The sequence below is a fragment of the Herbiconiux oxytropis genome, from assembly GCF_024979315.1.
GTDB classification, from domain to species: Bacteria; Actinomycetota; Actinomycetes; order Actinomycetales; family Microbacteriaceae; genus Herbiconiux; species Herbiconiux oxytropis.
In genome coordinates this window covers 1-54,827 of record NZ_JANLCK010000015.1, presented here as the reverse complement: position 1 = coordinate 54,827, position 54,827 = coordinate 1, and the positions used below count along the sequence as shown (strand labels likewise).

Below are 54,827 nucleotides of genomic sequence, written 5' to 3'. Positions count from 1 at the left end.
CAGGCGTTCCAGCTGCGCGCGGCCGGGTCGTTCTCGAACGCAGGGAAACCGGCGTAGTCGGTCTCGTCCATGACGTTGGAGAACCGCAGCCCGATGAGCTTGAGGTCGGGGTTCCAGCGGGTGAAGTGCCGCGCCATCTCCTCCTCCACGGCCTTGCCGAGCGAGTAGGTGGTGGAGGGACGCACGGCGAACTCCTCGTCGACCGGGAACGACGGCGGCGGGTTCTCGGCGAAAGGGAGCCCGAGCACGGTCTCGCTCGAGGCCCACACCACATTCGTGATGCCGGCGGCGGCTGCGGCCGCGAAGACGTTGTAGCTCGAGGGCACGTTGTTGGCGAACGTCACCGAGTTCGGCACGAGGCCCGGAGCCGGGACGGCGGCGAGGTGCACCACGGCTTCCACCCGGTCGTAGCGGTCGTCGACGGCGGTGAGGGCCTGCAGCACCTGACCGTAGTCGGCGAGGTCGACCTTGACGAAGAGCGCCCGGGGCTCGGTCGGCAGGGTGCCGGGCCCGAGCGGGCCGGTCTCGGGCGAGGGCAGGCGGTCGAGGTTTACGACGTCGTAGCCGGCGCCGAGCAGCTCCCTCACGACGGCACGGCCGAGCTTGCCGCTTCCTCCGGTGACGACGACACGGGACATGGGCGACTCCTTCTTCGGATGAGGGGTGACCTCCCCACCCTAGGCTGACAGCATGCTGATCGCCGCCGCCGTCTTCACGGCCCTCGCCGCCCTCGTGCACGTCTACATCTTCGTGCTCGAGAGCATCCGGTGGCGCCAGCCCGCCACCTGGAAGATCTTCGGCATCCCGAGCCAGGCCGACGCCGACACGACCGCGCCGCTCGCCTACAACCAGGGCTTCTACAACCTCTTCCTGGCCGTCGGCGCTCTCGTGGGCCTGGTGCTGCTGTTCACCGAGGCACGGGAGGCCGGTTACGCCCTGGCCCTGCTCAGCACCGGATCGATGCTCGCCGCGGCCGCTGTGCTGCTGAGCACCGGCCGCTCGCGCCTGCGCTCGGCCGCCGTGCAGGGCACGTTCCCGCTGCTCGCGGTGGTGCTGCTGCTGCTCTCGCTCACGGTCTAGCCGCCTCCGAGCCCGCGGCCGCGCAGGCTCTACCGCGCGCTGAACCCGCCGTCGGCGAGCTGGATGCTGCCGGTCACGAATGACGCACCGTCCGACAGCAGGAACACCACGACATCGGCGATCTCCTCCGGTGCGGCCACCCGGCCGAGCGGATGCGACGCCGCGATCGGGCCCCACGCCTCCTCATCGAGATGGTCGAGCAGCGGCGTGCGCACGTAGCCGGGGGCCACGGCGTTCACCCGCACCCCCGCCTCGGCCACCTCGAGCGCCGCGGTCTTGGTGAGCCCGGCGATGCCGTGCTTGCTCGAGTTGTAGCCCGAGGTCATGGCCTGCCCGTTCACCGAGGTGATCGAGCCGATGTTGACGATGGCACCCGAACCCTGCGCGATCATCGGCGGCAGCTGGCTGCGGAGCGCGTAGTAGGTGCCGAGGAGGTTGACCTCGATCACCCGGCGCCAGGCATCCGGATCGCTGTCGACGATCGAGGCGTACTCGCCCGTGATGCCGGCGTTGTTCACCGCCAGATCGAGCCGCCCGAACTCGTCCAGCGCACGCTGCACGAGCGCCTCGGCCTGCGCGAGCTCGGCGATGTCCGAGGCCACGCCCACGGCGGTGCCGCCCTGCGCCGAGATCTCCGCGGCCACCGCCTCGGCGGCCTCCGCCCGGATGTCGGCGACGACCACCCGGGCGCCGCCCGCCGCGAGCTTCCGCGCCGTCGCCGCCCCGATCCCCGAACCTGCCCCGGTCACGATCGCGGCGCGTCCCTCGAATTCAGCCATGCTCCATCATGCCCGGCGCCGCGCTCATCCGCGCGAGCGCTATTTCTTGCTGCGGTTGGCGAAACGCTGCTGGAGCATGACGGCGGCGACGATGATGACGCCTTTGGCGATGTTCTGCACCGAGGTGGAGAGGTTGTTCTGGGTGAAGACGTTGGTGAGGGTGGAGAAGATCATGACGCCGAGGACGGTGCCCATGATGGTGCCGCGGCCGCCGATGAGGAGGGTTCCGCCGACGACGACGGCGGCGATGGCGTCGAGTTCGTAGAGGGTGCCGTGGGTGGAGGTGCCGGCGGTGGTGCGGGCGAGCATCATGACGGCGGCGATTCCGGCGGTGAGGCCGGAGAGGATGTAGACGTACATGAGGTGCCGTTTGACCTTGATGCCGGCCAGGCGGGCGGCTTCGAGGTTGCCGCCGATGGCGACGGTGCGGCGGCCGAAGGTGGTGCGGTTGAGGATGAACCAGCCGGCGGCGACGACGACGACGAAGATCCAGACGAGGATGGGGACGCCGATGAGTTCGCCACGCATGGCGGAGAGGAAGCCGGGCTCGATGACGATCTGGGTGGTGCGGTTGGCGAGCACTTCGGCGAGCCCTCGGGCGGCGACGAGCATGGCGAGGGTGGCGATGAAGGCCACCACGTTGCCGTAGGCGATGACGATGCCGTTGATCAGACCCGCCAATCCGCCGACCGCGATCGCGACGATGACCATGACGATCCAGTTGGTGGAGGTCGCGAACTGCTGCACCCAGGAGAGGGTGGCGACCACGGAGGCGAGTCCGAGGACGGAGCCGACGGAGAGGTCGATGCCTCCGGCGGTGATGACGAAGGTCATGCCGATGCTGATCACGCCGATGATCGACGCGAACCGGATGATCGTGAGGATGTTGTCGAAGCTCGCGAACCGGTCGCCCGCGGTGATCGTGCCGATCACGAACAGGGCGAGAAGCGCGATGATGAGGCCGAGGCTGCGGCCCGCCGACCCGCCCAGAGCGCGGCTGAGCACCGAGCGCTTGTCGCCGGCGTGGGGGCTTACGGTCTGAGTGCTCACGCGGCACTTCCCTTCATGACGAGGTCGAGCACGTCGTGCTCTTCGATGGCCGAGGCGGCGCTTTCGTGGATGATGCGGCCGTCGGCGACCACGAGCACGCGGTCGGAGAGGCCGAGGACCTCTTCGATCTCGCTCGAGATCACGACGATGGCGGTGCCCTGGGCGGCCAGGGCGCGGATGAGCGAATAGATCTCGGCGCGAGCGCCCACGTCGACGCCGCGGGTGGGCTCGTCGAGCAGCAGGATGCGGGTGCCGTGCACGAGCCAGCGGGCGAGCAGGATCTTCTGCTGGTTGCCGCCCGAGAGGGTGCGGGCGGGGCGATCCGGGTCGGCGGGCCGGAGTTCGAGCGCCTCGAGCTGCGCCCGGGCCTCCTGCCGCTCGGCGCGCTCGTTGAGCACGCCTCCCCTGGCCCAGCGGGTGAAGCTCGCGAGGGTGACGTTGCGGTAGACGGGCTCGTCGAGGATGAGCCCCTGGCTCTTGCGCTCCTCGGGGGAGAGGCCCATGCCCGCGTGCACGCCGGCCCGCACGGAGCCGGGCGTCAGCGGTCTGCCCTCCACGAGCACCCGTCCGGCACTCGCCTTGCGCGCGCCGTAGACGGTCTCGACGATCTCGGAGCGGCCGGATCCCACGAGCCCGGCGAGACCGACGATCTCGCCCGCGCGCACCTGGAAGTCGACGCCCTCGAAGACCCCGGAGAGCGCAAGGCCCTCCACGGAGAGCAGCACAGGCGCGTCGTCGGCGACGGGCACCCGCGGCGGGAACACGTTGTCGACCGTGCGGCCGGTCATCAGCTCGATCAGCTCCTTGGTGGGCGTCTCGGCGACGGGGAGGTTCGTGGCCATGGTCCGGCCGTCCTTGATGACCGTGATCCGGTCGCCGATCTCGCGGATCTCCTCGAGCCGGTGCGAGATGTAGATGACGGCGATCCCGGCCTTCGTGAGCTCGCGCACCACTCGGAAGAGGTTCTTGACCTCCTCGGAGTCGAGCACCGCTGAGGGCTCGTCCATGATGATGAGCTTCGCGTCGTGCGAGAGCGCGCGGCCCATGCTCACGATCTGCTTGTTGGCGGCGGAGAGCGTGCCGACCTCGCGGCCGGGTCCGATCTGCGGGTGGCCGAGCCGCGCCATGATCTCGGCGGCCTCGCGGGCGGTGCGCCGCCGATCGGTCACGCCGGCACGGTCGTGCTCGTGGCCGAGGAAGATGTTCTCCGCCACGCTCAGGCCGTCGACCACGTCGAGCTCCTGGTACATCGTGGCGATGCCGATCCGGATCGCGGTGACGGGATCGGAGATGGCGACGGTCTCCCCCTGCCACAGGATCTCGCCCTCGTCGGGCTGGTTGATGCCCGAGAGCGTCTTGATGAGTGTGGACTTGCCTGCCCCGTTCTGCCCGAGCACGCAATGCACCTCGCCCGGAACGACGGTGAGGTCCACTCCGGCGAGCGCCCTGGTGCCCGAGAAGGACTTCGTCAGGCCCCGCACCTCGAGTAATGACGTTGAATGGTCGACTTTGATCACAACATCAACATAACAGATCCGATCACTCACGGCTTATGTCGATCGACATAAATAAGTTGAGACACCACGAGAGAACTTCTGTTACAGTTTCGATCGTCAGAGTGGACCGCAGGACTGCTGCACCGAAGAGGTGCTGCTCCGGATCCGTTCGGACATCCCAGCAGCACACAGTCCAGGAGGAATAGATGCGCACTTCACACAAGCTCTGGCCACGGCTGGCCCTCGCGTCCGGCGCGACGGTGGCCACGCTCGCGCTGATCACCGGTTGCACGGCCGGCAGCACCACCCCCGACAGCTCCTCGGCCCCTGCCGAGACCAGCGCCGGCGAGGAGACCACCGGGGGTTCGACCGGCGGCACCATCCGCATCGGCTTCTCCGGCCCCGCGGCCGACCACGGTTGGCTCGGCGCCATCAACACCGCCGCGATCGCCGAGGCCGAGAAGTTCGACGACGTCGAACTCATCGTCGCCGAAGGCACCAACGACGCCAACCTGCAGATCAGTCAGGTCGAGACCTTCATCAACGACGGCGTCGACGCCATCGTGCTGCTCCCCACCGACGGAGCCGCCCTCACCGACGTCGCGATCCAGGCCATGGAGGCCGGCATCCCCGTCATCAACGTCGACCGCGAGTTCTCCAGCACCTTCGCCGCCCGCACCACCATCCTCGGCGACAACTACGGCATGGGCGTCTCGGCCGGCACCTACATCTGCGAGCAGCTCGAGGGCCAGGACGACGCCGTCGTCGCCGAGATCGCCGGCATCGACTCCCTCCCCCTCACCCAGGACCGCAGCCAGGGCTTCGAAGACGCCCTCGACGACTGCGGCCTCGAGGTCTCCAACCGCGTCGCCGCCGACTTCACCGTCCAGGGCGGCGAGGCAGCCGCCTCGCAGCTGCTCTCCGCGGCACCGAAGATCGACGCTCTCTGGAACCACGACGACGACCAGGGCGTCGGCGTGCTCGCCGCGATCGACGCCGCCGGACGCGACGAGTTCTTCATGGTCGGCGGCGCCGGATCCGCGAACGTCATGCGGGCCATCCAGGCTGACGACTCCGTGCTGAAGGCCACCGTCATCTACCCCTCCACGCAGGCCGCCGACGGCATCAGCCTGGCCCGCCTGATCGTGCAGAACGAGGGCATGGAAGAACTCGTCGAGAACTCCGTCCCCCGCAAGATCCAGCTGTTCGCGCCCGTCGTCACGAAGGAGAACGTGGAGGTCTACCTCCCCAGCGCCTTCGAGTCGTAGAGACCCGACTCCTGGAATCGAAGCGGGGCCGGCCGCACGGACGGCCCCGCTTCACCCTCCGCCACCCCCGCACGCCGCTCGGCGCGCGTAGAGAAAGCAAGAGAACGTGACTCGAACCTCCCCCGGTCTCCGCGTCGCCATGGTCGGCAACGGCTTCATGGGCGCCGCCCACTCGCAAGCCTGGCGGGTCGCCGGACGCTTCTTCGATCTGCCTCGGCAGCCCGAGATGACCGTCGTGGTCGGCCGTGACGCCGACCGGGCCGCCGACGCCGCCGCGAAGTGGGGCTGGGAGGAGTCCTCCGCCGACTGGCGCGAGGTCATCGCACGCGACGACATCGACCTCGTCGACATCGTCACCCCCGGGTTCTCGCACGCCGAGATCGCCATCGCCGCCCTCGAGGCCGGCAAGCACGTGCTCTGCGAGAAGCCCCTCGCCAACACCGTCGCCGAGGCCGAGCGCATGGCCGAGGCTGCGCGGCGCGCCGCCGCCTCCGGTGTCTACGCCATGGTCGGCTTCACCTACCGCCGGGTGCCCGCCGCGGCCCTCGCCCGCGACCTCATCGCCGCCGGCCGCATCGGCACCGTGCGCCAGCTGAGCGTGAGCTACCTGCAGGACTGGCTCGCCGACGAGAACGCGCCCTTCACCTGGCGCCTCGACAAGGAGCAGGCCGGATCCGGCGCCCTCGGCGACATCGGCGCCCACGCCATCGACCTGGCCCAGTTCATCACCGGCCGTTCGCTCGTGTCGGTCAGCGGCACCCTCGAGACACTCGTCTCCGAACGCCCCGTGCTCGTGGAGGCGCAGGGCCTCTCGGGCACCGCCGGGGAGGAGAAGCAGACGGTGACCGTCGACGACCGAGCCCTCTTCACCGGCCGCTTCGACGACGGCGTGCTCGGCGCCTTCGAGGCCAGCCGCTTCAGCACAGGCCGCAAGAACGCCCTGCGCTTCGAGGTCTCCGGCAGCCTGGGCGCCCTGTCCTTCGATCTGGAGGACCTCAACTCGCTGCAGCTGTTCGACGCGACGGCCGATCCGCTCACCCAGGGCTTCACGAAGATCATCGTGACCGAGCCCGGGCATCCCTACCTCGACGCCTGGTGGCCGGCCGGTCATGCACTCGGCTACGAGCACGGGTTCTCGCACCAGGTGCGCGACCTCGTCACGGCCATCGCCGCGGGCGAGCAGCCGACCCCCTCGTTCGACGACGGCCTGCAGGTGCAGCGGGCCCTCGACGCCGTAGAGCGCAGCTCCGATGCGGGCAGCGCGTGGAAGGAGATCTCATGAGCCGCCCCGTCACCCTGTTCACCGGTCAGTGGGCCGATCTGCCCCTCGAGGAGGTCGCGCGACTGGCCTCCGGGTGGGGCTACGACGGCCTCGAGCTCGCCTGCTGGGGCGACCACCTCGATCCCTGGCGGTGGGACGAGCCCGGCTACGTCGACAGCAAGCTCGCGCTGCTCCAGAAGTACGGGCTGAAGGTCTACGCGATCTCGAACCACCTCAAGGGCCAGGCCGTCTGCGACGACCCCATCGACGCACGGCACCGCGACATCCTCTCCGACCGCGTGTGGGGCGACGGCGACCCCGAAGGCGTGCGTCAGCGCGCCGCCGAGGAGATGAAGCACACCGCCCGCCTCGCCGCGGCCCTCGGCGTCGACACCGTCGTCGGGTTCACCGGATCCAGCATCTGGAAGTACGTGGCCATGTTCCCGCCGGTCTCCCAGGAGCTCGTCGACGCCGGCTACCAGGACTTCGCCGACAGGTGGAACCCCATCCTCGACGTCTTCGACGAGGTCGGCGTCCGGTTCGCCCACGAAGTCCACCCCTCCGAGATCGCCTACGACTACTGGACCACCCAGCGCACCCTCGAAGCCATCGGCCACCGGAAGGCGTTCGGCCTGAACTGGGACCCCTCGCACTTCGTCTGGCAGGAGCTCGACCCCGTCGACTTCATCCTCGAACACGCCGACCGCATCTACCACGTCGACTGCAAAGACGTGAAGATGAACACCGGCAACGGCCGCAACGGCCGCCTCGGCTCCCACCTCGCCTGGGCCGACCTCCGTCGCGGCTGGGACTTCGTCTCGACCGGACACGGCGACGTCCCCTGGGAGAAGTCCTTCCGCGCCCTCAACGCGATCGGCTACACCGGCCCGATCTCCGTCGAGTGGGAGGACGCCGGCATGGACCGCCTCGTCGGCGCACCCGAAGCGCTCGCGTTCGTGCGCGCCCTCGCCTTCGACGCCCCCACGGCCGCCTTCGACGCCGCCCTCAGCACCCGCTGAGCGCGGGTCGTCCTCAGTCGCCCAGGGCGGCCACCATGGCGTCGACGCGCTCGGGCGAGAGGGCGAACTGGATGGCCATGACGCTCGCGCCTGCGATGGCCGCGTTCGCGCCGATCCGGGACTGCGTGATGTCGAGGTGCTGGGTGGCGAAGGGCGTGGCCCGCGTGTAGATGGCTTCACGCACGCCCGCGATGAGGAACTCCCCCGCAGCCGCGAGTGCCCCGCCGATCACGATGGTCGACGGGTTCATGAGGCTCACGCACGTGGTGAGCACCTCGCCGAGGTCGCGACCGGCCTGGCGGACGGCCTGGATGGCGTCGATGTCGCCTTGACGAACGAGCGCCACGATGTCGCCGCTCGAGGTGGTCTCGATGCCGAGAGCCCGCGAGATGGCGGCACCCGAGGCGAGCGCCTCGAGGCAGCCGCGGTTGCCGCAGCGGCAGAACACGTCGGCGCCGCGCGAGACGTAGACGTGGCCGAGGTCGCCCGCCGTGCCCTGCGCTCCGCGCTGCAGCACGCCACCCGAGATGACCCCCGCTCCGATGCCGGTCGCGACCTTCACGAACATGAGGTCGTCGACACCGCTCCAGGCGAGCTCCCGCTCGCCGAGCGCCATGATGTTCACGTCGTTGTCGACGAGCACGGGCACGCCGAAGTGGCGGCCGAGGGCACCGCCCACGTCGTAGCGGTCCCAGCCGGGCATGATCGGTGGATTGATCGGGCGGCCCGAGGCGTGCTCGACGGGACCGGGCAGACCGACCCCCACGGCGATGAGGGCGGCGGACCCGCCCGCGGCCGCCCCGCCGGTCGTCGACTCGCCGGACGGGGCCAGGAGCTCCGAGCCCATCGTCATGACGTGCTCGAGCACCACGACCGGGCCGCGGGCGATGTCGATGAGCTCCGAGCGCTCGTCGATCACGGTCCCGGCGAGATCGGTGAGGGCCACCCGCACGTGCGAGGCGCCGACGTCGACGCCGAGCACCGAGTGACCCGTGACGTTGAGCGCGAACTGTGTCGAGGGCCGACCGCCCGTGGAGATGGCGTCGTTGACCGGGCGCAGCAGTCCGAGCTTCATGAGCGCGTCGATCCGCAGCGCCACGGTCGAGCGGGCGAGGCCCGTGATCGAGGCCAGTTCGGAGCGCGTGCGGGCCTGGCCGTCGCGCATGATCTGGAAGAGATCGCTCGAACTGGACGCGTTGGGAACCTTCGAGGGCTCACTTATGTCGATCACTGTGCGATCTTATCGCACCGGTCGACTCAACGAGCGGCGAGCGCGCGCTTCTCCCGCCGATCCCGACGGCGCTCGAGGCCGCCCTCGTAGAGGTTGTAGATCACCGGGAGCACGATGAGGGTCAGCAGAGTCGACGACACGAGACCGCCGATCACGATGATGGCGAGCGGCTGCGAGATGAAGCCGCCGTGGCCGGTGAGCCCGATGGCCATCGGCAGCAGGGCGAAGATGGTCGCGAGCGCCGTCATGAGGATGGGCCGGAGCCGGCGGCTGGCGCCCTCGATCAGCGCCTCCCGCACGGGCAGTCCCCTCCCCCGGTACTGGTTCACGAGGTCGACGAGCACGATGGCGTTCGTCACCACGATGCCCACGAGCATGAGCGCGCCGATGATCGAGGGCACGCCGAGCGGGATGCCGGAGATCACCTGCAGGCCGATGGCGCCGGTGGCGGCGAACGGGATCGAGACGAGCAGCAGCACGGGCTGCACGAGGCTCTTGAAGGTGGCCACCATCACGACATAGACGATGAGGATGGCCACGAGCACCGCGAGGCCGAGCTGCCCGAAGGCATCCGACTGGTCGGTGACGACGCCGCCCACCTCGGCGGTCGCGCCGGCCGGCAGCTCGACCTCCTCGAGCGCCGTCTGCACCTCGGCGCTCGCGGTGCCGAGGTCGTCGCTCTCGGGCGTGACCGAGACCGTGGCGGTGCGGATGCCGCGCACCGTCGTGATGCTCGCGGGGCCGTCGACCACTCCCACGGTCGCGAGCGAGTCGAGCCGCACGGGCCCCGCCGCGGTCGGGATGGCGAGGGCGGCGAGCGCCTCCTGCGTGGTGGGCGGATCGGAGGCGGCGATGTAGATCGTGTAGTTGGTGTCGTCGATCACGATCGAGCCCACGGTGGTGGGCTGCATGGCCTGGGAGACCAGGCCGCCGACGGCCACCTCGCTGAGCCCGGCGGCCGCTGCGGCGGCGCGGTCGACAGCCACCTGCACGTAGGGGCGCGACTCGGTGAGGCTGCTCGTGGCCTGCGCCACAGCATCCAGACCCTGCATGGAGTCGAGCACGGCCGAGGCCGCCGTGGCGAGGTCGGCCTGGTTCGCGGCCGAGACGTCGACGGCGATGTCGCTCGAGCCGCCGAAGCCCGCCGAGGAGGAGACCTGGATGTCGCCGACGTCCGGTATGGCCTCGAGGTCGCTCCGCACGGTGGACTGGAGCGCCTCCTGGTCGACGTCCTCGTCGGTCGTGATGTTGTAGGTGATCGCGCTGTCTCCACCGCCCGCGAAGGCATCCCGCAGCGAGCTGCCGCTCGAGCCGATGGTCAGCTGCACCGTCTCGATGCCCTCGATGCCGTCGAGAGCCGCCTCCACCTCGTTCGAGGCGGCGGCCTGGGCGTCGAGGCTCGAGCCGACAGGAACGGTCTGCGTGACCGTGAAGGTGTTCTGGCCGCTGTCACCGAGGAAGTTGGTCTTCATGAGCAGGGTCAGGGGCAGGGTGCCGAGGAGCACCACGACGGCGATGAGGATCGTCGCGACGGAGTGCTTCAAGGTCCAGGCGATGATCGGGAGGTAGCGGCGCTGGAGGGCCGTGGGCGGCTCGTCGTCGAGGGAACCTGCCCCCGGCACCTCGGGCACCGCGGCGTGGGCGTGCACGACCTTGCGCTTGGGCGGGCGCACGAACCAGTAGGCGAGCACCGGCACGATCGTGAGCGCCACGAGGAGCGACGCGAGCAGCGCGATGGTCACGGTGAGCGCGAACGGCCGGAACAGCTCGCCCGTCATGTCGCTGACGAAGGCGAGCGGCAGGAACACCGCCACCGTGGTCAAGGTCGACGCGGTGATGGCGCCGCCCACCTCGCGCACCGCCTCCACGATGACCGTGGCGCGGGCCGAGGCGGACTCCTTCGGCGTGAGCTGCCGCCCCGCGAGGGAGGCGAGGTGCCGCTTGATGTTCTCGATCACCACGATGGAGTCGTCGACCACGCGGCCGATCGCGATCGTGAGGGCGCCGAGCGTGATGATGTTGAGCGTGTAGTTCGCCGCCTGCAGCCCGAGGAACGTGATGAGCACCGAGGTGGGGATGGAGATGGCGGTGACGAGCGTCGAGCGGATCGACAGCAGGAAGAGGAACACCACCACGATGGCGAAGAAGAGCCCGAGCAGACCCTCGGTGGCGAGCGCCTCGATCGACTGCTGGATGAACGGCGCCTGATCGAACACGATGGTGAAGGTGGCGCCCGGCAGAGCCGACTCGAGCTGGGGCAGCAGGTCGCGCACCGCCTGGGAGACCTCGACGGTGTTGGCCGCGGGCACCTTGGTGACCGAGATCGTGAGGGCGTCCTCGCCGTTCACCCGCGAGATGGAGGTCACCGGGTCGTCGACGAGCTCCACGGTGGCCACCTGCCCGATGGTCACGACGGTGCCGTCCGGATTGACCGCCGGCAGGGGCAGGCCCTGGATGTCCTCCACCGAGCCGAGTTTCGAGCCGGCCTGCACGGCGTAGCTCTGCCCGTTCTCGGTGAGCGTGCCGGCCGGGATGAGGAGTCCGTTGTCCTCCACCGCGTCGCCGATCGCGGACGGCGAGAGACCCACCGCGGCGAGCCCCTCGTTCGAGGGCGTGATGGTGACGCGCTGGCCGACCTGGCCGAGCACCTCGGCGGCGCGCACCCCGTCGAGCTCCTCGAGGTCGGGCACCGCCGAGGTCTCGAGCTGCTGGGCGAGTGTCTTCGTGTCCTCACCGGAGACCGCGATCGAGATGATGGGCAGGTCGTCGATGCTGCCGCTCAGCACCTGGGTGTCGAGGTCCTCCGGCAGGGTCGACGAGATGCGGTTGATGGCCTGGGTGATCTTCTGCTCGGCCGTGGCGAGATCGGTGCCGTAGGTGAAGGTGGCCGAGATGATCGAGAGGTTGGTGGCGCTCGTGGCGCTCGTCGTCTCGATCCCCTCCACCCCCTGGATGGCGGTCTCGATGGGCGTCGACACCTCGTCGTTGACCACCTCCGGGCTCGCCCCGGGGTAGGGCGTGAGGATGGCCAGCTGCGGGAACTCGATCGAGGGGATGAGCTCCTGCTTGAGGTTCGTGAGCGCGAGGGAGCCGAAGACGGCGACCACCACGGTGACGAGCGCGATGAGCGCCCGGTTCTTCATGCTGAGGACGGCGAGGAAGTGCACGAGGAGTCTCTCTGTCGGCCGGGCGGGACAAGCGTCTAGGAGGCTTAACTATCTCATTGCACGACTCCCGCCTCGCGCGGCGAACACCCAGCACCTCCGGGTTATGCTTCACCTGTCGAGTTCAAGGGAGAACAATGACTGAAACACTCACGCGCGCGCTCCACTGGCGCCGTCGGCCCGAGGGCCTCTGGGTGGCGACCGACGCCGAATCCCGCCCCTTGGGCATCATCACCGAACGCTGGGTGCACGGCTTCGTGCTCACGAGCCGATCCGGCAAGGATCTCGGCACCTATCGCAGCCTCGACGAAGCCAAAGCCGCGCTCGAAGCGACGGTCTGACTCAGGACGGCTAGCGGACGGTCGCGGGGCCCGACGCTCCGTTGTGCGGGTTCGCGGCGCCGGCGCCCGGCTCCTCGGTGAACTGCAGGCCGCCGCTGCCGTTCGACGACGCGGTCAGGGTGTCGAGCCACTCGCGGTTGATCGAGGGCACCCGGCCTCCCGCGAACTTGAAGTAGAGCGGGATCGCAGCGTCGAGCCAGATGCTCGAGCGGCCGTCACCGATGGCCGGGTCGTCCTTCCAGGAGAAGAAGAAGCTCTCCTTGCGGCGCAGCTTCGCGGCGATCACGATCTGGAGATGCGTGAGGGTGCGGTCGTCGAATTCGATCTCGATCCCCGACGACCCATAGAGAAGCTTGCCCATGGGTCCATTAACGCATGCATCGGTCTAGTGTTGCCAGCGGATGAGATGAGGTGTCTTCGTGTTCAAGAAGAAGAAGAACGATCCCACGGCCGCGGCCCTCGAGCCGGGGAGCGATCTCGACGTCGCGGGCGACAACAGCATTCCCTCCGTGCGGGTCAACGCGTTCCGGATCGGACTCGTCGGCGGGCTCGGCGTGCTCCTCTCCATCCTCATCGGCGGGGTCATCACCCAGCTGAGCACGGTGCTCATCTACATCGGGGTGGCGCTCTTCCTCGCGCTCGGACTCGATCCGCTCGTCTCCTGGCTCGAGCGGCGCATGCCGCGACCGCTCGCCATCGTCATCGTCTTCGCGGCGGTCATCGGCATCTTCGTCGGACTGGCCTTCGCGGTCATCCCGCTCGTGGTCGACCAGGCCTCGTACCTGGTGAAGAACTTCTCCGACATCGTCGACGAGGTCACCAAGAGCGACTTCGTGACCGGCCTCCAGGGCGTGGTGGGCAACTTCGTCGACATCGACAAGGCCGTGCAGGACGCCGCGGCCTTCTTCCAGGACCCCGACAACCTGCTCGCTCTCGGCGGTGGTCTGCTCGCCGTGGGCTCCGGCATCGCGAGCGGAGCCACGGGCGCCGTGATCGTGCTCATCCTCACCCTGTACTTCCTCGCGTCGCTTCGCAGCATGAAGAAGATCACCTACCGCTTCGTGCCCGCGAACAAGCGCCTCGCCTTCGCCTCCCTCACCGAGGACGTGACGGGCGCCGTCGGCCGCTACGTGGTGGGGCAGATCGGGCTCGCGGCCATCAACGGCGTGCTGAGCCTGATCTTCCTCACGATCATCGGCGCCCCGGCTCCGGCGCTGCTCGCCTTCATCGCGTTCCTGGCGTCTCTGATCCCGCTGGTCGGCACGCTCTCCGGCTCGATCGTGATCATCCTGGTGTGCCTGTTCGCCTCGCCTCTCACGGCACTCGTGGCCGCCATCTACTACGTGATCTACATGCAGCTCGAGGCCTACTTCCTGAGCCCGCGCATCATGAACCGGGCAGTGGCCGTCCCCGGGGCCATCGTGGTCATCGCCGCGGTGGCCGGCGGCACGCTCGGCTCGGTGCTCGGCGCCCTCGTGGCCATCCCGATCGCCGCCTCGGCCATCATCATCGTGCAGAAGGTCGTGTTCCCGAAGCAGGACGCGAAGGTCTAGCTGCCTGGCCGATCCTGCGAAGGCCTGGCTGATCCTGCGAAGGCCTGGCCGATCCCGCCCGCCGAGCGTAGGTTCGGCCTCATGAGCACTCACGACGAAGACATCAAGACCATCGCGAAGCTGATCGAGTCATCGAAGATCGCTCTCGTGACCAGCCGCACCGCCGGTGGAGACCTGCACAGCCGACCGTTGCAGGTGCAGGAGGCGGAGTTCGACGGCGACCTCTGGTTCTTCACGCCGCACCCGAGCGAGAAGACCGAGGAGATCGCGGCCCACCCCCAGGTCAACGCTGCCTTCGAGTCATCGAAGGGCTACCTCTCCATCGCCGGCCGAGCCAGCGTGGTCACGGATGACGCCAAGATCGACGAACTCTGGAACAAGGGCGTCGAGGCCTGGTTCGAGGGCGGCCGCAACGACCCGTCCGTCGCACTGCTGAAGATCGAGGCCGACTCGGCCGAGTACTGGTCGACCGACGAGCCCAGGGCCGTGCAGCTGTTCAAGATCGCCCGCGCGGCGGTCGGCGGCGGGACGCCCGACATCGGCGAGAACAAGACGGTCGAGCTCTAGGAGCCACCCGCTGCCGCTCTCGCCCTCGAGAGCGATGACTGCATCGATTGCACGAGAAAGGAACACCATGACCGCCACCATCGAACGCCACGTCGAGGTCCCCTCCGACGGGGGAGCCCGCCCCACCCGCCGGCAGAACGCCGAGCGCGGTTTCAAGGCCTCCAAGGAGCTCACCGACTGCATGCAGCGCGTGCTCGTCGACCTGATCGAGCTGCACCTGCAGGGCAAGCAGGCTCACTGGAACGTCGTCGGCAAGAACTTCCGCGACCTGCACCTGCAGCTCGACGAGATCATCGAAGCCGCGCGCGAGTTCAGCGACGTGGTCGCCGAGCGCCTGCGCGCACTGCACGCGGTGCCGGACGGCCGCAGCGACACCGTGGCCGCCACCACGACCCTGCCGGAGTACCCCAACGGCGAGATCGACACCGCCGAGACGGTCGACCTCGTGACCCAGCGCCTCGAGGCCGTCGTGGGCACCATGCGCGAGGTGCACGACCAGGTCGACGACGCGGATCCGACGAGCGCCGACATCCTGCACGGCATCATCGAGAAGCTCGAGCAGTTCGCCTGGATGGTCAGCGCCGAGAACCGCAAGCCCGCCAAGCGCTGAGCTCACTCGGGGCGATCACTCGGGGCGATCTCGACGTCGACGGTCAGACCACGTCGGCGAAGAGATCGCCTTGCGCCATGAGCGGCCGGCCGGCGACCCCGCGCCAGGCCGACTCGAGCGCCCGGATGCCGCGCTCGAAGTCGCCGGGCGCATGCTGGATGGGGATGCGCAGGAACCGCTCGAACGCCCCGTCGATGCCGAATCTCGGCCCCGCCGTCACGAGGAGGCCGTGCGATCGTGCGGCCAGCGCCAGCTGGGAGCTCACGGGTGCACCGAGGTTGACCCAGGTGGCGAGGCCCCCGTCGATCCGCGGCGCCGACCACTCGGGGAACGTCGACGCCAGGGTGCCGAGCACCTGCTCACGGCCGGACCGCAGCTGCTCGGTGCGGAGCCTCAGCACCGGATCGAAGTCGCGCAGCAGCTCGGCGACGATGAGCTGCTCGAGCACCGGGGTGCCGAGATCGCCCGAGAAGCGGTTGGCGGCGAGCTTGCGGATGACGGCCGGATCGGCTCGCACCCAGCCCACCCGGAGCCCGGCCCACACGGTCTTGCCCACGGAGCCGATGAGCGCCACCGAGCTCGCGGTCGCCGGATCGGCGTAGGCCGCGAAGGGCAGGTAGCGCTCGGGGCGGTCGATGTCGAGCTCGGCGGTGGTCTCGTCGATCACCACGATCGTGCCCTGCCTGGCCGCGTGGTGGATGACCTCGGCGCGGAGCCCCGCCGGCATCGACTCGCCCGTGGGGTTGTGGAAGTCGGGCATGAGGTACGCGAGGGCGGGGCTCGTGCGGGCGAAGGCCTGCTGGAGGCCTGCCGCGTCCCACCCGGGAGCGGGCCCTCCTGACTCGTGCCGCCCTTCCGATCCCGGGGCCGTCACGGTGACCGGCACGAGCCTCGCCCCCGCGGCCCGAAGCGACTCGTAGGCGTGGGGGTAGCTCGGCAGCTCCACGACCGCCCGGTCGCCTCGCGCGAGCAGAGTGCGCGCGAGCAGGAAGATGGCGTGCTGGGCACCGATCGTGATCATCACCTGATCGACGCTCGTGGGCAGCCCGCGCGCGGCATAGCGATCGGCCACGGCCTGCCGCAGGGCGAGCGAGCCGAACGGATCGATGCCCGTTCCCTCGAGCTCGCCGGCGAACTCGCCCATCACGCGGAGCGTCGCCGCGTGCAGCCCCGGGAAGGCGGCCGAGGTGGCCTTGGAGAAGTCGATGTACTCTCCCGAGGGCTCCTGGCCCGCGATCGGCGCCCGCCCGGGCAGCCGCGTGACGCTGCCCGAGCCGCGCACGCTCTCGGTGTAGCCCGCGCCGCGCAGCTCGCGGTAGGCGGCCGAGACCATCGTGCGGCTCACGCCGAGCGCCTGCGCGAGATCGCGCTCCGCCGGCAGCCGGGTGTCGGTGGCGATGCGGCCGTCGAGAACCAGCAGCCGGATGCGATCGAAAAGAGCCAGGTAGGAGGGGCCCGAGGTGGAACCACGCCAGTCGCCGAGCAGGGCGATGAGCCCCCGGGTGCCGATGCGGACATCTGTCATGCAACCACTCTAGCGGGATTGGCTTCTTGATAGCGGGCCAATTCTCGAATTGGATGTCTCTCGTGTCCCGATCCTTTGCTCTTCGCTTCGCCCGCCTGCTGGCCGGCCTCCTGCTCTACGGTCTCGCCGAGTCGCTCATGGTGCATGCCACCATCGGCGTGAGCCCGTGGATGGTCTTCGCGCAGGGGATCGCGAACGTCACCGGGCTCGGCATCGGGCTGCTCACCGTGCTCATCGGCGGGGCCGTGCTGCTCGCCTGGATCCCGCTCCGCCAGCGTCCGGGGCTCGGCACCCTCATGAACGTGCTGCTCGTGGGGCCGTTCATCGAGCTGGGGCTGCTGCTGTTCCCGGCACCGGAGGTGTTCGGCGCCACGGGCCTCGCCTCCGTGCTGGTCTCTGCCGGATACTTCACGATCGGGCTGCTGCTGCTGGCGGTGGCGAGCGGCGTCTACATCGGCGCCGCGATGGGCCCCGGACCGCGCGACGGACTCATGACCGGGCTGCACTCGCGGCTCGGCTGGCCCATCTGGCTCGGCCGCACGGCCGTGGAGGGCACGGTGCTGCTCGCCGGGTGGCTGCTCGGCGGCAACGTCGGCCTCGGCACGGTGGCCTTCGCGCTGCTCGTGGGGCCGCTCTGCGGCGTCTCGCTGCGGTGGTTCGGGGTGACGAAGGCTGGGGCCGGATCACGCGGGCCTCGGGCTACGCGCCCTTCGCACCGGTCTTCGCCTGCTTCCCGCTCTTCGCGGCGGCCTTCGCGGCGCGCTTCGTCTCCCGCACGCGTGTGAGCGAATCGGCGTCGACGATGTCGGCGACGGAGCGGTAGGAGCCCTCCTCGCCGTAGGGGCCGGCCGCGTCGCGCCAGCCGTCCGGGGTCACGCCGTACTGCTTGCCGAGGAGGGCCACGAAGATGCGGGCCTTCTGGGCGCCGAAGCCGGGGAGGCTCTCGAGGCGCTCGAGCAGCGTGCGGCCGTCGGGGTCGTCGCGGGTCCAGAGCTCGGAGGCGCCGCCGTTCCAGTCGTCGACGAGCGCGGCGCAGAGCGATTGCACCCGGGCGGCCATGCTGCCGGGGTAGCGGTGCACGGCCGGCGTCTCGCGGAAGAGCTCGACCAGGGCCTCCGGGTCGTAGGCGGCGAGGGTCTTCGCGTCGAAGGTGGCGCCGGCCGCTGTGAGTCGCTCGGTGATCTTCCTGGGGCCCTCGAAGGCCGTCTCCATGGCGATCTGCTGGTCGAGGAGCATGCCGACCAGGAGGGCCAGGGGGTCGGTGGAGAGGAGGTGGTCTGCCGTGGGGTCGCCTGTGATGTGGAGCTCGGTCATGCTTCATGGTGGCATGTCGGTCGTCAGGGGGGAATGTCGGCGTGCGTGGCCGCTGGCTGAGCTGAATGGTCTGGTCGTGTCACTTCCGGCGTTCGCTTCGCGACCGCTGCCAGACCCGACCACGTGACACGACCAGACCATTCAGCTCAGCCATCGGCCACGCAGGGGAGTCGTCCCTTCGGCGGGTGGGGAGGATGCGGGGGGGCGCCCCCACTACTCGTGTTCGGGGAGGAGGGGGGCCGAGAGGCCGGGGTCGCGGTCGAGGTGGGTGGCTCGGGAGACGGAGGCGGCGCCGAAGCGGGTGCGCACGGCGTCGAGGACCGAGTCGAGGCGGGCGCCGTCCGACCAGTCGATGGGGAGCTCGGGCTGGAGGGTGTCGGAGCGGGTGAGGTGCGAGAAGGAGATTCCGAGGAGGGTGATGCCCCTCGCCGCGATCTCCGGGTGGGCGGCGGTGAGGAGATCGCGGGCCGAGGCCAGGAGCACCGCGGTGCTGTCGGTGGGGATGCGCACGGTGCGGGAACGGGTGGCCTTCTCGTAGTCGCCGAACCGGAGGCGGAGCACGACGGTGCGGCAGAGCCGGTCGCCGTCGCGGAGCCGACGCGCCAGGCGGTCGATGATCTGGGTGAGGATGACGTCGAGCTCGTCGGGCGAGCGAGCACGGTTGCCGAGGGCGCGCTGCGAGCCGATGGAGGAGCGGCGCCGAGTGCTGTCGACGGGGCGCGGGTCGCGGAGCCGGGCGAGGGCGTGCAGGTGCGCGCCGGTGGCGCGGCCGAGGATCCGCTCGGCGGTCGCCTCCTCGAGCTCGGCGAGCTGACCCACGGTGCGGATGCCGAGGCGGTGCAGCTTCTCGGCGGTCACCGCGCCCACGCCCCAGAGGCGCTCCACCGGCAGCGGGAGGAGGAACTCCTGCTCGCGCTCCGGCTCGACCACGAGGAGGCCGTTCGGCTTGCTCACCGCGCTCGCGACCTTGGCGAGGAACTTGGTGCGCGCCACTCCCACCGAGATGGCCAGGCCGGCCTCGGCGAGCACCCGTTCGCGCAGCCGCACCGCCACCTGCTCCGGCGTGCCCGCGAGGCGCCGGAGGCCGCCGACCTCGAGGAACGCCTCGTCGATCGACAGACCCTCCACGAGGGGCGTCGTGTCGCGGAAGATGGCGAAGACGGCGCGGCTCGCCTCCGAGTACGCCTCCATGCGCGGCGGCACCACCACGGCGTCGGGGCACAGCTCGCGCGCCTGTCTGCCGCCCATCGCGGTGCGCACGCCTCGGGCCTTCGCCTCGTAGCTCGCTGCGAGCACCACGCCGCCGCCCACGATCACGGGCCGACCCCGGAGCGCCGGGGCGTCGCGCTGCTCGACCGAGGCGTAGAAGGCGTCGAGGTCGGCATGCAGGACCGTCGCCTCGCCTCGCATCCGCTCCTCCTCGCCGTCCCGGTGCCCGGATCGTCGCACCGACCCCCGACATCGGCTCAGGTGAGGCTGACCCGATCAGCAGTAGGCGGGGTAGTCGATCAGCTCCTCCGAGAGAGTGTTGGGCCCGCCCACGAACACGAGCAGCTCGGGGTTGAGAGTGGAGTACCAGATGGCGTCCGCGGTGGAGGCGGGGTGGCACGTGGGCTTGGTCAGGAGCAAGGGGGAATCGTACTCGGCGGCGACAGGGCCGGTGGCGAGCGCATCCGGGAACACCAGGCCCGAAGCGACGAACACGTTCTCGACCTTGCCCCGCCAGATGTCCAGAGTGATGTTCGCGGCCACGTCGAAGCGATCGATTCCGCCGTAACGCATCACCGACGGAATGCTCGCGGCCAGATCCGCCTCGACCTTCGCGTTGACCGAGTTCACACCACCCGCGATGCGCGCGGTCTGCGCGCCTGCGTCCGCCAGCGACTGGCGGGTGGGACCGTCGAGACCCTCGCCCCAACCGTTCACGAGCAGCACCGCACCGTCGAGGTGACCGGCGGCGGGGCCGGCGGCGAGCGCGTCAGGGAAGTTGTTGCCCGTGGCGATGAAGACGTCCGAGACGCCGCCTTCGAACGCGTACTCCAGGATGTTGCGCGAGACTTCGTAGCGGTCGGCTCCGCCGATCCGGACGATGTCGGGCTGCACCGCGGCGAGCTGCTGGTAGACGGCGTCGGAGACGCTGGCCGTGCCGCCGACCACGACGATCCTCTTGGGTTTCTCGCGCAGGATCTCCTGCCGCGTGACCTCCGGGAGGCTGTCACGGGGGGTCAGCAGCAGGCCACCGCCCTGGGCGTAGGCCGCCGGGCCGGCGCTCAACGCGTCGGCGTACTTCTGGCCGCTCGCGACGTACATCACCTCGGCGGAGGTGAACGGGCTGTTGAGGTTGACGGCGACCTCGTAGCGGTTCGCTCCATCGACGCGCGTCACGTAGTAGTCGTTGTCGTTGGTGCCCCGGCTCGAGAGGTCGGACCCGTCGGGCGCTCCGGCACCCGGTTCGCTCGTGCCCCAGGACGAGCCGTCGGGCGTGCGGTCGCCCGGAGCAGCAGCCGCCGACAGCGGCGCCGCGACGACCCCCACCACGGTGAGGGCGGCGAGAGCGAAGAGCGAGGCGCGCGTGCGCGCTCCGGATCGGGACGTGGATCGGTTGTGCAAAGTTCCCCCAGGAATCGGAGCGGGGCGTCGTCGCCCCTCGCCACAGGTGTGGCTGAGTGGAGTCTGTCGCATCCCGGCCGCGACCACCAGCCGGCGCGGGATCGCCCGCTCCCCGCGGTCAGAGCCAGATCGTCGCGAGCCACACGAGCGCCCCGGCGACCGCGGCCAGCGCGAGGTTCATCCACACCGGTTCACGGCGCGAGAGGTGCAGGATGCCGGCGCCCACCTGCACGGCCACGAGGCCCACGGCGGCCGCCAGGGCGAGCCAGGGCGCGACGCCGGTGAGCGGCGGCACGACGAGTCCGAGCGCACCGAGCACCTCGATGGCGCCGATCGCCCGGACGGCAGCGAGCGGCATGTCGTCGACCCAGGCCATCATCGGGCGGAGCGCGTCCTTCGACCGGAGGATCTTCATGCCGCCCGAGTAGAGGTAGAAGACGGCCAGCAGTCCGGCGACGATCCAGTAGGCGATGAGCATGGCGACCTCTTCCGTTTTCGTGGTTACTATCGGTGGATCTCGTCAGTCTGAGCGCCGGCGGGAGACTCTACAAAAGGCACACGTGTGTAACCGAGGAGGTCGAGGTGTCCGACGGCGACGACGTCTGCCTGATCCGGGGCGATCAGGGCCGCGCCCTCCGCGCGCTCCTGGACCGGATCGCCGACAAGTGGACCCTGCTCGTGATCGCCACCCTGCACGACCGCCGGCTCCGCTTCACCGAGCTGCAGCGTCGCATCCCGGGTGTCTCGCAGCGCATGCTCTCGCGCACCCTCGCCCACCTCACCCGCGACGACCTCGTGACCCGCACCTCCTACCCCGAGGTGCCCCCGCGCGTCGAGTACGAGCTCACACCGACCGCCCGCACGCTCCTGCCGCACGCGGTCGCCCTCGCCGACTGGTCGCGCCACCACATCCCCGACGCCGAGTAGCGCCGGGGCGGATCGGTGGGTCAGGGCTGCTCGGGGGGTCAGGGCTGCTCGGGGGCCGTGACGCTCAGCACCCAGGTGACGCCGAAGCGGTCCGTGACCATGCCGAACCCGGGCGACCAGGCGGAGGCGGCGAGCGGCTCGATCACGGTGGCGCCCGTGGAGAGGGCGTTCCAGTGCTCGGTCGCCTCGTCGAGGGTGTCGGCGTTCAGGGCGAGGAAGAAGGGCGCCGTGGTGATGGTCATACCGTTCTCCCGGCGGGTGGAGGCGGGGGCCGTGGGAGCATCGGGCACTCCCGGCACGTCGTAGGCCATGACCGTGAAGCCGCTGGGGGCGACGACCTGGCCGAAGACGACCCTGTCGGAGTCGGGGAGGCCTGCGGGCATGCCGAAATCGGAATACGTGCGGATGGCCACCTCACCACCGAAAGCGGCGGCGTAGAACTCGAGGGCGGCGCGGGCCTCGCCGTGGAAGTTGAGGTGGGTGACGGGGGTGGCGGACATGAGTGCTCCTGATCGATGGGATTGATTCGTGGTCAGGAGCACTCTCGCAGCGGATGCGGACAGGGAACGTCCGCATCATGCGCGATCATGGATTCGTGCCCCTCGCATCCTCGCCATCGACCTCGAAGCGGCTGCTGACCCTGCTGTCACTGCTGCAGTCGCGCCGCGACTGGCCGGCGCCCGTGCTCGCCGCGCGGCTGGAGGTGAGCGCGCGCACCGTGCGCCGCGACATCGAGCGGCTGCGCGAGCTCGACTACGCGATCGACGCCACCAGGGGCCCCGACGGCGGCTACCGCCTCGAGGCAGGCAGCACGCTGCCGCCGCTGCTGTTCGACGACGAGCAGGTGATCGCGCTCACGCTGGCCCTCCGCACCGCCGGATCGCTCGGAGCCGGGGTGGAGGAGGCGGCCGAGCGGGCTCTCGGGACCGTCAGCCGGCTCATGCCCGCGCGGCTGGCGCATCGGGTCGCGAGCCTCGCCCACACGAGCTCGAGAACCGGGGCCGTGCAGGCCGACCCGGCGGTGCTGCTGCGCATCGGGGAGTCCATCCTGGACACCGAGGAACTGCGCTTCGACTACGCGTCACCCGATGCATCGGATGCTCCGCATCCACCACCCGTCCGCTCGGTGCAGCCGCACCACCTGCTGCTGCACGGCGGCCGCTGGTACCTGCTCGGCTACTCCCCCGCAGACGCCGACTGGCGGATCTTCCGTGTCGACCGGATCACCCCGCGCAGCCATAACGGCCGTCGGTTCAGCCCCCAGCACGTTCCGGGCGGCGATCCGGCGCGTTTCCTGGCGGCCCGCTTCAAGGGATCGACGGGCGCCGACGACTGGCCGTGCCGAGGTGAGGCCCTGCTCCATGCGCCCCTCGCCGAGATCGCGCCCTACCTCGGCGACGGCACCGTCGAGTCGGTCGCGCCGGATCGCTGTCGCGTGCGGGTGGGCTCCTGGTCGTGGGGCGGCCTGGCCGCCGAGCTCTGCCGATTCACGGTCGCGCTGAGCGACGTCGAGCCCGCCGAGCTCCGCGCCGCACTGTCGTCGCTGTCCGAGCGCGCCGCCGCCGGGGCCGCCACGGCAGACGCATCCGGCTAGGCTCGCCCCGGCGCGCCACCAGCTGTTCACCTCGGTGTGCGACACTCCACCCATGGCCAAAGAGCTGACAGACGAAGACATCATCCAGCAGATCGTCGACCGCCTCCAGGCGAAGTTCCCGGACACGCCGCGCGCCGACATCGAGCGCGCCGCCCGCGCCGAGTTCGACGACCTCGCCGGCCGCCCGGTGCGCGACTACCTCGCCATCCTCGTCGAACGCTCCACCAAGAAGCGCCTCAAGAAGTCCTGACCGGCGCCGTACGCACCAGCGCGGTGATCACCGCCGTGCGAGCGAGACGGCCTTCCGCGCGAGCATCACCGCGAAGACGCCCGTGGCCACCCACGGGCCGGCGACGAGGATCGGGTCGATCCAGGTGTGACTGCGGTCGACCCGCCGGGAGCGCACGCGCGACGACCACCCGCGCCTGCGCACCTCGCTGAGCACCCCGGACTCGGTCACGGGGTTGTCGGGGTGGAGGGTCGCGAGCGACCTGACGTGAGCGCCGAGAGAGTCCACCCGGTCACCTGCGATGAGCAGCAGCCAGTGCGCCGCACGCCCCTCGCTGTACCGGTAGGCGTAGCGGCGGATGGCCCCCGAGACCCCGTGCAGCGGGGCGACGGTGCCGAAGACCGGCGTGAGCATGCCGTGCTCGATCGACCGCTCACGGGGGTGCAGCTCCGGCTGGCGGTCCGGGAACTCCCAGTGCGCGCCCGTGACCTCCGGTGCGTACCGCTCGCGGGGGACGGCGGGCCGATCCGCCGGGTCGAGATCCGCACCCCAGCCGGGGATCCGCGCCCGCAGCTGGTCGTCGGTCTCGCGTGGAGCCGGCTTGTCCGCGACGTAGGGCCGGTCGAGCTCCGTCGCGCTCGTCTTCTCGTTCATGGTCCGTTCCTCTCTCATGCCGCGTCCATGGTGATGATCGTCTTGATGCAGCCGTCGAGCTTGGCCGAGAACATGTGGTACCCCTCGCCGATCGCCTCGAGCGGCAGGCGGTGGGTGACGATGTCGCTCGGCGTGAGGTAGCCGTTCCGGATGTGTTCGAGCAGGCGCGGCCACTGCCGCTTGGCGGGGCACTGGTTCATGCGCAGCGTGAGGCCCTTGTTCACCGCGTCTCCGAACTTCACGGCGCTGAAGATCGGACCGTAGGCCCCCATCACCGACACCGTCCCGCCCTTCCGCACGGAGTCGATCGCCCAGTTCAGCGCGATCGGCGAACCGCCCTGCAGCTTCAGCTTCGAGCCGGTGAGGTGCTGGGTGAAGTTGCCGTCGGCCTCGGCACCGACCGCGTCGATCACGACGTCGGCACCCAGGTTGTCGGTCGCCCGCTTCATCGTCACCACGATGTCGTCGTGCTCGGCGAAGTCGATCGTCTCGGCGTGCGCGAACTCGCGCGCCTTGGCCAGCCGGTACTCCAGGTGGTCGATCACGATCACCCGGCCGGCCCCCATCAGCCAGGCCGACTTGGCCGCACACAGCCCCACCGGGCCCGCACCGAAGACAGCCACCGTGTCACCGTGCCGGATGTCGCCGAGCTGCGCCCCGAAGTAGCCGGTGGCGAGGGCATCCGTCATCAGCAGGGCATCCTCGTCGTCCAGCCAGTCCGGGATGATCGAGGGCCCCACATCGGCGAAGGGCACCCGCACGTACTCGGCCTGGCCGCCGTCGTAGCCGCCGCAGGTGTGCGAGTAGCCGTAGATGCCTCCGACGGCGGTGGCGTTCGGGTTGACGTTGTGGCAGTTGGAGTAGAGGCCGCGCGCGCAGAAGTAGCACGAACCGCAGTAGATGTTGAACGGCACCATCACCCGGTCGCCCACCGCGAGGTTCTCGACCGAGGGCCCGACCTCGTGCACGACGCCGATGAACTCGTGGCCGAAGGTCGTGCCCACCCGGGTGTCGGGCATGAGCCCGTGATAGAGGTGCAGGTCCGAGCCGCAGATCGCCGCCTTCGTCACCCGGATGATCGCGTCGTTCGGATGCTCGATCCGGGGGATGTCCTTCTCCTCGATGCGGATCTTGTAGGGTCCGCGGTAGACCATCGCCTTCATGACGCCTCTCTCCTGTCTCGACTTCAGCTCCGTGACGACGACCGTAGGCGCGTTCCCGCCAGACGGCAGGGCACTTGCGCACGCCGCCCGCATTCGCTAGGGGCTCAGCTGGCAGTGTGGAGGTGTGACGTCACACTCGAGATCCGATACCCGCGCCCCGATCCGAATCCGCCCCTATGGACGAGCGGATGCCCCTGCCACGCTCGCGCTGTTCCTCGCGGCCGTCACCCAGACCGCCGCTGCCGACTACACACCCGAGCAGATCAGCGCCTGGGCGGCCGCCGACGAGCGCGACGTCGAGCGCTGGGACGCCGCGATGACGGCCCGGCGAAGCGTCGTCGCGACGATCGACGGAGATACGGCGGGGTTCTCGGACGTCAGCCCGGACGGGTACATCGACATGATGTTCACCGCGCCCGCCTTCCTCCGCCGGGGAGTGGCCACGTGCCTGCTCACCCACGTGGAAGCAGCAGCCCGGGCCTGCGCCGCCGCCGAGCTCACGACCCACGCGAGCATCACCGCACGCCCGTTCTTCGAGCGCCACGGCTTCACCGTCGAGGCCGAGCAGCGTCCCGTGCGCCGCGGCATCGCCCTGACGAACTTCCGGATGCGGAAGCCCTTGGAATGAACTTGGGTGTGCGAGCGGGACGGGGGGCGCTCCAGGCCATCCGCGGACGAGCCGCTCGGCGGCGCCGAGCGGTGTCAGAGCTCGCCGGCGGATCCCGCGATCTCGCGGAGGGTCGCGAGGTGCGCCTTCCAGGCCGCTCGCCCCTGCCGGGTGAGCGAGAGGGAGGTGCGCGGCATCTTGCCGGCGAACGACTTGCCCACCGAGACGTACCCCGCGGCCTCGAGCGCCGACGCCTGCTTGCTCAGCGCGGAGTCGGTGATCTCGACCGCATCCCGCACCTCCTTGAAGCCGAGCGTGCCCGCGCGGTCGAGGGCCGCCATGATCGAGAACCGCACGGGGTTCTGGAGCAGGTCGTCGAGGCGGTGCCGGGGGTGCTGCTCGGGCACGGTCGCGGTCATGAGCGGGCCTCCCAGGCCGCGCACACGAGTGCCACCACGAGCACGATCCCGGATGCGACGCCCGCGAGCACGACGTCGCCGTGCGCCCAGATCACCACGGCGAGCGCGGCGGCGTAGCTCGCGAACCAGCTCGCGATGTACGCGGTCCAGCGGCGGCTGCGTGCGAACGCCGAGCGGCCGCGGATGCTGATCATGAAGAAGATCAGCAGCACGAACGTCACCGCGAGGGTGCCCACGTAGGCGAGGCCGAAGCCGCGGCCGGTCGTGACGGCCATCGCGAACGTGCCCATCGAGGTGGCCACCCCGAGCGCGAGGATGAACGCGATGTACGGCCAGCGCGTGGCGTCGTGGGCGCCGCGGCTCAGCCGCTCGGCCCGCTCGAGCAGCGCGCGGGCCTCGGCGGCGGTGGGGGCGGATGTCGTCTCCATGATGGTGTCCCTTCGTCCCCTCCATCCTTCCAAGAACTTTCCACTTTAGCAAGTACTTTCGGCGAACGCCCCTACGCCGAACCGGCGCTCGTCCGGGAGCAGACGAGGACGACTACCGGCCGGGCCGACCGTCGGCGTTCAGGCGGCAGGCGCCAGGCGCTCCAGGAGGGTGTCGATGTTGCCGGTGTCGAAGAGCTGGTCGGCCGTGATGAGCGCGAGCCCCGTGACCCCCGCGAACTCCCCGAGCGACGACACCAGGATCGAGAGGTTGCGGGTCGCGAGCGGCAGCGAGCGCTGGTAGACCCGCTCCCGCACCCCCGAGAGCAGCACCTCGCCGCACTCGGCGAGCTGCCCCGAGAGGATGATCGACTCCGGATTGAGGATGCTCACGAGGTCGGCCACCGCATCCCCCAGCACCCGCCCCGCCTGTCGCACGAGCCGCACGGCCTCGAGATTGCCCTGGCGCACGAGGGAGACCACCTCGGCCACGTCGGCGGCCGGCACCCCCACGGCGGCCAGATCGCGGATGAGCGCCCACCCGCCGGCGTACGCCTCCACGCATCCGACGTTGCCGCACCGGCACGGCAGCGGTGCCGAGGAGTCGGACACGGCGGCCCTGGTGTGTCCGATGTCGCCGGCCGCGCCGTCGCTGCCGCGGATGATCTGCCCGTTGAAGACGAGCCCCGACCCGATGCCCGTGCCGAGCTTCAAGCTGATCAGGTCGTCGTGCCGCACCGCGTCGGCGGCGCGCGGCCGGGACTCGGCGACGGCACGGGAGTTGGCGTCGTTCTCGACCACCACGGGCACCGCGTACCCCGAGAACCAGCCGGCGATGTCGAAGCCGTCCCACCCGGTCATGATCGGCGGGTTCACCACGCGTCCGGCCGCGAACTCCACGGGCCCAGGCACCCCGATCCCGATGCCCCACACCTCGGGCCCGCCGGCCTCCTCCAGCAGCTCGGCGAACGCGGCGTCGACGACGGCGAGCACGGGCCGCGGGCCCTCCCAGACGTCGATCGAGCGCTGGGTGTGGGCGAACGGCTGCCCGCCGAGGTCGCAGAGCGCGGCGACGAGCCCTGTGGCCCCGATGTCGACCGTGAGGAACGCGGCGCGCGACCGATTGAACGCGAACCGGCTCGACGGCCGGCCACCGGTGGAGCTGCCGCCGCCGATCTCGGAGATCAGCCCCGCGGTGTCGAGCGCCGCGAGCCGCTGGTTCACGGTCGAGCGCGAGAGCCCGGAGACATCGATCACCTCGGTGCGGCTGAGCTCCCCGTGCTCGCGGAAGAGCGCCAGGACTTCACCGACGTGGGTTCGCACATCCTTCACTTTACGCAGAGCTCCATTGCCATCGTGTTGCTGAGGGACCCCATTCTAGACACATGTCGAATCAAAGTCCTGCCACTTTTGGTTTGCAATAAATCAAAAGTAGGCGTAGTTTCTGTCGGGCAGGCACGTAGTGGTGCCCTGACCCACCAAGGATGACAATGTTCAGCAAAGACGCAACATGGATGCGCACCGCGCGCATCGCGGTGCCCCTGGGTATCGCTGCTCTCGCCCTCGCCGGTTGCGCCGGCGGCTCGAGCGACGGCTCGGGTGACTCGGCCTCCTCCAGCAAGGTCGCCGCGGTCATCAAGGGCCTCGACAACCCCTTCTTCCAGGCCATGGAGTCCGGCATCAACGAGACCGCCGAGACCGACGGCGTCGACGTCACCGTGCAGGCCGCCGCCGACATCGGAGACACCACCGGCCAGGCCGACAAGCTCACCACCCTCGCCGGCCAGGACTTCGGCTGCTTCGTCGTGAACCCCATCTCGGGCACCAACCTCGTGCAGGCCCTCAGCCAGGTCGCGACCGCCGGCAAGACCATCGTCAACATCGACAGCCCGATCGACGCGGATGCCGCGAAGACCGCGAACCTCGAGATCGCGACCTACATCGGCACCGACAACGAGGCCGCGGGCGGCAAGGCCGGCGACTTCGTGCTCGAGCAGGTCGAGGCCGGTTCCGAGGTCGCCATCATCGGCGGCATCGCCGGCGACGTCACGAGCGGCGCACGCGTCGACGGCTTCAAGGCCGCGGTCGGCAGCGATCTCGACATCATCCAGGAGTCGGCCGCCGACTGGAAGCGCGAAGTCGCCCTCACCACCGCGACCGACATCATCGCCGCCAACCCGAACGTGAAGGCCTTCTTCGCCGCCAACGACGACATGGGCCTCGGCATCGTCAAGGCCGTCGAGAACGCCGGCCTCACCGGCCAGATCACCGTCGTCTCGGTCGACGGCAACCAGGACGCGCTCGAGTCGGTCGAGGCCGGCGGCCTCTCGGCCACCGTCGCCCAGTACCCGTTCGCCATCGGTCAGCTCGGCGTGCAGGCGTGCGAGGTCGCGGCAGCCGGCGGCACCCTCCCCGCCGAGATCGAGAGCCCCACGGCCCTCGTGACCGAAGCCGAGGCCGCCGACGCCATCGCCGCCTTCCCGCAGCCCTTCGCCCCCTTCGAGAACCCCCTCGAAGACGAGCTCGCGAAGTAGCAGCACCGTCGTGAGGGGCGGGGCCCCGCCCCTCCCCTCACGACCCATCCGCCCCCCGATCGCGAGCAACCCAGAAACGTGACCTCCATGACAACAACGGAACAGGCCAGGCCCTCCCGCCTGAAGGCCATCACCGCCGAGACGAAGCAGCTCAGCTTCTGGGCCGAGAACGCCGCCCCCATCGGCCTCGTCGTCCTCGTGATCGTCTTCTCGATCCTCTCCCCCACCTTCCTCACCCTCGGCAACATCAAGGCGATGCTCGTCGCAGCCGCGATCCTCGTGATCCTCGCCATCGGCCAGGCCTTCGTCATCACCACCGGCGGCATCGACCTCTCGATCTCGGCCACCATGACCTTCGGCGCCATCGGCTTCGGGCTCGCCTTCTCCAACGGCGCGGGCTTCTGGCTCTCGGCGCTCATCGCGATCGTGGCGGCCATGCTGATCGGCCTGATCAACGGACTCCTGATAGCCAAGGGCAAGGTGACCGACTTCATCGCCACCCTCGGTACCCTCTCGGTCGCCACGGGTCTCGCGCTGATCGTCTCCAACGGCAAGCCGATCTCGGTCAACAGCCCCGAGCTGCTCACCCTCACCTCGGGCTCGCTCGGCATCTTCGGCTACCCCATCATCCTCGCCGCGATCATCGCCGTCGGCGCCTGGTTCTTCATGTTCCGCACCCGCTTCGGCCTGCACGTGCAGGCGGTCGGCGGCAACGAGGAGAGCGCCGTGGCCAACGGCATCAGCGCCACGAAGATCCGGATGGCCGTGTACCTCATCTCGGCCGCGCTCGCCGGCGTCGCGGCTCTCCTTCTGGTGGCCCGGGTGGGCGCCGCGGAGCCCGCGATCAACACCCAGTACCTCCTCAACTCGATCGCCGCGGTCGTGCTCGGCGGCGTGAGCCTCACGGGTGGCAAGGCGAAGATCGTCGGCCCCGTGATCGGTGCGCTGCTGCTCACCGCCCTCACCAACGGCCTGACGCTGCTCGGCGTCTCGCAGTTCTACCAGCCGCTCGCCGTCGGACTCGTCGTGGTCCTGGCCGCCCTACTCACGAGGTTCCAGAAGAAATGACCGACAACTACAACTTCGTTCCCGCGGCCCCGCACACCGGCACCACGCCGGCCCGCGACTTCATCCTCAAGGCCACCGACATCAAGAAGTCGTTCGGCGGCGTGCACGCCCTGAAGGGCGCGTCGATGACCATGCGACGGGGCGAGATCACGGCCCTGATCGGCGACAACGGCGCCGGCAAGTCCACGATGGTGCGCTGCCTCTCCGGCATCCACCGCCCCGACTCCGGCACGATCTGGCTCGACGGCGACGACGTGACGTTCGAGACGCCGAACGCCGCCCGCGAGCGCGGCATCGAGACTGTGCACCAGAACCTGGCCCTCGTGGAGGATCTGTCCGTGTGGCAGAACTTCTTCCTCGGCCGGGAGAAGACGCACGGCCTCGGCCCCTTCCGCACCCTCGACCGCAAGCTCATGAAGAGCACGGCGGGCGATCTGCTGAAGAACCTCGCCGTCAACGTGCCCCCGGTCACGAGCAAGGTGCGCCGCCTCTCCGGTGGTCAGCGCCAGGCCGTCGCCATCGCGCGCGCCGCCGGCTGGGGCTCGAAGATCGTCATCATGGACGAGCCGACCGCAGCCCTCGGCGTGCAGGAGACCGCTCGCGTGGAGGGCGTCATCAACACCCTCCGTGACTCGGGCGTGGCCGTGCTCCTGATCAGCCACAACTTCGACCAGGTGATGCGCCTCTCCGACCACGTGTGGGTCATGCGCGCCGGCACGGCCGTGGCTGAGCGCCGCACCCTCGAGACCGACGGCGACGAGCTCGTCTCGCTCATCACGGGCGCCAAGGCGGCCTGACCGTGGCGTTCGACCTCCGCATCCCGTTCCGGCGGGCGGCGGCCACCTCGGCCGTGCCGCTCGGCGTGCACGCGGGGCTGTGGGTGCGCGACTGGCGGCCGGCCTCGGCCCGCACGGCCATCGAGGGCAGTGCGGCGGCGGGTTTCGAACTGATCGAGATCCCGGTTCCGGATGCGGCGGGCGCCGCCGACATCGCGCTCACCCGCGCGCTGCTGGAGGACACTGGCCTCGACGCCGTCGTGTCGCTCGCCCTCGACACCGCGAGCGACATCAACACGGCCGATCCGGTGATCTCGGCACGCGGCGAGCGCCGGCTGAACGCCGCGGTCGAGTTCGCGAGCGCGATCGGCGCGAACTACGTCGGAGGCGTGACCTATTCGGCGATGACCAAGTACGCGCATCCGGCCACTTCCGCCTCCCGGGAGAACTCGCTCGCCGTGCTCGCCCGGGTGGCGGGAGCGGCGCGCGACGCCGACGTGCGGATCGGGCTCGAGTACGTCAACCGCTACGAGAGCAACCTGCTGAATACGGCGGCCCAGACCGCGGCGTTCATCGACGAGCTCGAGCAGCGCGGCGTCGACAACGTGCTGCTGCACATCGACACCTACCACGCCAACACCGAGGAGCTCTCGCTCGCGGCGGCCGTGCAGGATGCGGGCCCGCTGCTCGGCTACCTGCACGTCTCCGAGAGCCACCGCGGGCAGATCGGCACCGGCTCGCTCGACTGGGCGGGGCTGTTCGCGGCCCTCGCCGGCTCCGGCTACCGGGGCCCGCTCACGTTCGAGTCGTTCTCACCGGCGATCGTCTCACCGGCCACCCGCGACGAGATCGGCGCCTGGCGCACGCTCTGGACCGACCCCGTCGCCCTCACCCACTCGGCCCACGCGTTCCTGCGCGACCAGCTGGCCGCATCCGCTCTTCTCACCACCACCACCTGAAGGAACTGACATGACCAACAAGCTCGGAGTCCACGCCCTCGTCTTCTCCGGCGGCACCACGCCCGCCGAGGTCGACTACATCATCGGCGAGACCAAGAAGGCCGGCTTCGACCTGCTCGAGCTCTCGCTGCACGATGCCGCGAACCTCGACGTGCCCGCGGCCCGTGCCGCGCTCGACGCCGCCGGCCTCGGCATCGTCACCTCGCGCGGGCTCGCCTTCGCCGCCGACGTCTCCTCGGACGACCCGGAGGTCGTCGCGAAGGGCGCGACGCTGCTGCACGACTCGCTGCAGATCACGCACGGGCTCGGCGGCACCCACTTCACCGGCGCCCTCTACTCGGCGCTCGGCAAGTACGGTCACGCCCTCTCGGCCGCCGGGCGCGCCAACGTGGTGTCGACCCTCAAGGACCTCGCCGTCGAGGCCCAGGGCCTCGGCATGACACTCGGGCTCGAGATCTGCAACCGCTACGAGACCAACGTCATCAACACGGCGGCGGATGCGCTGCGCCTGGCCGACGACATCGGTCACGACAACGTGCTCATCCACCTCGACACGTACCACATGAACATCGAGGAGGACGACCTCGTGCGGCCCGTGCACCTCGTGGGCGACCGCCTCGGCTACGTGCACATCGGCGAGAACCACCGCGGCTACCTCGGCTCGGGGCACCTCGACTTCGGCGCGTTCTTCCACGCCCTCGCCGACATCTCCTACGACGGCCCGATCACGTTCGAGTCGTTCTCGTCGGCCGTGGTGTCGCCCACGCTCTCGAACGACCTCGCCATCTGGCGGAACCTCTGGAACGACGGCCCGGCGCTCGCGGCGCACTCGCACCGCTACCTCTCGAACATCATCGAGGGAACCCGTGCCGCGGTCTGAATCCGAACCGCGCACGGCGGTGCCCGCCGGTCGTGCTGAGCCGTCCATCGCGGGGCTCGACGAGCTCGCGGAGCGGGCGCTCGGGCTCGTGCGGCCGGGGCAGCGGGTCATCCTGGGCATCGCCGGATCGCCCGGGGCCGGCAAGACCACCCTGGCCAGCCAGCTGGCCGCGCGGGTGAACGAGCTGAGTGCCGCCGCCGGCGGGCCCGGCGCCCCGTTCGCCGCGCACGTGCCGATGGACGGCTACCACCTCGCCGAGTCGACCCTCCGGCGTCTCGGCCGGGCCGACCGCAAGGGCGCCCTCGACACGTTCGACGGCTGGGGCTTCGTGGCGCTGCTCCGCCGGCTGGTGGCCGAGACCGATCACACGGTCTACGCGCCGAGCTTCGACCGTGCCATCGAGGAGCCGATCGCGGGCGAGATGGCGGTCGAGCCGGCCACGCAGCTCGTGGTCGTGGAGGGCAACTACCTGCTCGTCGACGACGGGCCGTGGGCGCTCGTGAAGGGCCTGCTCTCGGAGTCCTGGTTCTGCGAGACCCCGGACGAGGTGCGGGTCTCCCGCCTCGTCGTGCGGCACGAGATCGGCGGTCGCACCCCCGAGGCCGCCCTCGCCTGGGCCGAGACCGTCGACGGCAGGAACGCCCTCCTCATCGAGTCGACGGCCCCCCGCGCCGACCTCCTCATCTCGGGCATCACGGGCGCAATGCTCTAGCCCCATCTGCCGAGACGTCACTTTCCACACATCCGCACCGCGGGTGGCGTGAGAAGTGACGTTTCGGCGGAGGGTCGAGGTGGGTAGGGTCTGAGGATGCAGGGGCAGGGGTTCGTGGTGCGACGCACCACGGAGGAGGACTGGCGCGAGGTGCGGGCGCTGCGGCTCGAGATGCTCGCCGACACCCCGCTGGCCTACCTCGAGACCCTCGGGCACGGCGAGCGCCGCTCGGAGGCCGAGTGGCGTGCCTGGGCGCGCGGCGGCTCCTCGGAGGAGTCGATCACGGTGGTCGCCATCGTCGATGAGGGCTCCGCGGCCGGGCGGTGGGTGGCCACGATGATGTCGAAGGTGCCGGCCGGCGCCTCGGGCGCCCACCTCTTCGGCGTCTATGTGGCCCCCTCGCACCGCGGCCCGGCGGGAGTCACCGACGCGCTCCTGGACCGCATCGAGGCCTGGGCGGCCACCCGCGGCGACACGCTCACCCTCGAGGTGCACGAGCACAACCCCCGCGCCCGCGCCGCCTACCGCAAGCGCGGCTTCGTGGAGACGGGCCGCACCTCCCCCTACGCCCTCGACCCCACCCAGCGCGAGATCGAGATGCGCAAGTCCCTCCGCTGACGGGGGTCCGGTATAACGGCGGAAATGCGCGACACCGACCCCGTATAGGCGCCCGGTGTCGCTCATGTCGACCGTTACGCCTCCTTGACGTCGAGATGGCCGTGGAGGGCGTCGCGGACGAAGGCCGCGCCGGCGGTGCCGCCGTAGTGGGCGGCGAAGCGGGGGTCGGCAGCGTAGAGGTCGGCGAGGCCTCGGGCGTAGGCGGCGAAGGCCTGCGGGCCGGCTTCGGCCGCGCCGGGCGTGCCGGGTGCTCCCGGCACCGAGGCGAGCCACTCGAGGTGGCGGCGGGCGAGCTCCTGGGCGGCCGGGCCGGCGGGGTCCGCGTCGGGGGCGGCGGCCGCCGCCTGCCAGTCGGCGTTGAGGGCGGCGAGACGCTCGGTGAATGTCCTCCGGCCGTCCTGGCCCAGGGACTTCCACCACGCGTCGCCCTCGGCATAGGCCGCAGCGCCCCAGCGCTCCGTCACCTCCGCCTCGTGCCGGGTGTGGTCGAAGCCGTCGAACATGGTCGCGGGCATGAGCTGTCCTCCTTCTCTCAGGGTGTCGATGGTGCGGCGCACGGAGGCGCGCTGGCGAGCCAGGCGGTCGTGCTCGGCCGACAGGAGCTCCAGGTGGCGCTCGAGCGCGACGACGGGCGGCTCCGATCCCTCGAGCACCGAGGCGATCGCGGGCAGCCCGAGTCCGAGCCCGCGCAGCAGCAGCACACGCTGCAGCCGCACGAGCGCCGAGGCGTCGTAGTAGCGGTAGCCGTTCGAGCCCACCCTCGACGGCGGCACGAGCCCCACGGCGTCGTAGTGCCGCAGGGTGCGGCTCGTCACCCCGGCGTGCCGGGCGAGCTCCTGGATGCTCCATTCGGTCATGGCACCCACGCTACGAGTTGACGCAGCGTCAAGGTCAAGAGGAGAGAAGAAGATCAGTCCAGCGGATCGGCGCCGCCGCCCACCGCGATCCCGCCGGTCTCCGGCACCTCCACCGCGAGCACGCTCGGCCGGCCGACGTGCCGCCCCTGGTGCACGAGCACGCGTGCCGGCGCCCGCACCGCCCCGAGCTCGCGCAGGTACCCGCCGAGCGAGGCGGCCGCCGATCCCGTCGCGGGATCCTCCGTGATGTCCCCGACCGGGAACAGGTTGCGCGCCTCGACCTCGAGCGACCCCGCACCGGGCCCCGCCGCGGCCGGGAGCAGCACGACCGTCACCGTGCCCTTCCAGCCCTGCTCGTCCATCAGCGCGCGCACGGCCCCCGGGTCGAACGCGAAGGCATCGAACACGGCCTCGGAGGCGAGCGGCACCACGGGATGCCGGTTGCCGGCGAACGCCTCCCGCACCGGCCAGCGGGGGTCGAGATCCGCCGCCGTGAGCCCGAGCAGCCCGAGGAGGCGCTCCTCGACGCCCGCCGGCAGCATCCGCACCGACGGCTCGACGCTCACGAACGACGCCACGAGACCCGAGGCCGCCCTGGAGGCGGCACCGGCCGAACCTCCCGACGCCTCCCCCGGGGCCGTCGTCACCGCGATGGCCCCCACCTCGGTCTCGAGCACGAACGCGCCGACCCCGCGGTCGGCCGCGAGCAGCACCGACGTCGCGATCGTCGCGTGCCCGCAGAACGGCACCTCGGCATCCGGCGAGAAGTAGCGCACCCGCACGTGCCGCGGATCGCCGTCGATCGCCGGCTCGGTCACGAAGGCCGTCTCCGAGAAGCCGACCTCGGCGGCCACGGCGAGCATCCGCTCGTCCGAGAGCCCCGACGCATCGAGCACGACACCCGCGGGGTTGCCGCCCCCGGGCTCGGCAGCGAAGGCGGAGAGGCGGCGGATGTCGAGGTCGCGATCCGGATCGGGGCTGCGGCCGGTCGTCGAGTCGTCCATGGCCACATCGTGCCAGCCCTCCGCCCGCCCCGGCAACGGCCACCCGGCCCTCCGCGGCCCCCCGCGCCCCCCTCAGCAGAGCGCGGAAGGAGTAGTAACGTCGGAGCATGCCACGGATCGGAACCAGCGACCTCGACGTCTTCCCCCTGTCTCTCGGCGGCAACGTGTTCGGCTGGACCGCCGACCGCGAGGAGTCCCTCGCCATCCTCGATGCCCACGCCGAGGGCGGCGGCGACTTCATCGACACCGCCGACACCTACATGGCGAGCGTGCCCGGCCTCAAGGGCGGCGAGTCCGAGACCATCATCGGCGAGTGGTTCACGAGCCGCGGGTCGCGCGACAGCACGGTGCTCGCCACGAAGGTGTCCCGGCATCCGGAGTTCCCGGGCCTCGGCGCCGCGAACATCGCCGCGGCCGCCGACGCATCGCTCGCCCGCCTGCAGACCGACCGGATCGACCTCTACTGGGCCCACTACGAAGACCCCGAGACCCCCCTCGAGGAGACCGCCGAGGCCTTCGACACGCTCGTGCGGGCCGGTAAGGTGCGGTACATCGGCCTCTCCAACTTCGCGATCGAGACCATCGAGCGCTACCTCGAGATCGCGGATGCGCACGGCTGGGCCCGCCCCGTGGCCCTGCAGCCGCACTACAACCTCGTGCACCGGAACGACGTGGAGGAGAACTGGGCGCCGCTCGCCGAGCGCGAGCAGCTCTCGCTCATCCCGTACTACGCGCTCGCGAGCGGATTCCTCACCGGCAAGTACCGCGAGAAGGACGACCACGAGGGCGCCGTGCGCGCGAAGGCCGCCACGAAGTACGTGAGCCCGCAGGGCCTCGCCGTCGTCGACGCGCTCGAGGAGATCGGCCGTGCGCACGACGCCTCGATCGCCACGACGGCCCTCGCCTGGCTGAAGGCCAAGCCCACCGTCGCCGCCCCCATCGCGAGCGCGAGCCGCGTGGGCCAGGTGGCAGACCTCGTGGCCGTGGGCCGCGTCGACCTCACCGCCGACGAGGTGGCCCGGCTCGATGAGGTGTCGGCCTGGGATCCCTCTGCCGGGGAGCCCACGGCATGACACCGCCGTTCGGCCGCCGCCGCACCCCGAAGCAGGAGCAGCAGCCCTACACCCCCACCCCCGCCGCTCCCGACGCCGAGGGAGCGGTGGCCTCCCGCCGAGCGTTCCTCAAGGCCGCCGCGGTCGGAGCCGCGGGCGCCGCGGCGGGCGGGCTCGCGGGCGCCTCGATCGGAGTGGGCGTCTACGCCCAGGAGTCGAGCCTCGACTTCGCGGCCGAGAAGGCCGAGGCCAAAGTCGGCTTCGAGCACCTCGTGGTGATGATGTACGAGAACCGCTCGTTCGACAACGTGCTCGGCTGGCTCTACAAGAACGAGGAGCTGAAGAACGGGCAGTCATTCGAGGGCCTGCACCAGGGCGACCACTCCAACCCCATCCCGGGCACCGACAAGGTCGTCAAGGCGCGCCCCTACTCGGGTTCGACCGACGAGATCATGTCGAGCCCGGATCCGGACCCCGGTGAGGAGTACCCGCACGTCAACACCCAGCTCTTCCAGCGGGTGGACCCCGAGGGCAACGCCGACCTGCACGCGAACGGGCTGCAGTACCCCTACAACGCACCGGAACCGGGCGACACCCCCACGATGAAGGGCTTCGTGGAGGACTACTTCGTCAACTACCGCCACATCACCCGCAATCGCGAGACCCCCACCGAGAAGGATGCCGAGCGCGCGATGGGCGGGTTCACCCCCGAGATGCTCCCGGTGTTCTCGACCCTGGCGAAGGAGTTCGCCGTGTTCGACCACTGGTTCAGCGCGGTGCCCTCGCAGACCTTCTGCAACCGCGTGTTCTTCCACGCCTCGACCTCGCACGGCTTCGTGACCAACAAGGGCGAGGGCGGCTACGACAAGTGGCTCGACGTGCCGCCGGAGGAGTCGACCACCATCTTCAACCGCCTCGAGGAGGCCGGCCTCACCTGGCGCGTCTACTACGACGCCGCCCAGCTCGTCTCCATGACGGGAGTGCTGCACGCGCCCGCCCTCGAGCCGTACTGGAAGACCAACTTCCGGGTGATGGAGCAGTTCTACGACGACGTGGAGAACGGGAACCTGCCCGACTACGCCTTCATCGAGCCGCGGATGGTCTACAACCACAACGACATGCATCCGCCGGTCGGGGTGCTGCGCGAGAGCGACGACGGAGCCGACGACGGCGGTCTCGTGATCGACGGCGCCGTGTCGGATGCGCGGGCCGCCGACGCCCTGCTGCACGCCGTCTACTCCGCCATCCGCTCGAGCGACGCACCGCAGGGCTCGAACGCGATGAACACGATGCTGTTCGTGACCTTCGACGAGCACGGTGGCACCTACGACCACGTGCCCCCGCCCCGGGCCACCCCGCCGCGCACGGGCGACGCGGGCGAGATGGGCTTCACCTTCGACCGGTTCGGCTGCCGGGTGCCGGCCATCGCGATCTCGGCCTACACCGCGAAGAACACGATCATCAACGAGCAGATGGACCACGGCTCGGTGATCTCGACGCTCACGAAGCTGCACGGCCTGAAGCCGCTCACCCGCCGCGACGTGAAGTCGCACCACATGTTCGGCGCCATCAACCTCACGACGCCGCGGCCGGCGACCCAGTGGCCGCAGACCCTGCCGCAGTACACGCCGCCGAACCCGGAGGTGAGCTTCGACACGTCGAGCGCCGACCACAAGGTCAAGCCGATCTCGAACCCCGCCAAGGGACTGCTCGGCATCCTGATGGCGAAGTACGGCGACCCGGACACCGAAGAGCCCGAGACCTACGGCGAGGCCTTCGCCGCGCTCATGCAGACCCAGAACGCGCAGGGGCAGCTCTTCGGCACCCTCGACTCGGTCGACGGCACCCCCACCCCCGCTCCTACCCCGAAGCCCTGACTGCCGAACCGTCACTTTCCACGCTTCCCGGGCGGGAGAAGTGTGGAAAGTGACGGTTCGGCAGAGGGTTAGGCGCCTACGAGCTTCGAGGCGAGGTAGGGGACCAGGCGATCGAGCGAGATGCGCTCCTGGGCCATGGAGTCGCGCTCGCGCACCGTGACCGCGTTGTCGTCGAGGCTGTCGAAGTCGACGGTGATGCAGAACGGGGTGCCGATCTCGTCCTGCCGGCGGTAGCGGCGGCCGATGGCTCCGGCGTCGTCGAAGTCGACGTTCCAGTTCTGGCGGAGGTCGGCGGCGAGCTTCTTCGCGAGCGGCGAGAGCGCCTCGTTGCGGGAGAGCGGCAGCACGGCGGCCTTGACGGGCGAGAGCCGCGGGTCGAGCTTCAGCACCGTGCGCTTGTCGACGCCACCCTTGGTGTTGGGCGCCTCGTCTTCGTGGAACGCGTCCACGAGGAACGCCATGAGCGAGCGGGTGAGGCCGGCGGCCGGTTCGATCACGTACGGGGTCCACCGCTCGTTGGTGGTCTGGTCGAAGTACGACAGGTCGGTGCCCGAGGCCTTCGAGTGCGTCGTCAGGTCGAAGTCGCCACGGTTGGCGACACCCTCCAGCTCACCGAACGCCGAGCCCTGGAAGCCGAACTTGTACTCGATGTCGACCGTGCGCTTGGAGTAGTGCGAGAGCTTCTCCTTGGGGTGCTCGTAGAGCCGGAGGTTCTCGGGGTCGATGCCGAGGTCGGTGTACCACTGGAAGCGCTGGTCGATCCAGTACTGGTGCCACTCCTCGTCCTCCCCGGGCTTGACGAAGAACTCCATCTCCATCTGCTCGAACTCGCGGGTGCGGAAGATGAAGTTGCCGGGCGTGATCTCGTTGCGGAAGCTCTTGCCGATCTGGCCGATGCCGAACGGCGGCTTCTGCCGGGAGCTGTTGAGCACGGCGTTGAAGTCGACGAAGATGCCCTGGGCGGTCTCGGGCCGCAGGTAGTGCAGGCCGCTCTCGTCGTCGATCACGCCGAGGAAGGTCTTGAGCAGGCCCGAGAACTGGCGCGGCTCCGTCCACGACCCGGGCTGGCCGGTCTCGGGGTCGCGGATGTCGGCGAGGCCGTTCTCCGGCGGGTGGCCGTGCTTCTCCTCGTAGGCCTCGAGCAGGTGGTCGGCGCGGTAGCGCTTGTGGGTGTGCAGCGACTCCACGAGCGGGTCGCTGAAGACCTCGACGTGGCCGGAGGCCTCCCAGACCGCCTTGGGCAGGATGACGGCCGAGTCGAGTCCCACGACGTTGTCGCGCGACTGCACCATGAACTTCCACCACTGGCGCTTGATGTTCTCCTTGAGCTCCACGCCGAGGGGCCCGTAGTCCCACGCCGAGCGGGTTCCGCCGTAGATCTCCCCCGTCGGGAAGACGAAGCCGCGGCGCTTCGCGAGGGCGATGACAGAATCGAGACGGGATGCAGGCATGAGGTGGGCTCCGATATCTCCGCGCGGCCGGCTGCTCGCGCTGGATCAGCGACAATTCTAATCGGAGCGGTCGAACCGCCCGGACCCGCGGGGTGGACAGGAGCCTCTATGAACGGCTGGGACTGGCTGCTGGCGCTGCGCATCGTCGACGGCCCCTTCCTCTGGGGCACCTACGTGCTCGCCGCCGCCGTCTTCATCTACCTCCTGGTGCGCCCGCCCTCCCGGCACTGGCTCGTGACCGCGGCGAGCGCCCTCGTGGGCGGATCGCTCGCCGCCCTCGCCGTCACGTTCGTGATGCAGGATCTGCTCGACCTGTTCAACTCACCCATGGCCATCACCGCACGGCTCTGGATCGTGCTCGCCGGAGCATCCGTCGCCCTCGCGTTCGTGAACCTCCGCCGTTCCCGCTGGTGGCGGAAGGTGATCGCCGTGTGGGCGATCGGGCTGTTCGCCTGGACGGCGACGCTCGGCATCTCGGCCGACTTCGGCATTCTGAAGAACCTCGGCGACCTGCTCGACATCTCGATCGAGCAGCCGCTCGACGTCTCCGGGCTCGCCCCGCACTCCACGAACCCGCCAGGGCCCCTCGCCGCGAGCTGGCAGCCGCCCGCCTCGATGCCGACCACGAGCACGCACGGCTCGATCCCCATCCCGGCCTCCGACCCCTCGTTCGAGCCCCGCGACGCGATCGTGTACCTGCCGCCGGCGGCGCGGCTCCCGGATGCCCCGGCCCTGCCCGTGGTCGTCTTCCTGAGCGGGCAGCCGGGGGCGCCGGACGTGGCCGACGTCGGTGCGGTGCTCGACCGGTTCGCCGCGCGCCACGAGGGCCTCGCCCCGATCGTGGTGTCGGTCGACCAGCTCGGCGGATCGGGCACGAACAACCCGCTCTGCGTCGACGGCTATCAGGGGGATGCCCTCAGCTACGTCAACCGCGACGTGCCGGCCTTCATCTCCTCGACCTTCAACGTGCTGCCCTCGCGCACCGACTGGACCATCGCGGGGTTCTCCAACGGCGGCGAGTGCAGCATCGCCTCTGGCGCGGCGTTCCCTGAGGTCTGGGGCAGCATCGTCGACATCTCCGGCGAGCTCGAGCCCGACCTCGGCGGCGACGACGGCGACACCCTCGAGATCGGCTTCGGCGGCGACCAGGCGGCCTTCGACGCGGCCAAGCCGCTGACCATCCTGGCGGCGGGAGCCTCCGATCCGGCAGTCGCCGCGCTCTACGCCGACACCATCGCGGTGTTCGCCGACGGCTCCGACGACGAGCCCTACCTCGGCTACTCGCGCATCCTGCACGCCGCGGCGGCGGAGGCGGGGATGCAGTCGCACCTCGTGGTCTCGCCAGGCACCGGGCACGAGTCGGCGACCATCGAGTACGGTTTCACGCGCGCCTTCGAGCTGCTGTACCCGCGATGGGGGCTCGCGCGAGGCGAGTGATGCACAGAATGCGAAGGAGCGAGGCCGTATGGCCCGCCGCTCCGACGCAGACTGTGCAATATTCGGAAGATGGAGACTGCCGCATGACCGAGCCGGTCACCCTCACCTCGCTCCCGCTCGCCGGAATCGCCCTCGCCGTCGTGGCTGCCCTTCTGCTCTCGCTCGGCAACGAGCTGCAGTCGCGCGGGGTCGGCAAGGTCTCCGCGCAGGGCGAGGCGACGGGCCTCGGCCTGAAACAGGTCAAGCGGCTCATGCGGAGCCGGGTGTGGCTGCTCGGCACGCTCTCGCTCGGCGCCGCCATCCTCGTGCAGCTGGCGAGCCTCTCGCTGGCGCCGCTCATCGTGGTGCAGCCCGTGGGCGTCACGGCGCTCGTGTTCGCCGCCCTCCTCACCGCCTGGGCCACCAAGAGGCTGCCCACCAAGCGGGTCGTCCGCGCCATCCTCATCTGCATCGCGGGTGTCGGCGTGTTCGTGGCGGTGGCGGCCGTGGTGTCGAAGCAGCGGCCCATCCGCGACGAGCAGCTGATCGCGATCCTGATCGTGCTCGCGGTGGTGCTGCTGGCGATCGCGGCCGTGTTCGTGGTGTCGCGCGTGCGCAAGAAGCCCGTGCACCCGATCCTGCACGTCTTCGCGGGAGGCATCCTGGCCGGCTTCGTGGCGTCGCTCGGCAAGACCGTCATCCTGCGCGTGCAGAGCGCGCTCTCGGAGCTCGGGGAGGAGTTCCGGTTCGACTCGGGCATCGTGCTCACGCTGCTGTGCCTCCTCGGCATCATCGTGGGAGGCGGGCTCTCGATCTACTTCGTGCAGCTCTCGCACGTGGAGTCGAAGCCCGAGGTCGTCGTGGCCGGGCTCACCGTGATCGACCCCGTGGTGGCCGTGGTGCTCGGCATCGTCATCCTGGGCGAGGCGGCGGGTGCGCCGCTGTGGTCGATCTTCGTGTTCGTGCTGGCGGGGGCCGTGGCCATCGCCGGGGTGTTCCTGCTCTCCCGGGCGCAGAACAAAGACGATCGGCTGGCCGCCGAGGCGTCGTCGTGAGCCGCGGGCTCTCGTCGTACGTGGCCGACGAGGGCTGCCTGGACGGCATCGGGGAGTAGGGCTCGGGCTAGGAGGCCTTCGTGGACCTCTTCGCGGGCGCCTTCTTGGTGGCGGCGGGCTTGGTGGCGGCGGGTTTCTTGGCGGGAGCCTTCTTGGCAGGAGCCTTCTCGGCGACGGGCTTCTTCACGTTCGAGGTGACACCCTCGTCTTCGTCGTCACTCTTCTTCGCCGGCGCCTTCTTCTCCGGAGCCTTCTTCTCGGCAGATCCGCCGCCACGGCTCTTGTCGACCGAGCGCTTCAGCGCCTCCATGAGGTCGAGCACCTCGCCGCCGCCGTCCCCCTCGCCGGGCTCCCGGCCGAAGGTCTCGTCGGTGTCCATCGCGTCGCCCTGGGCGAGCTTGGCCTCGATGAGCGTGCGCAGCTGCTCCTGGTAGTCGTCGGTGAACTTCTCGGGCGCGAAGTCGGTGGCGAACTGGTCGACGAGCGACATCGCCATCTCGAGCTCCTGCGACGACACCTTCGTGGGCTCGTCGAGCGCGGGGAAGGCGGCCTCGCGCACCTCGTCGTCCCAGAGCAGCGCCTGCAGCACGAGCACGTCGCCGCGCACGCGCAGGGCGCCCAGCCGCGTCTTCTGCCGGAGCGCGAAGTGCACGATGGCGGTGCGGTCGGTCGACTCGAGGGTCTTGCGGAGCAGGGCGTAGGCCTTGGGCGACTTCGAGTCGGGCTCGAGGAAGTAGCTCTTGTCGAGCATGATCGGATCGATCTGCTCACTCGGCACGAACTCGACGACCTCGATCTCGCGGCTGCGCTCCTCGGGGAGCGACGCCAGGTCGTCCTTGGTGAGGATGACGGTGCGCTCGCCGTCGTCGTAGGCGCGCGCGATGTCGGCGTAGTCGATGATCGTGCCGTCGATCTCGCACCGGCGCTGGTAGCGGATTCGCCCGCCATCGGCCTCGTGCACCTGGTGCAGCGAGATGTCGTGGTCCTCGGTGGCGCCGTAGACCTTCACGGGCACGTTGACGAGACCGAACGTGATGGCGCCCTTCCAGATGGATCGCATGATCCATTCAACCGCGAAAGCGGGTGTTCCGACCCCATCGATTCGGAGCAGGATGGAGGCATGGCGGGCAAGGGCAGCGGCGAGCAGACCGTCTCGGTCGGCGGCCACCGGCTGCGCATCTCGAACCTCGACAAGGTGCTCTACCCCGAGACCGGCACCACGAAGGCGGATGTCTTCCGCTACTACGCGACCATCGCCTCCACCCTCATCCCGCACGCCCGCAACAGGCCGGCCACTCGCAAGCGCTGGGTGCACGGCGTCGGAACGCCCGACTGGGAGGCTCCGGTGTTCTTCCAGAAGAACCTCGACGAGGGCACGCCCGACTGGGTGCGCCGGGTGCCGATCGAGCACTCGGATCACGTCAACGAGTATCCGCTCGTCAACAACGCCGCGACGCTCGCATGGTTCGCGCAGATCGCGGCCCTCGAGATCCACGTTCCGCAGTGGCGGGTCGATGCGCACGGGCGCCGGAAGAACCCCGACCGGTTCGTGATCGACCTCGACCCGGGAGACGGCGCCGGGCTCGAGGAGTGCGTGGAGGTGGCGGGGCTCGCACGTTCGCTCCTGGTCGGGATGGGGCTCGATCCGGTGCCGGTGACCTCGGGGAGCAAGGGCATCCACCTGTATGCGCCGCTCGACGGGCGGCAGACCTCGGACGAGGTGTCGGCGGTCGCGCACGAACTGGCACGCGCGCTCGAGGCCGACCACCCCGCACTCGTGGTGAGCGACATGAAGAAGACCAAGCGCAGGGGAAAGGTGCTCGTCGACTGGAGCCAGAACAACGGCAACAAGACCACGATCTGCCCCTATTCGCTGCGCGGGCGGCTGCGGCCGACGGTGGCGGTGCCGCGCACGTGGGAGGAGATCCAGTCGCCGGGGCTCCGGCAGCTCGAGCTCGAGGAGGTGCTCTCGCGGGTCGCCTCGCAGGAGGATCCACTTGCGGCGAGCGCCGTGGAGCCCGGATCGGTGGAGGCGCCGGGCGGGGTGTGGCACTCGGATCGCGGGGCCGACGAGCAGGAGGAGGCGCACCCGGAGGGTGGGGCGGGAGCGGGCGGCGGCTCCGGCTCGGGCGGCGGCTCCGGATCCGGACCGGGCGGCGGCTCCGATCGGCTCGCCGTCTACCGCTCCAAGCGCGACGGCTCGAAGACGCCCGAGCCCGTGCCCCACGCGGCCCCCGAGCCCACCTCGGGCCGGAGCTTCGTCATCCAGGAGCACCACGCGCGCCGGCTGCACTGGGACTTCCGGCTCGAGCACGACGGGGTGCTCGTGTCGTGGGCCCTGCCGAAGGGCGTTCCGGATGACCCGGGGCAGAACCACCTCGCGGTGATGACCGAGGACCACCCGCTCGAGTACGGCTCGTTCGAGGGCACCATCCCGGCCGGGGAGTACGGCGCCGGGAAGGTCGTCATCTGGGACTTCGGCGACTACGAGCTCGAGAAGTGGCGCGACGGCAAGGAGGTCATCGTCACGCTGCACGGGCAGCCCTCCGGCGGTCTCGGCGACCCACGGAAGGTCGTTCTCATCCACACCGGAGGCCGCGACTCGGCGGCGGCGAAGAACTGGCTCATCCACAGGATGGTGCCGAAGGAGGGGGCCGCTGCCGCTGCCGCCCGCGGGGGGAATCGACGGAGCCGCGACGTGGAGGCGGGTTCGGGCTCCGTCGACTCCGACCGGGGGCCCCAGACCCCGTCGACCCCGTCGGCGGCGGGCGGGCGGCGGTCGGTGGCGCCGATGCTCGCGTCGGCGGCGACCCCGCTCGAGCTCCACGACGACCAGGAGTGGGCGTTCGAGATGAAGTGGGACGGGATCCGGGCCGTCATCGACATCGACCAGGGCGATGTGCGCATCCGCACCCGCAACGGCAACGACGTCACCGCCGCCTACCCCGAACTCGTCGAGGCGCTCGCGGCCTCGCACCCCGGCCGGTCGATGGTGCTCGACGGCGAGATCGTGGCACTCGACTCCCGAGGGCGCCCGAGCTTCGGCCGGCTGCAGCAGCGGATGGGCCTCCGCAAGCCCCGCGAGGTCGAGGCCGCCCGGGCGAGGACCAAGGTCGACCTGATGCTGTTCGACCTGCTGGAGCTCGATGGCGAGCCGCTGGTGAACCGGCCCTGGACCTCGCGTCGGCGCATCCTGGGCGAGACCCTGCCCGAGAGCGACGGCCCCGTGCACGTGCCGCCGGTGTTCGACGGCGACCTCGAGCACGCCGTGGCTGCGAGCCGCGAACTCGGCCTCGAGGGTGTGATGGCCAAGCGCCGGGAGAGCCGCTACTCGCCCGGGCGGCGCTCCCGCACCTGGCTCAAGATCAAGCACACGGCCACCCAGGAGGTCGTGGTGGTGGGCTGGCGGCCAGGCAAGGGCCGTCGGGCGGCCCAGGTGGGCTCGCTGCTGCTGGCGGTTCCGGATGCCGAGGGCACCCTGAACTACGCCGGTCGCGTGGGCACGGGGTTCAGCGAGCGCGACCTCGAGGAGGTGACGGCGCGGCTCGCCAGGATGGAGCGCAAGACCCCGCCGCTGGCCGACGTGCCCGCCGTCGACGCGCGCGACGCCCGCTGGGTGACACCTCGGCTCGTGGGCGAGGTGGAGTTCGCCGAGTGGACGGACACGGGCCGGCTGCGGCAGCCCTCGTGGCGGGGCTGGCGGCCCGACAAGGCGGCGGCCGACGTGGTGCGGGAGTGAGCCGGGCGGGCGAGGCCGTGCACATCCGTGCAAGTCCTGGCCGCGGCCCGGAGCCGGTGGTAGCTTCGCGACAGGAGCCACTGCAGACACATCGGGCTCAGACATCGAGGAGGATCTCATGACCGAGAAGCGTGCACACGACGGCGAGCGCGACGGCGAGTACACCGACACCGAGGCCGACGACGTGAAGGTGCCGGAGCCCGAGTCGGGCGAGTACACCGACAGCGAGATCCCGGGCGAGGAGTAGCCTCCCGGGCATGCAGGCTTCGCTGGGAGTCCCTCGAAGCCTGCATGGTAAGCTGACCGCAAGTTTTCGTCGTTGTTCGTCTCATCCGGGTGGCACTGCCCCCGCCGAATCGTGAGGGGGTCTCGCATGGGGCGTGGCCGTCAAAAAGCCAAGCACACGAAGGTCGCGCGCGAGCTGAAGTACTTCAGCCCCGACACGAACTATTCGGCGCTCGAGCGCGAACTCACCGGGGCCCAGGCGGGCGAGCCGGACTACTCGAAGTGGATCGAGGACGACGACGATTCGGACGACGCGTTCGAGCCGACGGACGAGCAGAAGCTCGCCTAGGCAGCAGCTCTCCTGCTGTCACGACGGCTGCAGCTGATCGTTCTCGGCGAGCGTGCGGACCTGCGGGGTTCAGGATCCTGGATCGGCCTGGGGCTCGTGCTCTTCGACGTGCTCCGCGGCGACCGTGCGCGCGCGACGGCGGCTGAAGCGGTCGATGACGAGCGCCACGACGGCCGCGAGTCCCACACAGATCGCCACGATGAACAGGCCGGTGAAGCCGAGCACCTGGAATCGCGTGAAATCGTCCTGCTCGGGGAACGAGAAGGTGAGCACCACCGACACGATGACGCCGACCGCGAGGCCCACCGCCATGAAGCGGTAGTAACGCGGGGCACGGCGCACCGAGACGGTGTCGACGGTCTCGCTGCCGGGGCGGGTCTCGGGCTGGTCACTCACCCCTCCATTGTCGCTCACACGGCTGGGTGCCTGGTGCGCGTTCTGGATGGCGGGCGCGCGTTCTGGATGGCGGGTGCGCTCCGCTCAGAGCCGCACCGGCACGTGGCCCGAGAGGTCGGCCCGCTGGCCCGAGGCGCTGATGCGGGCTGAGGCACGGCCGTCGGCCCAGCTCAGGTGACCGGTGGCGAGCTCGATCCAGGTGCGCGCATCCATCTCGACCACGTTCGGCGGTGTGCCCCTGGTGTGCCCGGGGCCCTCGATGCACTGCACCGCACCGAACGGCGGCACGCGCACCTCCACCGAATTGCCCTCGGCACCGTCGGCGAGCGCCTGCAGGAGGTAGCGCACCGCGGTGGCCCGGATGTCGCGGCTCGCGCCCTCGAAGTCGGCTCGCGCCGTCTGAACCGCGGCCGCTCCCGCCGCCGCGTCGATCCTCGCCTTCGCCATGCCTCCACGCTACCCGGCGGGCGGGGGAGAGCGGATCGGTAGGCTGGGCGGGTGAAGATTCTCGTTCTGGGTTCGGGTGCGCGCGAGCACGCCATCATCACCGCACTGCTGCGGGAGGGCGACGCGCACGAGGTGCTCGCCGCTCCGGGGAACGCCGGCATCGAGGCCGACGTGCCGGTGGTGGCCGACCTCGACGTGAACGATCCGGCGGCCGTCACCGAGTTCGTGCTCGCCGACGACGTGCAGTTCGTGGTGATCGGACCCGAGGCCCCGCTCGTGGCCGGTGTCGCCGACGCCCTCCGCACCCGCGGCATCCCCGTGTTCGGGCCGAGCCGGGAAGCCGCCGCCCTCGAGGGCAGCAAGGCCTTCGCCAAGCGCATCATGGACGCCGCCGGTGTGCCCACGGGAGGCGCCCGCACCGCGAGCACCCTCGCCGAGGCCGAAGCCGCCCTCGCCGACCTCGGAGCCCCCTACGTGGTGAAGGCCGACGGCCTCGCCGCAGGCAAAGGCGTGCTCGTGACCGACGACCTCGCGGCCGCCACGGCCCACGCCCGGCACTGGCTCGAGCACGGCGACGTGCTGATCGAGGAGTTCCTCGACGGCGACGAGGTCTCGCTTTTCCTCGTCTCGGACGGCCACTCCGTCGCCCCGCTCTCGCCCGCCCAGGACTACAAGCGCCTGCTCGACGGCGACCTCGGCCCCAACACCGGCGGCATGGGCGCCTACTCGCCGCTGCCGTGGCTCGACGAGCGCTTCGGCAGCGAGGAGGCCTTCGTCGACGAAGTCATCGAGACGGTCGCGCTCCCCACCATCCGGCAGCTGGCCGCCGAGGGCACGCCCTTCATCGGACTGCTCTACTGCGGGCTCATCCTCACCCCGAACGGCATCCGCGTGATCGAGTTCAACGCACGCTTCGGCGACCCCGAGACCCAGGTGGTGCTGCCGAGGCTCCGCACTCCCCTCTCGGAGCTGCTCTTCGCGGCGTCGACGGGAACGCTCGGCGACGAGCCTCGGCCCGTCTTCAGCGACGACGCCGCCATCACGGTCGTGCTCGCGAGCGAGAACTACCCCGGATCCCCCGTGACCGGCCGCGTGATCACCGGTCTGTCGACTGCCGTGGGCGCGGAGGGCGTCTCGGTGATGCACGCGGCGACGGATCGGGACACGAGCGGCGGCGAGGCCGTCATCCGGGCCACGGGTGGCCGGGTGCTGAACGTGGTGGCCACCGCACCGGCGGGCGACTTCTCGCTCGCGCGCGACCGGGCCTACGGGGTGCTCGCGGGCATCGGGCTCGAGGGCTCGCAGCACCGGAGCGACATCGGCGCGAAGGTGGTGTCGGCGTGAGCGGCCTCGGCTCGGCCACAGCGCTCGACGGCTGGAAGCACGTCTACAGCGGGAAGGTGCGCGACCTGTACGTGCCGGAGGCAACCGAGGCCGGCACCGCGCCTGCTGCGCTGCTCGTGGTCGCGAGCGATCGGGTGAGCGCGTTCGACCACGTGCTCGAGCCCGGCATCCACGGCAAGGGCGAGCTCCTCACCACGCTCAGCCGCTGGTGGTTCGAGCGCCTGCCGGTGCCCAACCACCTCGTCGACGACGCCTCCGGGCTGCCCGCGGTGCCGGCATCCGTGGCCGGGAGGTCGATGGTGGTGCGCTCGCTCGACATGTTCCCGATCGAGTGCGTGGTGCGCGGTTACCTCTCCGGCAGCGGCTGGAAGGAGTACCAGGCCATGCAGAGCGTGTGCGGCGTGCCCCTGCCCTCGGGGCTCGCCGACGGCGACCGGCTGCCCGAGCCCATCTACACCCCCGCCTACAAGGCGCCGCTCGGTGAGCACGACGAGAACATCACGTTCGAGAAGACCGTCGAGCTCGTGGGGCTCGAGGATGCCACGGCGCTGCGCGACCTGTCTCTCGAGGTCTACGCCAGGGCCTCGGCCATCGCGGAGGCACGCGGCGTCATCCTCGCCGACACCAAGTTCGAGTTCGGGCGCGATGCCGCGACCGGGGCCATCACGCTCGCCGACGAGGTGCTCACGAGCGACTCGAGCCGGTACTGGGACGCCTCGGCCTACGACTCCGGCGAGCGCACGGCGAGCTTCGACAAGCAGATCGTGCGCGACTGGCTCTCCGCCAACTGGGACGGGACGGGCGTGCCCCCGACGCTGCCGCACGAGATCGTGGAGAAGACGGTGCTGCGGTACCGGGAGCTGCTGGAGCGGCTGACCGGGGAGTAGGTGACGATGTCGGTGGTGGGGGCTAGCGTCTGATCATGGACGTCATTCTGATTGCAGGTTTCTGGCTCACCGGCGAGTCGTGGAGCGAGGTGGCCCCCGGCCTCCGCTCCGCCGGCCTCACCGTGCACACCCCCACGCTCGAGGGCCTGTCGTCGGTCGATGACGATCGCAGCGGGGTCACCCTCGCGACGCACATCGCCGAGGTCGTGGAGCTCGTCGACGAGCTCACGGCCGACGGCGGGCAGGTCGTGCTCGTCGGGCACTCCGGCGGCGGCGCCGTCATCCACGGGGCGGTGGATGCGCGACCAGGCAAGGTCGCGCGCAGCATCTACGTCGACAGCTGGCCCACCGCCCACGGCATGGCCATCAACGAGTCGCTCGAGGCCGAGGGCTCCGACGTGCCGCTGCCCGACTGGTCGTCGTTCGGCGACACCGACCTGTTCGACCTCACCGACGAGCAGCGGGAGTGGTTCCGCTCCATCGCCGTGCCGCAGCCGGTGGGCGTGGCCCGCTCGCCGCAGCAGCTCTCCGACACCGGGCGGTTCGACGTGCCGATCACGCTCATCGCCACCACCTTCACGAAGGAGGAGGTGGGGGAGTACGTCGGGTCGGGGCACCCGATGTTCGCCGAAATCGGGAGCATCCGGTCGGTCGACGTGGTCGAGATCCCCACGGGGCACTGGCCGCAGTTCACCCGGCCGGCGGAGCTGGCGGGGGCGATCGTGGGGGCTGTGGGGTAGGGGGCGCTGCCTGACGGGCGTTCGCGGCTCGGGGTGGTGGTGGTCCGGGGTGGACTTTCCGGTCGCGTTGCTTCCCGCATCCGCTTCGCGGACGCCCGCCAGACCCGGCCTGCAACGCGACCGGAAAGCCCACCCCGCACCACCACCTGCCGTGGGCGGGGGGAAGCTCGTCGGTGGGGGTCAGGGGGGTCAGGTGGGGGCGTCTATGGCCTTGGCCACCACTCGGGCCATGGGCTTGCGGATGACGTGGTCGCTGGCGTTGACGACGTGGGTCGTGACGCCGCGCATCCGGCCGATGATGGCGACGTTCTCGGGCACGAGGAACTCGTCGAAGCGGCCGTAGACGACCTCGACCGGGTGGTCGACCCTGGCCAGGTCGCTCACGACCGTCTGGGACTCGATGCAGTGCTCGAGCGACTTCACGAAGGGGGTCCAGGTGTCCTCCGTGATCTCCATCACGTGCTCGATGGGGAGCAGCCTCGAGACGAGGGCCGCGTGGGCCAAGGTGAACTCCTTGTTGGCGCGCAGGTACTGGTAGGCCTGCAGGTAACCGGTCATCTTCAGGCGCGTGAGCGGATCGCCGATCTCCGAGGGCGAGAGGTAGACGGGCGGACTCACGAGGACGAGCTTGGCGAGGTGCGAACCGTGCGTGGCCGCGTACCGCGTGGCGATCAGGCAGCCCAGCGAGTGACCGACGAGGATGAACGGCTCGTGCAGATGCAGGGAGCGGATGGTGTGGGCGACCGCCGCGACGTGCTCCTCGAGGGTGTACTCGGCGTGCTCAGGGCGGGGCGAGGATCCGAAGCCCAGGAGGTCGATCGCGATCACGCGGTGGGTGGGCTCGATCAGCGGCATCACGTAGGTGAAGGTGCTCGACGACGAGGCGATGCCGTGGATCATGACGACGACGGGGCCGGGTTTGGCCGGCTGCCCGCTCCGGTCGTGCTCATCCGGGGCCGGCTCGTGCGGGGCCGGCTCGCCCGTGTCGCGCACGACATGGAGCAGTGGCGCCCGCTGGTCGATGAGGCCTTCGACGAGGTCGTGGAGTCGGGACATCTCCCTACTGTGCCAGGGAGTCAGCTCTGTGTGGAGGCCCAATCGGCCACCCGACGCGCGCTCTCGGCCGGTGAGAGGTCTTCGACACGGGTCATGATCGACCAGCGGATGCCGAACGGGTCGAGCAGCGACGAGAACCGGTCACCCGTGACGAAGGTCGCGGGGCGCTCGCGCACCATGGCACCGGCCGCCTCGGCTCGAGCGGTGACCGCATCGACGTCGGGCACGTAGAGCGCGAGGGAGTAGGGGTGGCCCGCGTCCGGATCGAGGGCGACGAGGCCGTAGGCGGGGAGGGGATCGCTGAGGGTGAGCATGCCGGTGCCGAGGTCGAGGACGGCGTGGGCGATGAGGTCGGCGGAGGGCGGGGCATCCGGGGCGTCGGGTGAGTCGGGGGCCGGGGCATCCGGGGCCTCGGGTGAGTCGGAGGCCGGGAAGCGCGTGACGTCGACGAGCGTGGCGCCGAACGCGTCGCGGTAGAACTCGAGGGCGGCCGCGGCCGGAGTCACCACGATGTGCGGTGTGAGCGAGGTCGAGCCGTGCGGCGTGCCGTGGGTGGTGTGCTCGCCGTCGGCGGCGAGGGCTTCGTTTTCGGTGGTCATGACGCCAGGCTAGGCAGTGCGGCCGTCGGCGTCTTGAACTTCTGCGACAGCCGGGCGGCAGGCCGAGCAGGCGGAGGAGGACGACGATGACCGACGGATCGCCCGCCTCGCGCGGGCACCTCAACCCCGGCGAGGAGGGGGTGGAGTTCGACCGGTTCGAGCTCGGGCCGGCGCCCGGACTCGCCGAGCTGGTGCGGCACGTCTGGGTGGCGCGGTGGAGCGTCCCCGAGGGCGAGACGCGCGAGCAGCGCATGGTCACCTACCCCGCCTTCAACGTCGTGATGCAGCCCGAGGGGGCCATGCTCGCGGCCCCCGATCCGAAGCTCTCGGTGGTGTCGCTGCAGGGCGACTCGTGGGTCGTGGGAGTCCTCTTCCGCCCGGCGGCCGGGCCGGTGCTCTGCGGCAGCGCGCACCCGCGCGACCTGCTGGGCCTCGGCGTGCCCTATGACGGCGCCCCCGTGAGGGACGTCGCGGCGGCCATGGAGGAGACGGATGCGGTGGCGAGGCGACGACGGCTGATCGCGGTGCTGCGAGCGTGGCTCGTGCCGCTCACCGGAGAGGTCGGAGAGCGTGGGCGGCTGATGAATCGCGTGGGGGCGCTGGCCGAGGGCGACGACGGGATCCTGCGGTCGTCGCAGCTGGCGGAGGCCTCCGGGCTCGGGATCCGGGCTCTCGAGCGACTCGTGGCGGACTTCGTGGGCGTGAGCCCGAAGTGGCTGATCGAGTGCCGACGGATTCAGTGGGCGGCCACGACGCTGCACGCCGGGGCCGGCACCGACTTGAGTGCGCTGGCTGCGGCCCTCGGCTACGCGGACTACTCGCACTTCTCGCGGCGGTACGTGTCGCTGCTCGGGGAGACACCGGAGGCCACCCGGCGCCGTGGGGGTTCGGCGGGCTAGACCACGGGGCATCGGACGACGAGGCATCAGACGATGACGCGGTGGAGGATGGTGCGCTCGACGAGGGTCCAGGCGGTGGTGACGAGCAGGTAGAGGGTCGCCGCCAGCGGGACGAAGGCGGCGAAGATCACCGTGATGAGCGGCAGCCAGCTCAGCAGGCGGGCTGCCGAGCCGCCGGGAGCCAGCGCGGCCAGGGCCGGTGGGGTGGTGGCGGAGGGGGTGACGCCCGTCGCATCCGCTGCCTGGATCCGGAGCGTGAGACGGCGGGAGAGCAGCGCCACCACGGCGATGAGCGCGAGCAGCAGGCCGGCGACGAGCAGAGTGAGGCCGGCGGTCGCGGCGCCGGCGGTCGCGGCGCCGGCGCCGGCGCCGGTTGCGATTGCGGTCAGTGCGGTTTCGAGCGCCGAGGCGAAGCTCGTGCCGAGCGGAGCTCCCGCGAGGGTGTCGGCGAGCAGGAGGTTGGCGTGGCCGTTGATGGTGGGGACGAGGAAGAGGCCGTAGATGATCGTGAGCACCGGGGCCTGGATGAGCAGGGGTAGGCAGCCTGCCAGCGGCGAGGCGTTCTCCTCCGCGTAGAGCGCCATGGTCTCGCGCTGGAGGCGCTCGGGGTTCGAGCCGTGGCGTGAGCGGAGGAGGGCCAGGCGGGGTGCGAGTCTCCGTCGCATCCGGGCGGCGCGTGACTGGGAGAGGCCGACGGGGATGAGGGCGGATCGGACGAGCAGGGTGATGAGCACGATCGCGAGCGCCGATGCACTCGCTCCGGCGAAGGGCTCGATGAGGTCGGACAGCGCTCGAACCACCGCAGAGGCGGCGTCGAGCAGGGCGGCGATGGGGCCGAAGGCGTAGATGTTCATGGGGTTGCTCCTTGCGATACGGAAGAGGGGGACCGTGTGATCGCGAGAGGAGTCCGCCGGCGTGCGGGCGGCTGTCGGGCGGTGCCTGCCGGGCGGGCGGCGCGTGCCTGCCGGGCCGGCGGCGCGTGCCTGCCGCGCGGGCGGGCC

At 70.5% G+C, this 54,827-nt stretch carries 58 protein-coding genes (1 of these 58 running past the window's edge); 31 read left to right on the top strand and 27 right to left on the bottom strand.

Annotation, left to right across the window (positions count from 1 at the left end):
• On the bottom strand, positions 1–638 hold the 5' portion of the coding sequence (locus N1028_RS18340; protein WP_259530922.1) for an NAD-dependent epimerase/dehydratase family protein. 259 nt of this gene lie to the left of the window's left edge; the window shows 638 of its 897 coding nt (coding positions 1–638); the start codon lies at positions 636–638; its stop codon lies off the left edge, out of view.
• Positions 639–690: 52 nt separating this feature from the next.
• Here N1028_RS18340 and N1028_RS18335 point away from each other — a divergent pair, with 52 nt between their 5' ends.
• The gene (locus tag N1028_RS18335) at positions 691–1,080 is read left to right on the top strand and encodes a DUF1304 domain-containing protein (RefSeq protein ID WP_259530921.1); all 390 of its coding nucleotides are present in this window, start codon (positions 691–693) and stop codon (positions 1,078–1,080) included.
• Positions 1,081–1,109: 29 nt separating this feature from the next.
• Here the strand turns inward: N1028_RS18335 and N1028_RS18330 are convergent, their stop codons facing one another.
• From N1028_RS18330 to N1028_RS18320, 3 genes are read right to left on the bottom strand one after another with little or no spacing between them, the layout of a single operon-like run.
• Positions 1,110–1,859, bottom strand: coding sequence for an SDR family NAD(P)-dependent oxidoreductase (locus N1028_RS18330; protein ID WP_259530920.1), 750 nt, complete (start codon positions 1,857–1,859; stop codon positions 1,110–1,112).
• 39 nt (positions 1,860–1,898) lie between these two features.
• Positions 1,899–2,909 (bottom strand): ABC transporter permease, encoded by a 1,011-nt coding sequence (locus tag N1028_RS18325; RefSeq protein ID WP_259530919.1) that lies wholly within the window; start codon positions 2,907–2,909, stop codon positions 1,899–1,901.
• Positions 2,906–4,381, bottom strand: a complete 1,476-nt coding sequence (locus N1028_RS18320) for a sugar ABC transporter ATP-binding protein (RefSeq protein WP_259530934.1) — start codon at positions 4,379–4,381, stop codon at positions 2,906–2,908. Before N1028_RS18320 ends, N1028_RS18325 begins: the two co-directional genes overlap by 4 nt.
• 230 nt (positions 4,382–4,611) lie before the next feature.
• Here N1028_RS18320 and N1028_RS18315 point away from each other — a divergent pair, with 230 nt between their 5' ends.
• The 3 genes from N1028_RS18315 (at position 4,612) to N1028_RS18305 (ending at position 7,953) form a co-directional block, all read left to right on the top strand.
• The gene (locus tag N1028_RS18315) at positions 4,612–5,673 is read left to right on the top strand and encodes a substrate-binding domain-containing protein (RefSeq protein WP_259530917.1); all 1,062 of its coding nucleotides are present in this window, start codon (positions 4,612–4,614) and stop codon (positions 5,671–5,673) included.
• Between the two features lie 139 nt (positions 5,674–5,812).
• The gene (locus N1028_RS18310) at positions 5,813–6,955 is read left to right on the top strand and encodes a Gfo/Idh/MocA family protein (RefSeq protein ID WP_259530933.1); all 1,143 of its coding nucleotides are present in this window, start codon (positions 5,813–5,815) and stop codon (positions 6,953–6,955) included.
• Positions 6,952–7,953, top strand: a complete 1,002-nt coding sequence (locus N1028_RS18305; RefSeq protein WP_259530916.1) for a sugar phosphate isomerase/epimerase family protein — start codon at positions 6,952–6,954, stop codon at positions 7,951–7,953. Before N1028_RS18310 ends, N1028_RS18305 begins: the two co-directional genes overlap by 4 nt.
• 13 nt (positions 7,954–7,966) lie before the next feature.
• Here N1028_RS18305 and N1028_RS18300 read toward each other — a convergent pair whose 3' ends face one another.
• On the bottom strand, positions 7,967–9,118 hold the full coding sequence (locus N1028_RS18300; protein ID WP_259530932.1) for an ROK family protein: 1,152 nt from the start codon (positions 9,116–9,118) through the stop codon (positions 7,967–7,969).
• A 92-nt stretch (positions 9,119–9,210) separates the two neighbouring features.
• Positions 9,211–12,351, bottom strand: a complete 3,141-nt coding sequence (locus N1028_RS18295; RefSeq protein ID WP_259530915.1) for an efflux RND transporter permease subunit — start codon at positions 12,349–12,351, stop codon at positions 9,211–9,213.
• A gap of 134 nt (positions 12,352–12,485) precedes the next feature.
• On the opposite strand from N1028_RS18295, the gene N1028_RS18290 reads away from it, so the two are divergent.
• Positions 12,486–12,689 carry a hypothetical protein gene (locus tag N1028_RS18290; RefSeq protein WP_259530914.1) on the top strand — a complete coding sequence of 68 codons (204 nt, stop codon included), beginning with the start codon at positions 12,486–12,488 and terminating at the stop codon, positions 12,687–12,689.
• 10 nt (positions 12,690–12,699) lie between these two features.
• Here the strand turns inward: N1028_RS18290 and N1028_RS18285 are convergent, their stop codons facing one another.
• Entirely contained in the window at positions 12,700–13,050 is a 351-nt protein-coding gene (locus N1028_RS18285) for a DUF7882 family protein (RefSeq protein ID WP_259530913.1), read from the bottom strand.
• A 58-nt stretch (positions 13,051–13,108) separates the two neighbouring features.
• Here N1028_RS18285 and N1028_RS18280 point away from each other — a divergent pair, with 58 nt between their 5' ends.
• From N1028_RS18280 to N1028_RS18270, 3 genes are all read left to right on the top strand, one after another.
• Positions 13,109–14,242: an AI-2E family transporter gene (locus N1028_RS18280; RefSeq protein ID WP_310795621.1), complete on the top strand. Its 1,134-nt coding sequence runs from the start codon at positions 13,109–13,111 to the stop codon at positions 14,240–14,242.
• An 81-nt stretch (positions 14,243–14,323) separates the two neighbouring features.
• Positions 14,324–14,809, top strand: a complete 486-nt coding sequence (locus N1028_RS18275; protein WP_259530912.1) for a pyridoxamine 5'-phosphate oxidase family protein — start codon at positions 14,324–14,326, stop codon at positions 14,807–14,809.
• 67 nt (positions 14,810–14,876) lie between these two features.
• Positions 14,877–15,419, top strand: a complete 543-nt coding sequence (locus N1028_RS18270; RefSeq protein ID WP_259530911.1) for a Dps family protein — start codon at positions 14,877–14,879, stop codon at positions 15,417–15,419.
• Between the two features lie 43 nt (positions 15,420–15,462).
• Here N1028_RS18270 and yczR read toward each other — a convergent pair whose 3' ends face one another.
• Positions 15,463–16,944 (bottom strand): MocR-like transcription factor YczR, encoded by a 1,482-nt coding sequence (yczR, locus tag N1028_RS18265; RefSeq protein WP_259530910.1) that lies wholly within the window; start codon positions 16,942–16,944, stop codon positions 15,463–15,465.
• Positions 16,945–17,006: 62 nt separating this feature from the next.
• On the opposite strand from yczR, the gene yczE reads away from it, so the two are divergent.
• Positions 17,007–17,729, top strand: a complete 723-nt coding sequence (gene yczE, locus N1028_RS18260; RefSeq protein WP_259530909.1) for a membrane protein YczE — start codon at positions 17,007–17,009, stop codon at positions 17,727–17,729.
• Here the strand turns inward: yczE and N1028_RS18255 are convergent.
• The 4 genes from N1028_RS18255 to N1028_RS18240 form a co-directional block, all read right to left on the bottom strand.
• Entirely contained in the window at positions 17,644–18,258 is a 615-nt protein-coding gene (locus N1028_RS18255; RefSeq protein WP_259530908.1) for an HhH-GPD-type base excision DNA repair protein, read from the bottom strand. The two genes, yczE and N1028_RS18255, sit on opposite strands and share 86 nt — an antisense overlap.
• Positions 18,259–18,471: 213 nt before the next feature.
• Positions 18,472–19,668 (bottom strand): DNA polymerase IV, encoded by a 1,197-nt coding sequence (gene dinB, locus N1028_RS18250; RefSeq protein ID WP_259530907.1) that lies wholly within the window; start codon positions 19,666–19,668, stop codon positions 18,472–18,474.
• Between the two features lie 75 nt (positions 19,669–19,743).
• A complete protein-coding gene (locus N1028_RS18245) occupies positions 19,744–20,868 on the bottom strand; it encodes a cell wall-binding repeat-containing protein (protein ID WP_259530906.1) in 1,125 nt (374 codons plus the stop codon).
• 118 nt (positions 20,869–20,986) lie between these two features.
• Positions 20,987–21,346, bottom strand: a complete 360-nt coding sequence (locus N1028_RS18240; protein ID WP_259530905.1) for a DoxX family protein — start codon at positions 21,344–21,346, stop codon at positions 20,987–20,989.
• A gap of 104 nt (positions 21,347–21,450) precedes the next feature.
• On the opposite strand from N1028_RS18240, the gene N1028_RS18235 reads away from it, so the two are divergent.
• On the top strand, positions 21,451–21,795 hold the full coding sequence (locus tag N1028_RS18235; protein ID WP_259530904.1) for a winged helix-turn-helix transcriptional regulator: 345 nt from the start codon (positions 21,451–21,453) through the stop codon (positions 21,793–21,795).
• 38 nt (positions 21,796–21,833) lie between these two features.
• Here the strand turns inward: N1028_RS18235 and N1028_RS18230 are convergent, their stop codons facing one another.
• A complete protein-coding gene (locus N1028_RS18230) occupies positions 21,834–22,295 on the bottom strand; it encodes a VOC family protein (RefSeq protein WP_259530903.1) in 462 nt (153 codons plus the stop codon).
• A 95-nt stretch (positions 22,296–22,390) separates the two neighbouring features.
• Between N1028_RS18230 and N1028_RS18225 the strand changes: the two genes are divergently transcribed.
• Together N1028_RS18225 and N1028_RS18220 are read left to right on the top strand one after the other, a co-directional pair.
• Positions 22,391–23,389, top strand: coding sequence for a helix-turn-helix transcriptional regulator (locus tag N1028_RS18225; protein WP_259530902.1), 999 nt, complete (start codon positions 22,391–22,393; stop codon positions 23,387–23,389).
• Positions 23,390–23,441: 52 nt separating this feature from the next.
• A complete protein-coding gene (locus N1028_RS18220; protein ID WP_259530901.1) occupies positions 23,442–23,639 on the top strand; it encodes a three-helix bundle dimerization domain-containing protein in 198 nt (65 codons plus the stop codon).
• A 27-nt stretch (positions 23,640–23,666) separates the two neighbouring features.
• Here N1028_RS18220 and N1028_RS18215 read toward each other — a convergent pair whose 3' ends face one another.
• Together N1028_RS18215 and N1028_RS18210 are read right to left on the bottom strand one after the other, a co-directional pair.
• A complete protein-coding gene (locus N1028_RS18215) occupies positions 23,667–24,272 on the bottom strand; it encodes a hypothetical protein (RefSeq protein ID WP_259530900.1) in 606 nt (201 codons plus the stop codon).
• 14 nt (positions 24,273–24,286) lie between these two features.
• A complete protein-coding gene (locus tag N1028_RS18210; protein WP_259530899.1) occupies positions 24,287–25,435 on the bottom strand; it encodes a zinc-dependent alcohol dehydrogenase in 1,149 nt (382 codons plus the stop codon).
• 124 nt (positions 25,436–25,559) lie between these two features.
• On the opposite strand from N1028_RS18210, the gene N1028_RS18205 reads away from it, so the two are divergent.
• Entirely contained in the window at positions 25,560–26,063 is a 504-nt protein-coding gene (locus tag N1028_RS18205) for a GNAT family N-acetyltransferase (protein ID WP_259530898.1), read from the top strand.
• Positions 26,064–26,137: 74 nt separating this feature from the next.
• Here N1028_RS18205 and N1028_RS18200 read toward each other — a convergent pair whose 3' ends face one another.
• The 3 genes from N1028_RS18200 to N1028_RS18190 form a co-directional block, all read right to left on the bottom strand.
• Entirely contained in the window at positions 26,138–26,461 is a 324-nt protein-coding gene (locus tag N1028_RS18200; RefSeq protein WP_259530896.1) for a winged helix-turn-helix domain-containing protein, read from the bottom strand.
• A complete protein-coding gene (locus tag N1028_RS18195; protein WP_259530895.1) occupies positions 26,458–26,889 on the bottom strand; it encodes a chemotaxis protein CheY in 432 nt (143 codons plus the stop codon). Before N1028_RS18195 ends, N1028_RS18200 begins: the two co-directional genes overlap by 4 nt.
• A 138-nt stretch (positions 26,890–27,027) precedes the next feature.
• Positions 27,028–28,209: an ROK family transcriptional regulator gene (locus tag N1028_RS18190; RefSeq protein ID WP_259530894.1), complete on the bottom strand. Its 1,182-nt coding sequence runs from the start codon at positions 28,207–28,209 to the stop codon at positions 27,028–27,030.
• A 167-nt stretch (positions 28,210–28,376) separates the two neighbouring features.
• Between N1028_RS18190 and N1028_RS18185 the strand changes: the two genes are divergently transcribed.
• From N1028_RS18185 to N1028_RS18155, 7 genes are all read left to right on the top strand, one after another.
• Positions 28,377–29,420: a substrate-binding domain-containing protein gene (locus tag N1028_RS18185; RefSeq protein ID WP_259530892.1), complete on the top strand. Its 1,044-nt coding sequence runs from the start codon at positions 28,377–28,379 to the stop codon at positions 29,418–29,420.
• Between the two features lie 87 nt (positions 29,421–29,507).
• A complete protein-coding gene (locus tag N1028_RS18180; RefSeq protein ID WP_259530891.1) occupies positions 29,508–30,488 on the top strand; it encodes an ABC transporter permease in 981 nt (326 codons plus the stop codon).
• The gene (locus tag N1028_RS18175) at positions 30,485–31,285 is read left to right on the top strand and encodes an ATP-binding cassette domain-containing protein (RefSeq protein WP_259530890.1); all 801 of its coding nucleotides are present in this window, start codon (positions 30,485–30,487) and stop codon (positions 31,283–31,285) included. The genes N1028_RS18180 and N1028_RS18175 overlap by 4 nt, the downstream gene beginning before the upstream one ends.
• A 2-nt stretch (positions 31,286–31,287) precedes the next feature.
• Positions 31,288–32,223, top strand: a complete 936-nt coding sequence (locus tag N1028_RS18170; protein WP_259530889.1) for a sugar phosphate isomerase/epimerase family protein — start codon at positions 31,288–31,290, stop codon at positions 32,221–32,223.
• A 10-nt stretch (positions 32,224–32,233) separates the two neighbouring features.
• On the top strand, positions 32,234–33,103 hold the full coding sequence (locus tag N1028_RS18165) for a sugar phosphate isomerase/epimerase family protein (RefSeq protein WP_259530887.1): 870 nt from the start codon (positions 32,234–32,236) through the stop codon (positions 33,101–33,103).
• Complete coding sequence (locus N1028_RS18160; RefSeq protein ID WP_259530886.1) at positions 33,090–33,815, top strand: nucleoside/nucleotide kinase family protein; 726 nt, start codon at positions 33,090–33,092, stop codon at positions 33,813–33,815. The genes N1028_RS18165 and N1028_RS18160 overlap by 14 nt, the downstream gene beginning before the upstream one ends.
• A gap of 96 nt (positions 33,816–33,911) precedes the next feature.
• Positions 33,912–34,433, top strand: a complete 522-nt coding sequence (locus N1028_RS18155; RefSeq protein WP_259530885.1) for a GNAT family N-acetyltransferase — start codon at positions 33,912–33,914, stop codon at positions 34,431–34,433.
• A 74-nt stretch (positions 34,434–34,507) separates the two neighbouring features.
• On the opposite strand, the gene N1028_RS18150 is transcribed toward N1028_RS18155, so the two are convergent.
• Together N1028_RS18150 and N1028_RS18145 are read right to left on the bottom strand one after the other, a co-directional pair.
• Positions 34,508–35,290: a MerR family transcriptional regulator gene (locus N1028_RS18150; RefSeq protein WP_259530883.1), complete on the bottom strand. Its 783-nt coding sequence runs from the start codon at positions 35,288–35,290 to the stop codon at positions 34,508–34,510.
• A gap of 53 nt (positions 35,291–35,343) precedes the next feature.
• Entirely contained in the window at positions 35,344–36,294 is a 951-nt protein-coding gene (locus N1028_RS18145; protein WP_259530882.1) for a PhzF family protein, read from the bottom strand.
• A gap of 107 nt (positions 36,295–36,401) precedes the next feature.
• Between N1028_RS18145 and N1028_RS18140 the strand changes: the two genes are divergently transcribed.
• On the top strand, positions 36,402–37,367 hold the full coding sequence (locus N1028_RS18140; protein WP_259530881.1) for an aldo/keto reductase: 966 nt from the start codon (positions 36,402–36,404) through the stop codon (positions 37,365–37,367).
• A complete protein-coding gene (locus N1028_RS18135; RefSeq protein WP_259530880.1) occupies positions 37,364–39,223 on the top strand; it encodes an alkaline phosphatase family protein in 1,860 nt (619 codons plus the stop codon). The genes N1028_RS18140 and N1028_RS18135 overlap by 4 nt, the downstream gene beginning before the upstream one ends.
• Positions 39,224–39,291: 68 nt before the next feature.
• Here N1028_RS18135 and N1028_RS18130 read toward each other — a convergent pair whose 3' ends face one another.
• Entirely contained in the window at positions 39,292–40,674 is a 1,383-nt protein-coding gene (locus tag N1028_RS18130; protein WP_259530879.1) for a glycine--tRNA ligase, read from the bottom strand.
• 108 nt (positions 40,675–40,782) lie between these two features.
• On the opposite strand from N1028_RS18130, the gene N1028_RS18125 reads away from it, so the two are divergent.
• Both N1028_RS18125 and N1028_RS18120 read left to right on the top strand, forming a co-directional pair.
• Positions 40,783–42,111 carry an alpha/beta hydrolase-fold protein gene (locus tag N1028_RS18125; protein ID WP_259530877.1) on the top strand — a complete coding sequence of 443 codons (1,329 nt, stop codon included), beginning with the start codon at positions 40,783–40,785 and terminating at the stop codon, positions 42,109–42,111.
• Positions 42,112–42,194: 83 nt separating this feature from the next.
• A complete protein-coding gene (locus tag N1028_RS18120; RefSeq protein ID WP_259530875.1) occupies positions 42,195–43,145 on the top strand; it encodes a DMT family transporter in 951 nt (316 codons plus the stop codon).
• 67 nt (positions 43,146–43,212) lie between these two features.
• Here N1028_RS18120 and ku read toward each other — a convergent pair whose 3' ends face one another.
• A complete protein-coding gene (ku, locus tag N1028_RS18115; RefSeq protein WP_259530874.1) occupies positions 43,213–44,205 on the bottom strand; it encodes a non-homologous end joining protein Ku in 993 nt (330 codons plus the stop codon).
• 60 nt (positions 44,206–44,265) lie between these two features.
• Between ku and N1028_RS18110 the strand changes: the two genes are divergently transcribed.
• From N1028_RS18110 to N1028_RS18100, 3 genes are all read left to right on the top strand, one after another.
• Entirely contained in the window at positions 44,266–46,884 is a 2,619-nt protein-coding gene (locus N1028_RS18110) for an ATP-dependent DNA ligase (protein WP_259530873.1), read from the top strand.
• 118 nt (positions 46,885–47,002) lie between these two features.
• Positions 47,003–47,131, top strand: coding sequence for a hypothetical protein (locus tag N1028_RS18105; protein WP_259530872.1), 129 nt, complete (start codon positions 47,003–47,005; stop codon positions 47,129–47,131).
• 126 nt (positions 47,132–47,257) lie between these two features.
• Entirely contained in the window at positions 47,258–47,458 is a 201-nt protein-coding gene (locus N1028_RS18100) for a DUF3073 domain-containing protein (RefSeq protein WP_259530870.1), read from the top strand.
• A 69-nt stretch (positions 47,459–47,527) separates the two neighbouring features.
• On the opposite strand, the gene N1028_RS18095 is transcribed toward N1028_RS18100, so the two are convergent.
• Positions 47,528–47,854 carry a hypothetical protein gene (locus N1028_RS18095; protein WP_259530867.1) on the bottom strand — a complete coding sequence of 109 codons (327 nt, stop codon included), beginning with the start codon at positions 47,852–47,854 and terminating at the stop codon, positions 47,528–47,530.
• An 84-nt stretch (positions 47,855–47,938) separates the two neighbouring features.
• Positions 47,939–48,301, bottom strand: a complete 363-nt coding sequence (locus N1028_RS18090; RefSeq protein ID WP_259530866.1) for a sterol carrier family protein — start codon at positions 48,299–48,301, stop codon at positions 47,939–47,941.
• Positions 48,302–48,352: 51 nt separating this feature from the next.
• Here N1028_RS18090 and purD point away from each other — a divergent pair, with 51 nt between their 5' ends.
• From purD to N1028_RS18075, 3 genes are read left to right on the top strand one after another with little or no spacing between them, the layout of a single operon-like run.
• On the top strand, positions 48,353–49,645 hold the full coding sequence (gene purD, locus N1028_RS18085; RefSeq protein WP_259530865.1) for a phosphoribosylamine--glycine ligase: 1,293 nt from the start codon (positions 48,353–48,355) through the stop codon (positions 49,643–49,645).
• Entirely contained in the window at positions 49,642–50,532 is an 891-nt protein-coding gene (locus tag N1028_RS18080; protein ID WP_259530863.1) for a phosphoribosylaminoimidazolesuccinocarboxamide synthase, read from the top strand. Before purD ends, N1028_RS18080 begins: the two co-directional genes overlap by 4 nt.
• Positions 50,533–50,567: 35 nt before the next feature.
• Positions 50,568–51,272, top strand: coding sequence for an alpha/beta fold hydrolase (locus N1028_RS18075; protein ID WP_259530862.1), 705 nt, complete (start codon positions 50,568–50,570; stop codon positions 51,270–51,272).
• 189 nt (positions 51,273–51,461) lie between these two features.
• On the opposite strand, the gene N1028_RS18070 is transcribed toward N1028_RS18075, so the two are convergent.
• Positions 51,462–52,328: an alpha/beta fold hydrolase gene (locus tag N1028_RS18070; protein WP_259530861.1), complete on the bottom strand. Its 867-nt coding sequence runs from the start codon at positions 52,326–52,328 to the stop codon at positions 51,462–51,464.
• Positions 52,329–52,348: 20 nt separating this feature from the next.
• The gene (locus N1028_RS18065) at positions 52,349–52,927 is read right to left on the bottom strand and encodes a VOC family protein (protein ID WP_259530860.1); all 579 of its coding nucleotides are present in this window, start codon (positions 52,925–52,927) and stop codon (positions 52,349–52,351) included.
• Positions 52,928–53,013: 86 nt separating this feature from the next.
• Here N1028_RS18065 and N1028_RS18060 point away from each other — a divergent pair, with 86 nt between their 5' ends.
• Positions 53,014–53,826 carry an AraC family transcriptional regulator gene (locus N1028_RS18060; protein WP_259530859.1) on the top strand — a complete coding sequence of 271 codons (813 nt, stop codon included), beginning with the start codon at positions 53,014–53,016 and terminating at the stop codon, positions 53,824–53,826.
• 26 nt (positions 53,827–53,852) lie between these two features.
• On the opposite strand, the gene N1028_RS18055 is transcribed toward N1028_RS18060, so the two are convergent.
• A complete protein-coding gene (locus tag N1028_RS18055; RefSeq protein ID WP_259530858.1) occupies positions 53,853–54,680 on the bottom strand; it encodes a YidC/Oxa1 family membrane protein insertase in 828 nt (275 codons plus the stop codon).
• Positions 54,681–54,827 lie beyond the last annotated feature (147 nt).

Bases quoted from the DNA above. Each gene is read 5' to 3' on its own strand.
- N1028_RS18335 (WP_259530921.1), top strand. From the start codon at position 691: ATGCTGATCGCCGCCGCCGTCTTCACGGCCCTCGCCGCCCTCGTGCAC.
- N1028_RS18330 (WP_259530920.1), bottom strand. From the start codon at position 1,859: ATGGCTGAATTCGAGGGACGCGCCGCGATCGTGACCGGGGCAGGTTCG.
- N1028_RS18315 (WP_259530917.1), top strand. From the start codon at position 4,612: ATGCGCACTTCACACAAGCTCTGGCCACGGCTGGCCCTCGCGTCCGGC.
- N1028_RS18310 (WP_259530933.1), top strand. From the start codon at position 5,813: ATGGTCGGCAACGGCTTCATGGGCGCCGCCCACTCGCAAGCCTGGCGG.
- N1028_RS18305 (WP_259530916.1), top strand. From the start codon at position 6,952: ATGAGCCGCCCCGTCACCCTGTTCACCGGTCAGTGGGCCGATCTGCCC.
- N1028_RS18300 (WP_259530932.1), bottom strand. From the start codon at position 9,118: ATGCGCGACGGCCAGGCCCGCACGCGCTCCGAACTGGCCTCGATCACG.
- N1028_RS18290 (WP_259530914.1), top strand. From the start codon at position 12,486: ATGACTGAAACACTCACGCGCGCGCTCCACTGGCGCCGTCGGCCCGAG.
- N1028_RS18285 (WP_259530913.1), bottom strand. From the start codon at position 13,050: ATGGGCAAGCTTCTCTATGGGTCGTCGGGGATCGAGATCGAATTCGAC.
- N1028_RS18275 (WP_259530912.1), top strand. From the start codon at position 14,324: ATGAGCACTCACGACGAAGACATCAAGACCATCGCGAAGCTGATCGAG.
- N1028_RS18270 (WP_259530911.1), top strand. From the start codon at position 14,877: ATGACCGCCACCATCGAACGCCACGTCGAGGTCCCCTCCGACGGGGGA.
- yczR (WP_259530910.1), bottom strand. From the start codon at position 16,944: ATGACAGATGTCCGCATCGGCACCCGGGGGCTCATCGCCCTGCTCGGC.
- N1028_RS18255 (WP_259530908.1), bottom strand. From the start codon at position 18,258: ATGACCGAGCTCCACATCACAGGCGACCCCACGGCAGACCACCTCCTC.
- dinB (WP_259530907.1), bottom strand. From the start codon at position 19,668: ATGCGAGGCGAGGCGACGGTCCTGCATGCCGACCTCGACGCCTTCTAC.
- N1028_RS18240 (WP_259530905.1), bottom strand. From the start codon at position 21,346: ATGCTCATCGCCTACTGGATCGTCGCCGGACTGCTGGCCGTCTTCTAC.
- N1028_RS18230 (WP_259530903.1), bottom strand. From the start codon at position 22,295: ATGTCCGCCACCCCCGTCACCCACCTCAACTTCCACGGCGAGGCCCGC.
- N1028_RS18220 (WP_259530901.1), top strand. From the start codon at position 23,442: ATGGCCAAAGAGCTGACAGACGAAGACATCATCCAGCAGATCGTCGAC.
- N1028_RS18215 (WP_259530900.1), bottom strand. From the start codon at position 24,272: ATGAACGAGAAGACGAGCGCGACGGAGCTCGACCGGCCCTACGTCGCG.
- N1028_RS18210 (WP_259530899.1), bottom strand. From the start codon at position 25,435: ATGAAGGCGATGGTCTACCGCGGACCCTACAAGATCCGCATCGAGGAG.
- N1028_RS18200 (WP_259530896.1), bottom strand. From the start codon at position 26,461: ATGACCGCGACCGTGCCCGAGCAGCACCCCCGGCACCGCCTCGACGAC.
- N1028_RS18195 (WP_259530895.1), bottom strand. From the start codon at position 26,889: ATGGAGACGACATCCGCCCCCACCGCCGCCGAGGCCCGCGCGCTGCTC.
- N1028_RS18185 (WP_259530892.1), top strand. From the start codon at position 28,377: ATGTTCAGCAAAGACGCAACATGGATGCGCACCGCGCGCATCGCGGTG.
- N1028_RS18180 (WP_259530891.1), top strand. From the start codon at position 29,508: ATGACAACAACGGAACAGGCCAGGCCCTCCCGCCTGAAGGCCATCACC.
- N1028_RS18175 (WP_259530890.1), top strand. From the start codon at position 30,485: ATGACCGACAACTACAACTTCGTTCCCGCGGCCCCGCACACCGGCACC.
- N1028_RS18165 (WP_259530887.1), top strand. From the start codon at position 32,234: ATGACCAACAAGCTCGGAGTCCACGCCCTCGTCTTCTCCGGCGGCACC.
- N1028_RS18155 (WP_259530885.1), top strand. From the start codon at position 33,912: ATGCAGGGGCAGGGGTTCGTGGTGCGACGCACCACGGAGGAGGACTGG.
- N1028_RS18150 (WP_259530883.1), bottom strand. From the start codon at position 35,290: ATGACCGAATGGAGCATCCAGGAGCTCGCCCGGCACGCCGGGGTGACG.
- N1028_RS18145 (WP_259530882.1), bottom strand. From the start codon at position 36,294: ATGGACGACTCGACGACCGGCCGCAGCCCCGATCCGGATCGCGACCTC.
- N1028_RS18140 (WP_259530881.1), top strand. From the start codon at position 36,402: ATGCCACGGATCGGAACCAGCGACCTCGACGTCTTCCCCCTGTCTCTC.
- N1028_RS18135 (WP_259530880.1), top strand. From the start codon at position 37,364: ATGACACCGCCGTTCGGCCGCCGCCGCACCCCGAAGCAGGAGCAGCAG.
- N1028_RS18130 (WP_259530879.1), bottom strand. From the start codon at position 40,674: ATGCCTGCATCCCGTCTCGATTCTGTCATCGCCCTCGCGAAGCGCCGC.
- N1028_RS18125 (WP_259530877.1), top strand. From the start codon at position 40,783: ATGAACGGCTGGGACTGGCTGCTGGCGCTGCGCATCGTCGACGGCCCC.
- N1028_RS18120 (WP_259530875.1), top strand. From the start codon at position 42,195: ATGACCGAGCCGGTCACCCTCACCTCGCTCCCGCTCGCCGGAATCGCC.
- ku (WP_259530874.1), bottom strand. From the start codon at position 44,205: ATGCGATCCATCTGGAAGGGCGCCATCACGTTCGGTCTCGTCAACGTG.
- N1028_RS18110 (WP_259530873.1), top strand. From the start codon at position 44,266: ATGGCGGGCAAGGGCAGCGGCGAGCAGACCGTCTCGGTCGGCGGCCAC.
- N1028_RS18105 (WP_259530872.1), top strand. From the start codon at position 47,003: ATGACCGAGAAGCGTGCACACGACGGCGAGCGCGACGGCGAGTACACC.
- N1028_RS18100 (WP_259530870.1), top strand. From the start codon at position 47,258: ATGGGGCGTGGCCGTCAAAAAGCCAAGCACACGAAGGTCGCGCGCGAG.
- N1028_RS18090 (WP_259530866.1), bottom strand. From the start codon at position 48,301: ATGGCGAAGGCGAGGATCGACGCGGCGGCGGGAGCGGCCGCGGTTCAG.
- N1028_RS18075 (WP_259530862.1), top strand. From the start codon at position 50,568: ATGGACGTCATTCTGATTGCAGGTTTCTGGCTCACCGGCGAGTCGTGG.
- N1028_RS18070 (WP_259530861.1), bottom strand. From the start codon at position 52,328: ATGTCCCGACTCCACGACCTCGTCGAAGGCCTCATCGACCAGCGGGCG.
- N1028_RS18065 (WP_259530860.1), bottom strand. From the start codon at position 52,927: ATGACCACCGAAAACGAAGCCCTCGCCGCCGACGGCGAGCACACCACC.
- N1028_RS18060 (WP_259530859.1), top strand. From the start codon at position 53,014: ATGACCGACGGATCGCCCGCCTCGCGCGGGCACCTCAACCCCGGCGAG.
- N1028_RS18055 (WP_259530858.1), bottom strand. From the start codon at position 54,680: ATGAACATCTACGCCTTCGGCCCCATCGCCGCCCTGCTCGACGCCGCC.